Annotated in this window: 38 protein-coding genes and 2 pseudogenes; 18 read left to right on the forward strand and 22 right to left on the reverse strand. The window is 58.5% G+C overall.

Annotated elements, in window-relative coordinates:
- Positions 1-880 (forward strand): annotated as a pseudogene (locus tag AB5Y97_RS09335) (IS1634-like element ISAs25 family transposase); the annotation flags it as partial.
- Between the two features lie 264 nt (positions 881-1,144).
- On the opposite strand, the gene tkt reads toward AB5Y97_RS09335, so the two are convergent.
- Positions 1,145-3,136, reverse strand: coding sequence for a transketolase (gene tkt, locus AB5Y97_RS09340; protein ID WP_005338517.1), 1,992 nt, complete (start codon positions 3,134-3,136; stop codon positions 1,145-1,147).
- A gap of 349 nt (positions 3,137-3,485) precedes the next feature.
- Between tkt and metK the strand changes: the two genes are divergently transcribed.
- The 7 genes from metK to ruvX all read left to right on the forward strand — a co-directional run bounded on the left by metK (position 3,486) and on the right by ruvX (position 9,128).
- Complete coding sequence (gene metK / locus AB5Y97_RS09345; protein WP_005338519.1) at positions 3,486-4,637, forward strand: methionine adenosyltransferase; 1,152 nt, start codon at positions 3,486-3,488, stop codon at positions 4,635-4,637.
- Positions 4,638-4,705: 68 nt separating this feature from the next.
- Positions 4,706-5,233: a SprT family zinc-dependent metalloprotease gene (locus AB5Y97_RS09350; protein WP_058057891.1), complete on the forward strand. Its 528-nt coding sequence runs from the start codon at positions 4,706-4,708 to the stop codon at positions 5,231-5,233.
- 73 nt (positions 5,234-5,306) lie between these two features.
- Positions 5,307-6,011, forward strand: a complete 705-nt coding sequence (locus AB5Y97_RS09355) for an endonuclease (RefSeq protein ID WP_021229195.1) — start codon at positions 5,307-5,309, stop codon at positions 6,009-6,011.
- Between the two features lie 119 nt (positions 6,012-6,130).
- On the forward strand, positions 6,131-6,862 hold the full coding sequence (rsmE, locus tag AB5Y97_RS09360; RefSeq protein WP_041208100.1) for a 16S rRNA (uracil(1498)-N(3))-methyltransferase: 732 nt from the start codon (positions 6,131-6,133) through the stop codon (positions 6,860-6,862).
- Between the two features lie 93 nt (positions 6,863-6,955).
- Positions 6,956-7,906, forward strand: coding sequence for a glutathione synthase (gshB, locus tag AB5Y97_RS09365; RefSeq protein WP_103251480.1), 951 nt, complete (start codon positions 6,956-6,958; stop codon positions 7,904-7,906).
- Between the two features lie 201 nt (positions 7,907-8,107).
- Positions 8,108-8,662, forward strand: coding sequence for a YqgE/AlgH family protein (locus AB5Y97_RS09370; protein WP_005349793.1), 555 nt, complete (start codon positions 8,108-8,110; stop codon positions 8,660-8,662).
- 43 nt (positions 8,663-8,705) lie between these two features.
- Positions 8,706-9,128, forward strand: a complete 423-nt coding sequence (ruvX, locus tag AB5Y97_RS09375; protein WP_103251479.1) for a Holliday junction resolvase RuvX — start codon at positions 8,706-8,708, stop codon at positions 9,126-9,128.
- A gap of 60 nt (positions 9,129-9,188) precedes the next feature.
- On the opposite strand, the gene dtpB is transcribed toward ruvX, so the two are convergent.
- From dtpB to AB5Y97_RS09390, 3 genes are all read right to left on the reverse strand, one after another.
- Positions 9,189-10,694, reverse strand: coding sequence for a dipeptide/tripeptide permease DtpB (dtpB, locus tag AB5Y97_RS09380; protein WP_103251478.1), 1,506 nt, complete (start codon positions 10,692-10,694; stop codon positions 9,189-9,191).
- Positions 10,695-11,404: 710 nt separating this feature from the next.
- A complete protein-coding gene (gene yidZ, locus AB5Y97_RS09385) occupies positions 11,405-12,367 on the reverse strand; it encodes an HTH-type transcriptional regulator YidZ (RefSeq protein WP_103251477.1) in 963 nt (320 codons plus the stop codon).
- An 18-nt stretch (positions 12,368-12,385) separates the two neighbouring features.
- The gene (locus tag AB5Y97_RS09390; protein ID WP_103251476.1) at positions 12,386-13,558 is read right to left on the reverse strand and encodes an MFS transporter; all 1,173 of its coding nucleotides are present in this window, start codon (positions 13,556-13,558) and stop codon (positions 12,386-12,388) included.
- A gap of 365 nt (positions 13,559-13,923) precedes the next feature.
- On the opposite strand from AB5Y97_RS09390, the gene AB5Y97_RS09395 reads away from it, so the two are divergent.
- The 3 genes from AB5Y97_RS09395 to AB5Y97_RS09405 are packed head-to-tail and all read left to right on the forward strand — an operon-like array spanning position 13,924 to position 17,841.
- A complete protein-coding gene (locus AB5Y97_RS09395) occupies positions 13,924-14,844 on the forward strand; it encodes a MoxR family ATPase (protein ID WP_103251488.1) in 921 nt (306 codons plus the stop codon).
- Complete coding sequence (locus AB5Y97_RS09400) at positions 14,844-15,839, forward strand: DUF58 domain-containing protein (protein WP_103251475.1); 996 nt, start codon at positions 14,844-14,846, stop codon at positions 15,837-15,839. Before AB5Y97_RS09395 ends, AB5Y97_RS09400 begins: the two co-directional genes overlap by 1 nt.
- Positions 15,826-17,841 (forward strand): DUF3488 and transglutaminase-like domain-containing protein, encoded by a 2,016-nt coding sequence (locus AB5Y97_RS09405; protein ID WP_201945685.1) that lies wholly within the window; start codon positions 15,826-15,828, stop codon positions 17,839-17,841. The genes AB5Y97_RS09400 and AB5Y97_RS09405 overlap by 14 nt, the downstream gene beginning before the upstream one ends.
- Before the next feature lie 62 nt (positions 17,842-17,903).
- On the opposite strand, the gene AB5Y97_RS09410 is transcribed toward AB5Y97_RS09405, so the two are convergent.
- Complete coding sequence (locus tag AB5Y97_RS09410) at positions 17,904-19,334, reverse strand: sodium:alanine symporter family protein (RefSeq protein ID WP_013724018.1); 1,431 nt, start codon at positions 19,332-19,334, stop codon at positions 17,904-17,906.
- Between the two features lie 701 nt (positions 19,335-20,035).
- Here AB5Y97_RS09410 and tal point away from each other — a divergent pair.
- Together tal and AB5Y97_RS09420 are read left to right on the forward strand one after the other, a co-directional pair.
- Positions 20,036-20,986, forward strand: coding sequence for a transaldolase (gene tal, locus AB5Y97_RS09415; RefSeq protein ID WP_005349780.1), 951 nt, complete (start codon positions 20,036-20,038; stop codon positions 20,984-20,986).
- A 160-nt stretch (positions 20,987-21,146) separates the two neighbouring features.
- On the forward strand, positions 21,147-21,329 hold the full coding sequence (locus tag AB5Y97_RS09420) for a DUF3545 family protein (protein WP_005338547.1): 183 nt from the start codon (positions 21,147-21,149) through the stop codon (positions 21,327-21,329).
- A gap of 287 nt (positions 21,330-21,616) precedes the next feature.
- Here the strand turns inward: AB5Y97_RS09420 and accA are convergent, their stop codons facing one another.
- The 17 genes from accA to rpsB all read right to left on the reverse strand — a co-directional run bounded on the left by accA (position 21,617) and on the right by rpsB (position 40,941).
- Positions 21,617-22,567 (reverse strand): acetyl-CoA carboxylase carboxyl transferase subunit alpha, encoded by a 951-nt coding sequence (gene accA / locus AB5Y97_RS09425; RefSeq protein ID WP_005338549.1) that lies wholly within the window; start codon positions 22,565-22,567, stop codon positions 21,617-21,619.
- Positions 22,568-22,582: 15 nt separating this feature from the next.
- Positions 22,583-26,062, reverse strand: a complete 3,480-nt coding sequence (gene dnaE, locus AB5Y97_RS09430; RefSeq protein WP_058057882.1) for a DNA polymerase III subunit alpha — start codon at positions 26,060-26,062, stop codon at positions 22,583-22,585.
- A 38-nt stretch (positions 26,063-26,100) separates the two neighbouring features.
- Complete coding sequence (gene rnhB / locus AB5Y97_RS09435; protein WP_088869956.1) at positions 26,101-26,691, reverse strand: ribonuclease HII; 591 nt, start codon at positions 26,689-26,691, stop codon at positions 26,101-26,103.
- A gap of 119 nt (positions 26,692-26,810) precedes the next feature.
- Positions 26,811-27,950: a lipid-A-disaccharide synthase gene (gene lpxB / locus AB5Y97_RS09440; RefSeq protein WP_088869957.1), complete on the reverse strand. Its 1,140-nt coding sequence runs from the start codon at positions 27,948-27,950 to the stop codon at positions 26,811-26,813.
- Entirely contained in the window at positions 27,943-28,734 is a 792-nt protein-coding gene (lpxA, locus tag AB5Y97_RS09445) for an acyl-ACP--UDP-N-acetylglucosamine O-acyltransferase (RefSeq protein ID WP_103251473.1), read from the reverse strand. Before lpxA ends, lpxB begins: the two co-directional genes overlap by 8 nt.
- 5 nt (positions 28,735-28,739) lie before the next feature.
- Positions 28,740-29,201 carry a 3-hydroxyacyl-ACP dehydratase FabZ gene (gene fabZ / locus AB5Y97_RS09450; RefSeq protein ID WP_005338559.1) on the reverse strand — a complete coding sequence of 154 codons (462 nt, stop codon included), beginning with the start codon at positions 29,199-29,201 and terminating at the stop codon, positions 28,740-28,742.
- Between the two features lie 24 nt (positions 29,202-29,225).
- Complete coding sequence (gene lpxD / locus AB5Y97_RS09455) at positions 29,226-30,245, reverse strand: UDP-3-O-(3-hydroxymyristoyl)glucosamine N-acyltransferase (RefSeq protein ID WP_005338561.1); 1,020 nt, start codon at positions 30,243-30,245, stop codon at positions 29,226-29,228.
- A 3-nt stretch (positions 30,246-30,248) separates the two neighbouring features.
- Positions 30,249-30,761 (reverse strand): OmpH family outer membrane protein, encoded by a 513-nt coding sequence (locus tag AB5Y97_RS09460; RefSeq protein WP_005338563.1) that lies wholly within the window; start codon positions 30,759-30,761, stop codon positions 30,249-30,251.
- Between the two features lie 149 nt (positions 30,762-30,910).
- The gene (gene bamA, locus AB5Y97_RS09465; RefSeq protein WP_368157693.1) at positions 30,911-33,445 is read right to left on the reverse strand and encodes an outer membrane protein assembly factor BamA; all 2,535 of its coding nucleotides are present in this window, start codon (positions 33,443-33,445) and stop codon (positions 30,911-30,913) included.
- Positions 33,446-33,479: 34 nt separating this feature from the next.
- Positions 33,480-34,832, reverse strand: a complete 1,353-nt coding sequence (gene rseP, locus AB5Y97_RS09470) for a sigma E protease regulator RseP (protein ID WP_005343787.1) — start codon at positions 34,830-34,832, stop codon at positions 33,480-33,482.
- Complete coding sequence (gene ispC, locus AB5Y97_RS09475; RefSeq protein ID WP_368157695.1) at positions 34,832-36,028, reverse strand: 1-deoxy-D-xylulose-5-phosphate reductoisomerase; 1,197 nt, start codon at positions 36,026-36,028, stop codon at positions 34,832-34,834. Before ispC ends, rseP begins: the two co-directional genes overlap by 1 nt.
- Positions 36,028-36,885 carry a phosphatidate cytidylyltransferase gene (locus AB5Y97_RS09480; protein ID WP_026034918.1) on the reverse strand — a complete coding sequence of 286 codons (858 nt, stop codon included), beginning with the start codon at positions 36,883-36,885 and terminating at the stop codon, positions 36,028-36,030. The genes ispC and AB5Y97_RS09480 overlap by 1 nt, the downstream gene beginning before the upstream one ends.
- A gap of 27 nt (positions 36,886-36,912) precedes the next feature.
- Entirely contained in the window at positions 36,913-37,689 is a 777-nt protein-coding gene (gene uppS / locus AB5Y97_RS09485) for a polyprenyl diphosphate synthase (RefSeq protein ID WP_005338574.1), read from the reverse strand.
- Between the two features lie 72 nt (positions 37,690-37,761).
- A complete protein-coding gene (gene frr, locus AB5Y97_RS09490) occupies positions 37,762-38,319 on the reverse strand; it encodes a ribosome recycling factor (RefSeq protein WP_005338576.1) in 558 nt (185 codons plus the stop codon).
- A gap of 101 nt (positions 38,320-38,420) precedes the next feature.
- Positions 38,421-39,155 carry a UMP kinase gene (gene pyrH / locus AB5Y97_RS09495; protein WP_005338577.1) on the reverse strand — a complete coding sequence of 245 codons (735 nt, stop codon included), beginning with the start codon at positions 39,153-39,155 and terminating at the stop codon, positions 38,421-38,423.
- A gap of 71 nt (positions 39,156-39,226) precedes the next feature.
- The gene (gene tsf, locus AB5Y97_RS09500) at positions 39,227-40,108 is read right to left on the reverse strand and encodes a translation elongation factor Ts (protein ID WP_005338578.1); all 882 of its coding nucleotides are present in this window, start codon (positions 40,106-40,108) and stop codon (positions 39,227-39,229) included.
- A 104-nt stretch (positions 40,109-40,212) separates the two neighbouring features.
- Positions 40,213-40,941, reverse strand: coding sequence for a 30S ribosomal protein S2 (gene rpsB / locus AB5Y97_RS09505; protein ID WP_005303470.1), 729 nt, complete (start codon positions 40,939-40,941; stop codon positions 40,213-40,215).
- Between the two features lie 371 nt (positions 40,942-41,312).
- On the opposite strand from rpsB, the gene map reads away from it, so the two are divergent.
- From map to AB5Y97_RS09530, 5 genes and pseudogenes are all read left to right on the forward strand, one after another.
- Entirely contained in the window at positions 41,313-42,101 is a 789-nt protein-coding gene (map, locus tag AB5Y97_RS09510) for a type I methionyl aminopeptidase (RefSeq protein WP_005338579.1), read from the forward strand.
- An 86-nt stretch (positions 42,102-42,187) separates the two neighbouring features.
- A complete protein-coding gene (glnD, locus tag AB5Y97_RS09515) occupies positions 42,188-44,836 on the forward strand; it encodes a bifunctional uridylyltransferase/uridylyl-removing protein GlnD (protein ID WP_368157697.1) in 2,649 nt (882 codons plus the stop codon).
- A gap of 174 nt (positions 44,837-45,010) precedes the next feature.
- Positions 45,011-45,838, forward strand: a complete 828-nt coding sequence (gene dapD, locus AB5Y97_RS09520) for a 2,3,4,5-tetrahydropyridine-2,6-dicarboxylate N-succinyltransferase (protein WP_005338581.1) — start codon at positions 45,011-45,013, stop codon at positions 45,836-45,838.
- A 127-nt stretch (positions 45,839-45,965) separates the two neighbouring features.
- Positions 45,966-46,349, forward strand: coding sequence for a DUF3461 family protein (locus AB5Y97_RS09525; protein ID WP_103251466.1), 384 nt, complete (start codon positions 45,966-45,968; stop codon positions 46,347-46,349).
- 258 nt (positions 46,350-46,607) lie between these two features.
- Positions 46,608-47,334: pseudogene (locus AB5Y97_RS09530) on the forward strand (IS1634-like element ISAs25 family transposase); the annotation flags it as partial.

Genomic DNA, 47,334 nt, shown 5'->3' on the forward strand with positions numbered 1-47,334 from the left:
CACTCTCAATGAGGCAAAGCAGGCCGTGGCAACCATAGGTGCACAACCGCTGACCGCTCTGGGCAATGGCTATCATGGCCGTTGGCAACACGCGAATTATGCCGGGGTCGCGCAACGTTGGTTGCTGGTGCGCAGCGAACAAGCCAGCCACCGCGAGCAGCAGACATTGGCCAAAAACCTGCTCAAAGACAGTACCCGCGAGCTCAAAGCCTTCGCCAAATTGTGTGCCCGACGCTTTGCTTGTGAGGCGGATGCCCAAGCTGAGTTGAGCTGTTTTACCGCCAGCTTGATGCTGCTGCAACTGGATGCCGAAGTGGTAGGTGAACCCGTTTATACAGGACGTGGCAGACCCAAGCGTGGCGAAGAGCCAATTGGCCATCAGTTTCAAATCACTGGGTTGGCGGCAACTAGCCTGGCTTGCGTTGAAGAGGCCCGCAACCAGACCGGGGTGTTCATCCTGGCGACCAATGACCACAGCGATACGCTGACCATGGCCGAACTTTTGGCCACCTATAAAGCGCAGCAGAATGTCGAACGGGGCTTTCGTTTTCTCAAGAGCCCGGAGTTTTTAACCTCCTCACTGTACCTGAAAAAGCCGGAGCGGATTGAAGCGTTGCTCATGGTGATGACCTGTAGCCTGATGATTTACGCAGCGTTGGAGCACCGGATCCGGCAGGGATTAGTGGAGCAGAATCGCAGTGTGGCGGATATGAAAAAGAAACCGACCCAGCAGCCGACGGCCCGTTGGATCTTTTTGCGCTTTGGTGGCATCCATGAATATCGACTGGGAGAAGCTCCGCCACAAGTAACGGAGCTAACAGGAGACCAGCAGATCATTTTGGAGGTATTGGGTGAGCGCTATCGGCAAATTTATTCCTAAATCAGGTGCGGAATGTCGGTTCTTATAATTAGTACTTAATAGTTTTTTTGTTATCAACCGAAAACGGTCCATATTGATCCTTTTATGCATCGTCGTGAATTATTTTTCTATATCTGAACTTACATAATCAAGGATAAAAGCTTTTTATATAACAAATCAACACTAATAAAAATCTCTAATGTGAATAAAAAACGCCCCCCATCTTGCGATGGAGGGCGTTTTATCGTTCCGGCTATTGAGCCATCGTGGCCCAATAGTCAGCTATTACAGGGACTCTGCGGTCGCAACCACGTTTTCCACGGTAAAGCCGAATTCCTTGAACAGCAGCTCGGCCGGGGCGGACTCACCGAAGGTGGTCATACCGATGATCTTGCCGCCGAAACCGACGTACTTGTACCAGTAGTCGGCGATGCCGGCTTCGATGGCCACACGCTTGGTGACGGAGGACGGCAGGACGGACTCTTTGTACTCGGCAGACTGGGCGTCGAACACGTCGGTAGACGGCAGAGAGACCACGCGCACGGCACGGCCCTTGGCAGTCAGCTGCTCATAGGCGGCAACGGCCAGTTCCACTTCGGAACCGGTGGCGATCAGGATCAGCTCCGGAGTACCGGCGCAATCCTTCAGCACGTAGCCACCCTTGGCGGTGTCGGCCAGCTGCTGGGCAGTACGGTCCATCTGGGCCAGGTTCTGACGAGAGAAGATCAGAGAGGTCGGGCCGTCGGTACGCTCGATGGCGTGTTTCCAGGCGATGGCAGATTCAACCTGGTCACACGGACGCCAGGTGCTCATGTTCGGAGTCAGACGCAGGGAGGCGATCTGCTCAACCGGCTGGTGAGTCGGGCCATCTTCACCCAGACCGATGGAGTCGTGGGTGTAAACGAAGATGGCGCGCTGCTTCATCAGGGCGGCCATGCGCAGGGCGTTACGGGCGTACTCCATAAACATCAGGAAGGTAGCGCCGTAGGGGATGAAACCACCGTGCAGGGCGATACCGTTCATGATGGCGGACATGCCGAACTCGCGTACACCGTAGTGGATGTAGTTGCCGGAGGCATCGTCGTTGGTCAGAGACTTGGAGCCGGACCACATGGTCAGGTTGGAAGGCGCCAGGTCGGCAGAGCCGCCCATGAACTCCGGCAGCAGCTTGCCGAACGCTTCCAGAGAGTTCTGGGACGCTTTACGGGTCGCAATCTTGGCCGGGTTGGCTTGCAGGGTTTCGATGATCTTGGCGGATTCAGCAGCCCAGTTGGCCGGTAGTTCGCCAGCGGTGCGGCGCTTGAATTCGGCAGCTAGAGTCGGGTGAGCGGCTTCATAGGCGGCGAACTTGGCAGCCCAGTCGGCTTCCAGTGCAGCGCCCTTCTCCTGAGCGTTCCACTCGGCAGCGATATCGGCCGGGATAACGAACGGCGCGTGATCCCACTTCAGGAAGGCACGAGCAGCGGCGATCTCGTCGTTGCCCAGCGGTGAGCCGTGGCAGTCGTGAGAACCGGATTTGTTCGGAGAACCGTAACCGATGATGGTGCGGCAGCAGATCAGAGTCGGCTTGCCGGTCTCGGCCTTGGCGGCTTCGATGGCGGCATTGATGGCTTCCGGGCTGTGACCGTCAACAGCCGGGATAACGTGCCAGCCGTAAGCTTCGAAACGCTTGACGGTGTCGTCGGTGAACCAGCCTTCTACGTGACCGTCGATGGAGATACCGTTGTCATCCCAGAACGCGATCAGTTTGCCCAGTTGCAGGGTACCTGCCAGAGAGCACGCTTCGTGGGAGATACCTTCCATCAGGCAGCCGTCGCCCATAAAGGCGTAGGTGTAGTGGTCAACGATGTCGTGACCCGGCTGGTTGAACTGCTCAGCCATGGCTTTTTCGGCGATCGCCATACCAACGGCATTGGTGATGCCCTGACCCAGCGGGCCAGTGGTGGTTTCAACGCCCGGTGCATAGCCGTACTCCGGGTGACCCGGGGTGCGAGAGTGCAGTTGGCGGAAGTTTTTCAGATCGTCGATGGAGAGGTCATAACCGGAGAGGTGCAGCAGGGAGTACAGCAGCATGGAGCCGTGGCCGTTGGAGAGAATGAAACGGTCGCGGTCGGCCCACTTGGGGTTGTTCGGGTTATGTCTGAGGTGGCTACGCCACAGCACTTCGGCGATATCCGCCATTCCCATGGGGGCGCCCGGGTGACCGGAGTTGGCTTTTTGAACGGCATCCATACTCAATGCACGAATGGCATTGGCAAGCTCTTTACGAGAAGGCATCTGAATCTCCTGCGATTGCTTCATTTGATGGCCAAGATTAAGGCGCGTTATTGTCCCAGCAGGGCGCGCGGCGTGCAAATATTATCTGGATGAATAAAGTGGCTTTGGGAGGACAATCGCTTTTCTTGCCCTTTATTGACCAAAGCAACCAGAGAAAAACGTTTGATTTCCATCCCTTTCGGGATAGGAGAGCACCGCTTGTAACCCATTGGACACTGCGCGACAAAATAGTGCTGGCAATCACGGGGGGCGCTAATTAAAATAGACGTCCAGATGTAGATACCTCTACACCATCCCATTCATCCGGTTATTGCCGTGGCGATAACCCAGACAAGCTGAGACTCTTATCATGGCAAAGCTGTTTACTTCCGAGTCGGTCTCCGAAGGCCATCCCGACAAGATTGCGGACCAGATCTCCGATGCGGTACTGGACGCCATCCTCAAGCAAGATACCAAGGCCCGTGTCGCCTGCGAGACCCTGGTCAAGACCGGTATGGTCATGGTGGCCGGCGAAGTAACCACCTCTGCCTGGGTTGATATCGAAGAGATCGTGCGTGATACCGTACGTGAAATCGGCTACACCCACTCCGACATGGGCTTCGACGCCGACTCCTGCGCCGTGCTGAACGCCATCGGCAAGCAGTCCCCGGACATCAACCAGGGTGTTGACCGCAGCGATCCGCTGGAGCAGGGCGCTGGCGACCAGGGCCTGATGTTCGGCTACGCCACCAACGAAACCGACGTGCTGATGCCGGCCCCCATCACCTACTCTCACCTGCTGGTGAAGCGTCAGGCCGAAGTGCGCAAGAACGGCACCCTGCCGTGGCTGCGTCCGGATGCCAAGAGCCAGCTGACCTTTGCCTACGACGACGCAGGCAAGATCATCGGTGTTGATGCAGTTGTTCTGTCTACCCAGCACGCCGAATCCATCAGCCACAAAGATCTGGTTGAAGCGGTACGCGAAGAGATCATCAAGCCGGTGCTGCCGGCCGAGTGGGTCAACAAGGACACCAAATACTTCATCAACCCGACCGGCCGTTTCGTTATCGGCGGCCCGATGGGTGACTGCGGTCTGACCGGTCGCAAGATCATCGTCGACACCTACGGCGGCATGGCCCGTCACGGTGGTGGCGCCTTCTCCGGCAAGGATCCGTCCAAGGTTGACCGCTCCGCAGCCTACGCCGCCCGCTACGTTGCCAAAAACATCGTTGCCGCCGGTCTGGCCGATCGCTGTGAAATCCAGATCTCCTACGCCATCGGCGTGGCCGAGCCGACCTCCATCAGCGTCGAGACCTTCGGCACTGCCAAGGTCGCCGAAGAGCTGCTGGTCAAGCTGGTACGCGAGCACTTCGAACTGCGCCCGTATGGCCTGATCGAAATGCTGGATCTGAAGCGCCCAATCTATCAGGCCACCGCTGCCTACGGTCACTTCGGTCGCGACGAGTTCCCGTGGGAGCAGACCGACAAGGCCGAACTGCTGCGTTCTGCCGCTGGCCTGTAAGGCTCGCTGTTGTGATAAAAGGGGAGCCTGGCTCCCCTTTTGCTTATCCGCCATTTGACGAGATGTTGATGTCTGCCACTCCTGCCCAGCTTGTCGCCCTGCTGCAACAACGTGTAGAAGCCTGCTTTGTGCAGGCCGAGGCGCGCCTTGGCCGCACCTTCCCACGCCCGCGGATCTACTGCAATATGCGGGGCCGGGCGGCGGGATCGGCGCGGCTGCAAACCTGGGAGCTGCGCTTCAATCCCGCCCTCTATCAGGCCAACCAGCAGGCGTTTCTGGATGAGGTTGTGCCCCACGAGGTGGCCCATCTGCTGGTACACGCCCTGTGGGGAGAAGGACGTGGCAAAAGCCGGGTCTTGCCCCACGGCCGCCAGTGGCAATCGGTAATGCGGGAGGTGTTCGGCCTTGAGCCCAGAACCACCCACAGCTTCGATCTGGCGGTACTGGCCCAGCGCACCGTGCCCTATCGCTGTCACTGCCAGCAGCATCAGCTCTCTATTCGCCGCCACAACAAGGTGGTGCGTGGCGAGGCCCGCTATCACTGTCGTCGCTGCAAGCAGCCGCTGGAGCGGGAACGGCCGGAGCCAGAGCAGTAAGCCAGCTTGTGTCGCGCCCCTGTGGTAGGGTGCCCGCCATCGTTCGTCAATCACCCCGTTTGCAAGGAATCCCATGCGTTTCATCTCCTCCCTCGCCCTGACCCTGCTGGCCGGTTTACCGCTGCTCAGCGCCCCCCTGCACGCCCAGACCTTTCGCGAAGCCAAGCAGGATCTGGTGAAGCTCTATCGCAGCCAGCCTGCGGTCACCACCTTCTACTGCGGCTGCGACATCGACTATCAGGGCAAGAAAATGAGCCCGGATCTCGCCAGTTGCGGCTATGAGCCGCGCAAGCAGGCCAAACGCGCCGCCCGCATCGAGTGGGAGCACGTGGTGCCCGCCTGGGAGTTTGGCCACCAGCTGCAGTGCTGGCAGGATGGCGGTCGCAAGAATTGCGAAAAAGCGAGCCCCGAGTTCAACAAGATGGAGGGGGACATGCACAACCTCTTCCCCGCCATTGGCGAGGTGAACGGCGATCGGGCCAACTACCGCTTCTCCGACTGGAACGGCAAGCCGGATCAGTACGGCCAGTGCCAGATGCTGGTGGATTTCAAGGATCGTCGGGTGCAGCCGCCCAAGGGGCCGGTACGGGGCCAGATTGCCCGCGCCTACCTCTACATGAGCCAGCAGTATGGGCTGCGTCTGGCAGCGCAACAGCGTAAACTGTTTGAAGCCTGGGACAGGCAGTACCCGGCAGAAGGCTGGGAGTGCGAGCGTAACCGCCGCATCGGCAAGCTGCAGGGCAATACCAATCCCTTTATTGAAAAGCAGTGCCAATAACCCCATTTGACCTAGGAGGGGGATCGCCCCTCCTATCATGAAACTCTTTCCTTCTGCCGCGTGAGCCTTGCTCGCCGCAGGATATGAAGGGTTTCCAAGCAAGAGACTGACTAGCAGACATGCGCATTCCACGTATCTATGAACCGGCCACCCTGCAAGTTGGCCAGACCATCGCCCTGTCGGAAGACGGCGCCAACCATATCGGCCGGGTACTGCGCATGCAGCCGGGCCAGCAGCTCGAGCTGTTCAACGGCGATGGCAATCAATATCCCGCCACCATCGCCAGCGTCGGCAAGAAGTCGGTGGAAGTGACCATCGAGCGCTGCGATGCCCAATCGGTGGAGTCACCGTTGGCCATCCATCTGGGTCAGGTGATCAGCCGTGGCGACAAGATGGATTTCACCATCCAGAAATCGGTGGAGCTGGGCGTCACCTGCATTACCCCGCTCTTCTCCGAACGCTGCGGCGTCAAGCTGCCGGCAGATCGACTGGAGAAGAAGCGCGAGCAGTGGCAGAAGGTGGTGATCAGCGCCTGCGAACAGTGCGGCCGCAACGTGGTGCCCGAAGTGCGTATGCCGATGGAGCTGGACGCCTGGCTGGCGGAAGAGACCAAGGAGCTCAAGCTCAACCTGCACCCGCGCGCCGAGTACAGCATCAATACCCTGCCCGTTCCCGAGCACGGCGTGCGCCTGCTGATTGGCCCGGAAGGGGGATTGTCGAGCGACGAGATCGCCCGTACCGTGCAGGAAGATTTCAAAGAGATGCTGCTGGGGCCGCGGGTGCTGCGCACCGAAACTGCCGCCCTGACTGCGATAACTGCGCTGCAGTGCCGCTTTGGCGATCTCGCTTGATAAAATAGGCTGCATCGACGCAGCCTCAAGCGGACGATTACGCTGCGCTAATCGACCCTACAACCCTATCGAGCCATTAAAAAGGAACAGCGGATGACCATTAAACTCGGCATCGTGATGGACCCCATCTCGGCCATCAACATCAAGAAAGATTCCAGCTTTGCCATGCTCGAAGAGGCGCAAAAGCGCGGCTATGAGCTCTTCTATCTGGAGATGAAGGATCTCTACATGGAAGCAGGTCGTGCCTTTGGTACCATGCGCCCGCTCACCGTCAAATATGACTACGCCGACTGGTACACGCTGGGCGAGGTGGTGGATCAGCCCCTCTCCAACCTCGATGTGATCCTGATGCGCAAGGATCCGCCGTTCGACACCGAATTTATCTATGCCACCTACATGCTGGAGCGAGCCGAGGATGAGGGTTGCCTTATCGTCAACAAGCCGCAGAGTCTGCGTGACGCCAACGAGAAGCTCTACACCGCCTGGTTTGCCGAGCACACCCCGACCACGCTGGTGACCCGCCGCGCCGACAAGCTGCGCGCCTTCCACGCGAAGCACAAAGACGTCATCCTCAAGCCGCTGGACGGCATGGGCGGCGCCTCCATCTTCCGCATGAAGGAAGATGACGCCAACGTCGGCGTGATTATCGAAACCCTGACCGCCCACGGCAGCCAATATTGCATGGCGCAGACCTATCTGCCCGCCATCAAGGATGGCGACAAGCGGGTGCTGGTGGTGGACGGTGAACCGGTACCCTACTGCCTGGCACGCATTCCGGCGCAGGGGGAGACCCGTGGCAATCTGGCGGCCGGTGGCCGTGGCGAGGCGCGACCTTTGAGCGACGCCGACTGGGCCATCGCCCGCGCGGTGGGCCCGACGTTAAAAGAGAAAGGGCTAATCTTCGTCGGCCTCGACATCATCGGCGATCGCCTGACCGAGATTAACGTCACCAGCCCGACCTGCATTCGCGAAATTGAAGCGGCCTTCGACGTGCACATCACCGGCATGTTGATGGATGCCATCGAGCGTCGGCTGGGCAAATAATCGCCAGGCAGGCTAACCGGCCTGTTCAGGGGTAACCCGTCCCCGACAAGCCCCAAAACAGAGAGGGTGGCCCGGCGCCACCCTTTCTGTTTCAAGACAATCCGGAAAGGGGCAGGATCTCGCCCAGCCCAAAAAGCGGTTTTTCCCATGGGGATCAACTGCCATAATTGACCTCAAATACCTTTGCACTATTTGGCCTCTATGCAAACACTGCAAAATCACTTCCTGCTTGCCATGCCAAGCCTGACGGATCCCTACTTCGAGCGCTCGCTGGTCTATCTGTGCGAGCACAACGAAGAGGGCGCCATGGGACTGGTCGTCAACATTCCAGTCGAGATGTCGCTGGAAACCATGCTGACCCAGCTCCAGCTCAACCCGCCAAACAACCCGGAGCTCAAGCAGCCGGTGCTGCAAGGGGGGCCGGTTCACGCCGATCGCGGCTTCGTGCTGCACAGTTTCCGACCCGGCTTCAACTCCACCCTGCAGGTGGGGGATGAGATGATGGTGACCACCTCCAAGGATATTCTGGAAACTCTGGGTACGAGCGAAGCCCCTGCCCATTGGCTGGTGGCCCTTGGCTATGCCGGCTGGAGCGCCGGGCAGCTGGAGCAGGAGCTGGTGGATGGCGCCTGGCTGGTGATCCCCCCCAATCCGGCTCTGGTGTTCAAGACCCCCATTCACAAACGTTGGCAGCAAGCTGCCGCCAGCATAGGGGTGAACCCGGTTCACCTCTCCAGCGATATCGGCCACAGCTGATCGGCTGGCCCGCTCCGCTCTCTATTTCGAGGATTTATCAGTTATGTCATCACGCAGCATCATGGGCTTTGACTATGGCACCAAGAGCATTGGCGTCGCCATCGGTCAGGAGCTGACTGGCACAGCCCAGCCTCTGCGCGCCCTCAAGGCCAACGACGGCATCCCCAACTGGGACGAAATCGAGAAGCTGCTCAAGGAGTGGCAACCGGACCTGCTGGTGGTCGGTCTGCCGCTGAACATGGATGGCACCGATCAGGAGATCACGGTACGGGCCCGCAAATTCGGCAACCGGCTGCATGGCCGTTTCGGCAAACCGGTGGAGTTCAAGGATGAGCGACTCACCACCACAGATGCCCGCGCCCGGCTGTTTGAGCGAGGCGGCTATCGCGCGCTGGAAAAAGGCAGTGTGGACGGGGTATCGGCGCAGCTGATCGTCGAAGCCTGGATGGAAGAGCAGTACATCTAAATCATCAACAGCAAGGCAAGGGTCGCCGCCCTTGCCTTGTCTCGCACTATCCTCCCCTCATTACGCCTGTGATTGACCCGCGACCAGCCCCTCGGCCTCTGTCGGCGTCGCATTCATCATCCGGTTGAGCCAGGGCACCATCAGCCCCATCACTACCGCAATCAGCAGGGTCGCCATCCCGATCTTGCCAAATACGCCGGTGTAGATCGGCAAGGTTTGCAGCGGATCCGTCATCCCTTGCGGCACGGCGGTAAAGGTCGCCACATAGCCACCCAGCAGGGACGCCATCGCTTGAGTCAGGAACCACATTCCGAGAATGAAGCCCATCAGGCGTTGTGGCACCAGCGCGGCGACCATCGCCAGTCCCAGGGCACTGATCATCAGCTCGCCCAGACTCTGGAACAGGTAGATAAGCACCATAAACCAGGGGGAGGTCAGCCCCTGCTCATCGGCAAACCACCAGCCGGATGCCGCCGCCGTCAGAAAGCCCAGCGAACAGAAGAACATCCCGAGGGTGAACTTGAGCGGCATGGTGAGATCCCGCCCCTTGCTGCCCATCCGGGTATAGATCATCGCGAGTACCGGGCTACCCACCACCACCCAGAAGGGGTTGAGCGCCTGGAAGCTGATTGGGTTGACGCTCATGCCCAGCATTTCGTGGTGCATGTTGTTGATGGCAAAGAAGTTCAGAGACGTCGGCATCTGGGCATACAGCACGTAGAAGAGCACTGCCTCCAGCATCAGCACGAAGGCCACATACATCTTGTTGCGGCCCACGCTGTCGAGCCTAAATGCCTCGCGGAAGAAGAAGATCACCACGGCGATGGTCACCGTCATCAACACCATGTTGGCGATCACCACGTGGTGCATCAGCCAGGCGCAGAAGAAGACCATGGCTACCGAGCCCAATATAACCAGCAGCAGCTTGCTGTAATTAAGTGGCAGGTGATCCGGCTCGGAGCCAATATCCTTGACCATATTGCGGCAGGCAAAGAAGGTGAGCAGCGCAATAATCAGCCCCACCCCGCACAGGTTATAGGTCACGGTATAGCCGTAGTGATCAGCAATCACCGGCGCGAGCGAGAGGGAAATAAGGGAGCCGATATTAATCGACATATAAAACAGGGTAAACGCCCCATCCAGCCGCGGATCTTTTGGCTGGTAGCATTTTGACAGCAGGCTGGCCGGATTGGCCTTGAACAGGCAGTTACCGACTGCAATGGTGCCCAGCGCATAGAAAATCAGGTCGGGATTGTAGATCGACAGACCGGTCATAAAGTAGCCTATCACCAGCACTACGGCCCCCAGCACCATGGTGCGCTTGGTGCCGAGAACATGGTCACCGACATAGCCACCGACCGAAATCAGGCCATATACCAGCGCCGAGAAGGCACCGAAGGTAATAAAGGATTGCTCTTGGGAAAATCCCAGTTGTTGCACAAAGAAGACCGCCAATATCCCCTGCACGCCGTAATAACCGAAGCGCTCCCAGAGTTCGACGAAAAATATCATAAAGAAGGGTTTGGGTTGTTGTAACAACCCGGTCGGTGCTGTTGCTGGACGCATAGTAACCTGCCTTTGCTGAGATTTATTTTTATTAATCTGATGGTGGCTGCCGCACTATTTTTTGCCCGCCATTGCTATAACGGAGAGCACAGTCAGCCTGCCAATCTGGCTATTTTCGGGTGCAAGCGCCCCGTTCGATGAAAGGTGTTTTTCATCTAGCCGGTTTCAATTACGGGTTATCGGGGGATGGTGAGTGGCGTCTCCCAGTACAGTTACCGGCTCCGGGTTCTACCTTTGCTGCATCCCTTTACTCAAGCCGGTTTATCAACCTTGATACTTATTCCCCTCTGCTCCGTCACTCATGGCTGGTGGCCAGATAGCCGGGGCATGACACGGCCACAGACGACCTGTGGGGCTGGCTCACTCCGCGCTCTACTGGCTATCACACTGCAGAGGCGCTATCTAACCCCGCCATTCCAAGGGGTGTCATGCTATATCACTGCAAATACAGGAACTTAATGGTCGATCACACTTTAAAATCGACCATTAGTGAAGTTTTCTAATGAAACCACATGAATTTTTTTCGTGAAAAGAGCTTCACTCGAGACGTGCAACTAAGGGCAATCTGTGCATAAAGAGAGTTGAATGGCACACAGCTTGAACCCGAACTCGGCACTTCAGTCGTGCAAAGCCCACTCATCAGGGCGATGCGACAACAAAAAGCCGGAGCAGATGGCTCCGGCTGATAAATGGGCACCGTCTCTGCAACATTAACCTGGCGACTCATCGTTGTAGAGTCGCCGAATTTCGTTGCGCAGCCACATCACCTTGGCATCCTGATTGTGCCGCTTGTGCCATAGCAGGATAAAGGCGATCTCCAGCTGGGCATAGAGCTTCTCCGGTAGCGGCAGCGGCATGGCGATCAGATTGCCGTGATGCCGACTGGCATAACCACCGCAGTAGGAGGGTGCCACCGCAATCAGCTCATGGCTCGACTGGGAGGCGATATGCAGCGCCTGCTCAAAGCTGGAAACCATGATGGGTACCTCCCGCTTCAGTCCCTCATCCTCCAGCAGACTGTCGAGAGCCCAGGTATCGTTCGCTTCCCACACCATGCTGATCTGGGGGCAGGCCAGAAAATTCTCCAGCGACCACTTCTGCTCAAGCAGGGGATGATCCTTGCGCAGGAAAACCACTGGGCGATCGCTGAACAGCACCTCGTGATCGATGTAGTAGGGCAACCGATTGACCTTGGCCCGAGAACGGCCATGGGTTTCGCGGGCGCAGAAGCCGAGATCCGCATCGCCATTGACGATGTCGTTGAGGGAGTGGTGATCCCACCCCAGCATCCTGACCACCGATTTCGGGTACTTCTCATAGATGGTCATGGGCAGATCGCTCAGGAAGCTGATGTAGAAGGGGGACTCCATCACCAGCGTGAAGCGGGCACCGTCGGGGATCGCCTCGCGATTAAGCGAGGTGATGCTGTCAGTGAGCTGGAACCAGACCTTCAGCTCCTCCTCCAGGGTCAGGGAGAGGTTGGTGGGCTGCAACCCCTGCCGTACCCGTACAAACAGGGGATCGTCAAACCACTCCCGCAATTTGGCCAAAGACTTGCTCACCGCCGACGGAGTGACACAGAGCTTTTTCGCCGCCCCTGCCACACTGCGCTCCTGCATCAGGTACTTGAATACCACCAGCAGGTTCAAATCGAGTTCACCCAGATTGCGCATATCCCCTCTCATCTTCCATCAGCCCTGCGACCGCGCTTCACGAAGCGCGAGCCATGGTAACAGCCCTTTGACAGCCAGGTAACTGAGCAGTGCCAGCAGCAGAGCGCAGATCAGCATCTCGGACGGAGTAAAGCCGAGCTGGCCAAGCAACCAGATATAGAGGCCGGAGAGGCTGATCTGCATGATGCAGAGCACCGCGCTGGCGAACGCCACATTGTGTTGACAACCATCGAGCGCCTCCCCCATCGCCACCCCGAAGCCACAGGAGAAGCCGACACAGACCAGTGCAAATCCCGGCAGCAGCAGATGGATATCGCCCCCCGTCTGCCAGCTGCCGAACAGTGAGCACGCCGCCAGCAGATAGCAGAGATGAGACACCGCCAGCACTTTCTGTTTGCCCAACCAGCGCAACAGCAGGGGCGTCAGGAAGGAGGTGGACATACTCACGCCGGCCATCACCATCATCACGATGGAGTACTGCTCGGTAGTGAAGCCAAACTCCTTCATCAGGATCAGCGGCGAGACGCTGACATAGACCAGAATAGAGGTCACGCTGGCACTGGTCAGCAGGGATAGCAACATAAAGCGCGGGGAGCGCAGCAGGGCAAAGGGCAGCGCAGCACCACTCCCCGGTTGCCGAGCCGGACGGGTCTCCTTGAGCAGCAACAAGTTCACCAGACCGCTGATGGCCGCCACCAGCGCCATCGCCACGAAGATCCCGCGCCAGTCAAAATGGGACAGGATGAGGTAACCGAGCACCGGCGCCAGCACCGGGATCACGCAGATCACCCCGTTAATCATCGAGAGCGCCATCGCCAACCGCTCCTGACTCAGCACATCCCGCAGCACGGTAAAGGTCATGATATAGAGCGCCCCCGCCCCGACTCCCTGCCAGAAACGGCCGAAATAGAACTGGCCAATCCCCTCCGCATTGCCTGCCACCAGCGAGGCAAGGACAAAAATCAGCGCGCCCCCGAGCACCACCCAGCGCCGCCCGTAGCGATCGGCAATCATCCCCCCCAGCAGCACGGTGGCCGCCATACCGAACAGATAGATAGAGAAGGCGGTGTGGATCTGCGCCTCGCTCGCCTGCAGGGTATCGGCAATCTGGGGCACGGCGACCAGATAGAGATCGATCCCGACCGGATAGAGAATGATCATCAGAAAAGTGCACAACAGGAAAACAAGCATGGATGCTCCATAGCAGATTGGCGTGCCGATGCCTGCCAGATCACAGCGACAGGCGAACAGTGGCGGGGCCAAGGTGGTGACAAAGGTAGCAACACAGCGCGTCGCAATGGGGCAACTATATGGGTGCCCACCGCCCTCACCTAGTGAAGAGATGGCGATCGGTACATTCCAATCAGGAAATATTGTATTGAGCTGCGTGCCTGGGCGGCCATATTGAATCGAGCAGATTCTGCAATAAACCGGGTCACCTCCCGCTCATTGCCATCCCTGTGCTGCACTTTTACCGTCCGTCTGTTATCCGCCTTCGCCCTTGCGGGCGTATAAGCTGTAGGTGCGACGCAATACAGGGAATGTGTATGAAGGGAATGAAGAGAGAAGAGCAGATTGCTGGGCTGCTGGCGGCACTGGAGCAAGTCATTCTGGGCAAGCCGCTGCAACTGAAAATCGCGCTGGTGACCCTGCTGGCGCGCGGTCATCTGCTGATCGAGGATCTGCCCGGTATGGGCAAGACCACCCTGGCCCACGCGCTGGCACAGGTACTGGGGCTGGCATGCAGGCGGATGCAGTTCACCGCCGATCTGCTCCCCGCCGACCTGCTGGGGTTGCAGATCTTTGACCCCCAGCAGCAAACATTTCGCTTTCACCCCGGCCCCATCTTCACCCAGGTACTGCTGGCGGACGAGATCAACCGCGCCAGCCCCAAAGTACAAAGCGCCCTGCTGGAGGCGATGGCAGAGGGCAAGGTGAGCATTGAGGGGAATACGCATCCCCTCCCCGATCCGTTTTTCGTCATCGCCACCCAGAACCCGGCGGATCAGGCGGGCACCTATCCACTGCCGGAGTCCCAACTCGACCGCTTCGCCGTGCGACTCTCGCTGGGTTTTCCGCCACGAGAGGCGGAGCGCCAGCTACTGCGGGGCCACCAGCCGAGCAGCCCATTACCCGCCATGCTGGATGCTGCCGGACTCGCCACCTTGCAAAGCGAAGGGGATGCCATCCATGTTTCCGATGCCGCCCTCGATTACCTGCTGGCGCTGGTGCACCAGAGCCGCTTTGATGGGGATCTGCCACAGCCCCTCTCCCCCCGAGCAGCCCAGACCTTGCTGGCGGTGAGCCGGGCATGGGCACTGGTAGCCGGGCGGCGCTTTGTCACGGTGGAGGATGTGCAGGCAGTCTTCCCCTATGTGGCCGAGCATCGGCTGCGGGGCAGCTTTGGCGTACAGCACGGCGAAGCCTGTCCCCTGAGCCAGCGATTGCTGGCCAGGGTCGATCCGGACAATCCCTGATGAGCAAATTGCTAAACCGTTGGCAGCAGTGGCGAGCCCGATGGCAGCGACGCTGGCTCGACCGCCGCATTCCCCCGGCCCGCCAGATCACGCTGGGTACCCGCAGCCTCTTTATCCTCCCCACCCGCATGGGGCTGCTCTATCTGCTGGTACTGCTTGCCATCTATCTGCTCGGCACCAACTACCAGAACAATCTGGTACTGCTGGTGGCCTACTGCCTCGGCAGCCTGTTTATGGCAGCCATGTGGCTCACCCACCGCAACCTGCTGGGGCTGGAGCTGCTGGGTGGCCCGTTGGTGCTCGGGGAAGCGGGTAGCCAGCTTCCTATCCGTATCTTGGTGCAGAGCCCGCGCCTGGTACAGGCACTTCACTTTAGCCTCAACGAAGGCACCCTCTGGCGGGCACAGGTCGACGCTGTGCCCCGCACCTTGATCCTGCCAGTATCGGGCTCGCGCCGTGGACTACTGCCCCTTGGTCGATTGCGGGTCGAGAGCCGCTACCCTCTCGGCCTGTTTCGCTGCTGGTCCCTGCTGGACTTGCAGTTGGAGGGCTGGCTTTCTCCCAAACCAGCATTCGGCGCGTTAAGAGGGGAGCATGCGACCCAAAGCGAGGGGCATCAGGGCCAGCCCGCTCCGGCCACTCTCGGTGACTTTGATACCCTGCGGACACATCAGGCCGGTGAACCACTGAGCCGGGTCGCCTGGAAACAACTTGCCCAAGGGCGCGGCCTGCTGACCAAACAGTTCCATGAACCTCAGCAGGATGACACTCGCCTCACATTGCCGCGGGTCGCGGGCGGGGATCTGGAGCAGCGGCTGGCGGTGCTGGCCTGGTGGTGCGCCGATTACGGCAAGCGGGGCATCCCCTTTACCCTCACGCTGGCAAACCAGACGCTGGGGCCCGATAGCGGTGCCGCCTTTGTGCAGCGCTGCCTGCTGGCACTGGCCCAATTCGATGCAACACCACCGAAGAGCACGCCAGATGCTGCTCGATAACCGCCGCCTGCTACCACTCATCGCCCTGCAACAGCTGCTGCTGGTCGCGGCGCTCTGGCCCCAGTTGCAGCTCTGGGTAGTGGCAGTAGGCACCACCACCCTCGGCGTCCGGGCCATGATGCTGTGGCGCGGCTGGCCGCCCCTGCCTGCCCGCTGGTTGGCGCTGCTGGCCATCACCACTGTGCTGTTGCTGGGACTACAGTGGCGTGGCTTGGGCACCCTGCCTGCCCTTATCAATCTGCTCTGGCTCGGCTATAGCCTCAAGATGATCGAGGTACGGCGCGAGCGGGATATCGAGCTGGTGCTTCTGCTCGCCTTCTTTCTTATCGCGCTGGCGCTGGTGCAGCGACAGAGCATCGGCTGGACGGCCGGAATGACAGTAGCGCTCTGGCTGGCAGTGACCACGCTGGTGGCCGCCATCGCTCCCGAGCAGAAACGGCCTTGGCGCAGCGCGGGCGGCGCCCTGCTGCTGGCGCTTCCCCTGCTCATCACTCTGTTTCTGCTGCTGCCAAGGCTGCCGCCCCTCTGGCAGATGCCCACCACCAGCCGCGCCCTGTCGGGGCTCTCGGAAGAGCTGGCCCCCGGCGATATCAGCGAACTGGTCAACTCCTCGGAACTGGCGTTTCGGGTCACCTTTGCCGATGGCCCGCCCCCTGTCCGCGAGCGCTATTTTCCGGTGATGCGCCAAGAAGTTTTCGATGGTCAGCGCTGGTTGCTGAGCCCCGAGGTCAAAGCATGGCAGCAGACAGTGCCGGTGCAGACCGGGCTCACCCTTCTGGCATCCTCTTCACAAGCCAGTACTCAACTGGCAGATAACCCGTTGCCAGCCGGGAGCTACGAGGTGATCGCCGAGCCCCAGCGCCACCGCTGGGCCTTTGCTCTGAGTGAACCGCGCCTGCTGGCGGGTCCGGTGCTGCTAACCCCTCTAGACACCCTCTATCGACAGGGGAGCGGCGAGGTGGCGATCCGCTATCGCATTGGCCGCGGCGAAGCGCAGCCAGAGAACGACAGCCAAGCCGCCCAGCGCAACCTGCAACTGCCTGGCGGGGGCAACCCGAGAGCGCGAGCCTATGGTCAAGAGCTTGCGGCACGCTATCCGGATCGCAGCACGCTGGTCGCCGCCCTGCTCGAACAGTTTCGCAGCCAATCCTATTACTACACTCTGACCCCGCCACGACTTGGCAGTGACGGGGTAGATACATTTCTGTTCGATACCAAGCAGGGCTTTTGTGGCCACTACGCCATGGCGACCGCTTTCGTACTGCGCGCTGCCGGTATTCCGGCACGGCTGGTCACCGGTTATCTCGGCGGCGAGTTGAATCCCAGAGGCAACTATCTGGCGGTACACCAGTTCGATGCTCACGCCTGGGTGGAGTATCTCGATGAAGGAGGAACATGGCGGCGAATCGACCCCACAGCGGCAGTGGCGCCGGAGCGCATTGAAGGCGGCGTGAGGGAGGCGCTGAGCGACGAGTTTACCGCCGCCGACCCCCTCGCTTTGCAGCGTTATCGCAACTGGGCTCTGCTCAATCAGCTGCGCTGGTGGGGCAACAATATCGACTACCAGTGGAGTCGCTGGGTGATTGGTTACGATGCGGGCCAGCTCTGGCAACAAATCAGTCTGCGCTGGCCTGCACTGGCGGGGCACACACCCTGGTTGATCCTCGCCAGCCTGATGCTGGTCGCTCTGCTGGTGAGCCTGCCCCTGCTGTTGCCCGCCCGCCTGCCGCCAGAGCGGCGTATCTGGCAACCCCTGCTCAAACGGGGCAAACGCAGTGGCTACCCACCCCAGCCCGCCGAGAGCATGGGGACATGGTGCGAGCGGCTGGCTCGGCTGCGTCCCGACCTTGCCCATCCCCTGCTAAAGAGTGCGTGGCTCTATCGTCGCTGGCGTTATGCCCCCCTCAACGACCGGCAACAAGGGCGCTGCTGGCGCCAGTTGCAACGGCGTGTCAGACAGCTCGCCCAGCGCTGGGATCAACAGCCAACGAGTGCGCGATAAAAGAAGGGGGAGCCACCGGCTCCCCCTTCAGGTTTTAATCAAGAGGTCTGACTCACCGCTTGTTATTTTTTGGTCGGATTGTCCCAGATCCCCTCTTCCAGCTGGGAGCGGATCTCGGGGTATTTGTTGGCATCGAAGGTAGGCACCTTGCCCAGCCGGAGCTGGTCGTTGTAATCCTTGGCCAGCTTGATGGCAACGCTGGAGAGCAGCAGGATCGCCACCAGGTTGACGATGGCCATCAGACCCATGGAGACATCCGCCATGGCCCACACGATCGGCAACTCACCCACGGCGCCGAACATCACCATCCCCAGCACGAACACCCGGAACAGCATCAGGCCACCCTTGTGGTTGTGCTCGAGGAACACCAGATTGGTCTCGGCATAGGAGTAGTTCGCCACGATAGAGGTGAAGGCGAAGAAGAAGATGGCCGCCGCGATAAAGATGTTGCCACCGCTGCCAATCTGGGAGGAGAGCGCCCGCTGGGTCAGCTCGACACCGGTCACGCCGGAACCCGGCTCGAACTGACCGGACATCAGGATGATGGCGGCGGTACAGCTGCAGATGACGATGGTGTCCATAAAGACCCCCAGCATCTGCACATAACCCTGGGAGGCCGGGTGCGGCGGATAGGGAGTGGCAGTCGCCGCAGCGTTGGGCGCAGAGCCCATGCCCGCTTCGTTGGAGAAGAGACCACGCTTGATACCGTTGATCATCGCCTGGGAGATGGCATAACCGAGCGCACCCGAGCCAGCCTGCTCAATCCCGAAGGCGGACTTGATGATCAGCATGAAGACATGAGGCAACTCGGTGATGTTCATCGCCACGATCACCAGCGCCAGCAGGATGTAGGCCAGCGCCATAAAGGGCACCACCAGCTCGGCAAAACGGGCAATGCCACGAATGCCACCGAAGATAATCAGGCCGGAGAGCGCCACCAGCGCCAGACCGCTGACCCAGTCAGGAATGCCAAACGCCACCTTCATCGCCAGACTGATGGAGTTGGCCTGCACCGCGTTGAACACCAGGCCAAATGCCAGGATCAGGCAGAGCGAGAAGACCACCCCCATCCAGCGCATGCCAAGGCCTTTCTCCATGTAGTAGGCCGGGCCACCACGGTAGTTGCCATCCTCATCCTTGACCTTGTAGAGCTGGGCAAGGGTGCTTTCGACGAAGGCTGTCGCCATGCCGATAAAAGCGATCAACCACATCCAAAAGATGGCGCCGGGGCCACCCAGATAGATGGCGACAGCCACACCGGCCAGGTTGCCGGTGCCGACACGGGCGGCAAGGCTGGTACAGAGGGCCTGGAAGGAGGAGATGCCTGCGTTGTCCGATTTACGGCTGTTTTTCAGCACGGAAAACATGTGGCCAAAGTGACGGATCTGGATAAAACCCAGGCGGAAGGTGAAAAAGATACCGACCCCGATGAGCAGGTAGATGAGCACGGCTCCCCACATCAGGTCGTTTAGCATCGCAATCAAGGTGTCCATAATTCTCTCGTTGTTATTCACATCCATGGCCAGTCTGCGCTGACCGTTTTCTGTCTGTCGTTTAATTAGCGTTTCGCTAAAGGGGCGGAATCTAGCACAGCGGGAGAGCCCGGAATAGTGATCCCGGTCACGCGAGACACAAAAAACGAACGGTAAAAGCCCATAAAGCTCCATTTAAATCGCAAACTTTCAACAAACTCAATAATTCAATCAGACAGGCCACCATTAAGCCCCATAAGAGAACCATTTTGATATATCCCTGATGAGCTATGCGAAAACGCAAACGCTTGTATGAAATGGCTTTCAAACGGAGACATTTCGCCAAACGTTTTCGCTGTAATTAAATTTCAAGTACGTAGCGAGATAATTTATGTGATCGACGACACAAATATAGATATTGGCTAAAAAAGTTCAGCTGAAAGCAAACCGGAGCGAGGTCGGGAGGAAATGTAAAAAACCTTACTAATCATATAGTTTCAAGCCATAAAACGGGATGACTCAACAGCCTGAATGTTTAACAACCAAGCGCCCCTATTGCAGGATGCAGCACATCAGTATTAATTAGGCAGGCAATGACGATGGGCCGCCCCCATCGCGCTTTTCTGAGCCTGAGGCACCAAGATCCTGTAATTTTATTTCAGAACCACCGTCTCAAGCCCGCAACCCAGGGATTACTCCCTCATTAAGAGATGATATTCGCTATGGCCGATAAATTAACCCAGCTGAAAGCCCTGACCACTGTTGTTGCCGACACCGGTGATATCGAAGCCATCAAACGCTATCAGCCCATCGATGCCACCACCAACCCCTCTCTGGTTCTGAAGGCCTCCGAGATCCCCGAGTACGCTCCGCTGATCGAAGACGCCATCAAGTGGGCCAAAGCCCAGAGCCAGGACAAGGCACAGCAAATCATCGACGCGGGCGACAAGCTGGCCGTCAATATCGGTCTGGAAGTGCTGAAGATCGTTCCGGGCCGTATCTCCACCGAAGTGGATGCCCGTCTTTCCTTCGATACCGAAGCCAGCATCGCCAAGGCCCGCAAACTGATCCGTCTCTACAACGAAGCCGGCATCAGCAACGACCGCATTCTGATCAAGCTGGCCTCCACCTGGGAAGGGATCCGTGCCGCTGAAGTACTGGAGAAAGAGGGTATACAGTGCAACCTGACCCTGCTGTTCTCCTTCGCCCAGGCCCGCGCCTGTGCCGAAGCCGGCGCCTTCCTGATCTCCCCGTTCGTGGGCCGCATCCTCGACTGGTACAAAGCCAAAAATGGCCGTGATTACACCGCCAGCGAAGATCCGGGCGTGGTCTCCGTTACCTCCATCTACAACTACTACAAGCAGCACGACTACCCGACCGTGGTCATGGGCGCCAGCTTCCGCAATACCGGCGAGATCCTGGAGCTGGCAGGCTGCGACCGTCTGACCATTGGCCCGGCCCTGCTGGAAGAGTTGAGCAAGACTGAAGGCGCCGTGGTACGCAAGCTGGACTACACCGGTGAGCGCAAAGCCAAGCCGACCCCGATGACCGAGGCCGAATTCCGCTGGGAACTGAACCAGGACGCCATGGCTCACGAGAAGCTGGGCGAAGGCATCCGCATGTTCGCCATCGACCAGGGCAAGCTGGAAACCATGCTGGCAAGCCGCCTGTAATCGGTTCTTTTTTCTGATAAAAACCGGGCCCCTAACAAGGGGCCCGGTTTTTTTTCATGGGCTTTTTTAGCGCTGTCATAGAGTCGTCACGAAAACGTTTTAATTTCAGATTCGTTATGTTATACGGGTGGTGAAAACGATAAAAACCAAGGAGGGAGCCATGGAAATGTTCAACTTCGATTATGACGAGGTGGTTGAACTCGGTTCGCGTAGCCGCGGGACAACGGGAAAAAAACGTAAATGGCGTGAAATCGAGGCGTTGAAAGACAAACATCGCCTGCAGAAGGAGCTGCAATCCATCGATATCGCCTATGAAGGTCTTACAGACGAGATTGAACTGTAATACCGCCAGACACCTGTAAAAGCGCTCCGCACAGCCGGGGCGCTTTTTTATGCCGCAATCGGATGATCAAGCGGCTTGTCGTGCCATCGCCAGCAATGCCAAAGGATACTGTTGGCTACTGACAGCCCTCACCAACAGCGTGGCATACCAACCCTGCCCCTCACCCGCGAAGAGTGAGCCGCGCCGTTTCAGGGCGTGTTGGGGCACTCACCTGCATGGCAGATCAACCGCAATAAAAAGCCCCCGTCGCTGACGGGGGCCTGAATACTCGGGGGTGACGGCTGCGCTTAGCAGTACCCGTAGCCCAGCAGACGCTGGTAGCGCTGCTCCAGCAGTTGCTCGGTATCGAGCGGACGCAGAGCGTCCAGATCCTGCTTGATGCGAGCCTTGAGGTTTTTGGCCATCTTCTCCACATCGCGGTGGGCACCGCCGAGGGGCTCGTCGATCACGTGGTCGATCAGCTTGAGCTCCTTCAGACGCTGGGCAGTGATACCCATCGCTTCGGCAGCTACGGAGGCCTTGTCAGCGCTCTTCCACAGGATGGAGGCACACCCTTCCGGCGAGATGACGGAGTAGGTGGAGTACTGCAGCATGTTGACGCGGTCGCCCACGCCGATAGCCAGTGCGCCGCCGGAGCCACCCTCACCGATCACGGTGCAGACCACGGGTACGGTCAGACCGGCCATCACTTTCAGGTTGCGGGCAATCGCCTCGGACTGGCCACGCTCTTCGGCACCGACGCCAGGGTAAGCGCCCGGGGTGTCGATAAAGGTGATGATCGGCATCTTGAAGCGCTCGGCCATCTCCATCAGACGCAGGGCCTTGCGGTACCCTTCCGGACGCGGCATACCGAAGTTGCGCTTGATCTTCTCTTTGGTCTCGCGACCCTTCTGGTGACCAATCACCATCACCGGCTCACCGTCGAGACGGGCGATCCCGCCGACGATAGCCTTGTCATCGGCATAGGCGCGATCGCCAGCCAACTCGTCGAAATCGGTGAAGATATGCTCGATATAGTCAAAGGTGTAAGGGCGCTGGGGATGACGCGCCATCTGGGATACCTGCCAGGCACCCAGATCACCGAAGATCTTCTTGGTCAGCTCTTCGTTTTTCTTCTCCAGCCGGCGGATCTCGTCTTTCAGATCCACGGCGTGATTGCCTTCACTCACATGTTTGAGTTCATCAATCTGCGCCTGCAACTCGGCAATCGGCTGTTCAAAATCCAGAAAAAGACTCATAGGGCCTTAGAACCTCTAATCAAAAACCAATTCAACCCGCTCTCGTCCAAGCAGGACTCGCAAGTCATCTATCAGTTGATCGGTGGGCGTCACCCGCCACTCGGTACCGAGCGTCAATCGCACCCGGGAGCCGGGGCGACGATAGTTTACCTGAACCGGACAGACTCCGGCACGGGCGGGCTCCAAAATCTCGCACAAACGCGGGAAAAAGCGATCATCAATCCGCTGTTCATCGAGGGAGATGCGGATTGCTCTGGCAAAACGCTCCCTCGCATCGTTGATATCCAGTAATTCTCGAGCCGACATTTTAAGGCCACCGGAGAAGTCATCAAAGCTGACCTGTCCAGAAACCACCAAAATGCGGTCTTTTTGCATCAATTCTTCATATTTTTCCAGCGCTTCACTGAACAGGGTCACATCGAGGCGACCGGAACGGTCGTCCAGAGTGAAGATCCCCATCTTGTTGCCACGCTTGGTCACCATGCTGCGGGCCGCAATCACCAGCCCCGCCGCCGTGGTTACGGTATCCCGGGAGGTGGGATGCAGATCGCACAGGCGACCCGAGGTATAACGACGCAATTCGCTGCTGTACTGGTTGATGGGGTGGCCGGTGAGATAGAGCCCGAGGGTCTCGCGCTCCCCTTCCAGCCACACCTTGTCAGGCCAGTGCGGCACGTTGGCAAACGCCTTCTTGACGTCGTCAATCTCTTCGGTGAGCACGCCGAACATGTCGACCTGCCCCACCGCCTGCGCCTTGGCGTGCTGCTCGGCGGCACGCATCGCCTCCTCCAGGGTCGCCATCAGGGCGGCACGGTGGGGGCCGAGCCGATCCATGGCGCCGGAGAGGATCAACTTCTCCATCACCCGCTTGTTGAGCTTCTTGATATCGACCCGGTTGCAGAAGTCGAACAGATCGCGGAACGGGCCGTCCTGATCCCGGGCGCTCAAGATCGCATCGATGGGGCCTTCACCGACCCCTTTCACCGCCCCGATCCCGTAGACGATATGACCATCTTCGTTGACCGAGAAGCGATAGCGGCCGGTGTTCACATCCGGCGGGATCACGGTCAGCCCCATCCGCTGGCACTCGTCCACCAGGGTCACGATCTTGTCGGTGTTGTCCATATCGGCGGTCATCACCGCCGCCATGAACTCGGCCGGGAAGTGGGTCTTGAGCCAGAGGGTCTGGTAGGAGACCAGCGCATAGGCGGCGGAGTGGGATTTGTTGAAGCCGTAGCCCGCAAACTTCTCCACCAGATCGAAGATCTTCATCGCCAATTCGCCGTCGACGCCATTCTTGACGGCACCCTCCTCGAAACCGGCTCGCTGCTTGGCCATCTCCTCGGGCTTTTTCTTACCCATCGCCCGGCGCAGCATGTCCGCGCCACCCAGGGTATAGCCCGCCAGGGTCTGGGCGATCTGCATCACCTGCTCCTGATAGAGGATGATGCCGTAGGTCGGTTCCAGAATCGGTTTCAGGCTCTCGTGCTGCCACTTTTCATCCGGATAAGAGATCGCTTCATTACCGTGTTTGCGGTCGATGAAGTTATCCACCATGCCTGACTGGAGCGGGCCCGGTCGGAACAGGGCCACCAGTGCGATCATGTCTTCGAAGCAGTCGGGACGCAGTCGCTTGATGAGATCCTTCATGCCGCGGGATTCGAGCTGGAATACCGCTGTGGTCTCGTAGCGCTGCAGCAGGTCAAACGACTTCTTGTCATCGATGGGGATGGCGGCAATGTCCACCGGCGGCTTGCCCTCTTTGGCAAGACGCGGGTTTATCATGCCGAGCGCCCAGTCGATGATGGTGAGGGTCCGCAGACCCAGGAAGTCGAACTTCACCAGACCCGCGTATTCCACGTCGTTCTTGTCGAACTGGGTGACCGGGTGGTGGCCCTCGTCATCGCAATAGAGCGGCGCAAAGTCGGTGATCTTGGTGGGTGCGATCACCACGCCACCGGCGTGTTTACCGGCGTTGCGCACTACCCCTTCCAAGCGGCGGGCCATGTCGATGAGGTCTTTGACCTCCTCATCCTGCTCGTAGAGCTCGGGCAGCTTGGGCTCGGCCTCGAATGCCTTGGCGAGCGTCATACCCGGATCCGGCGGGATCAGCTTGGAGATACGATCCACAAAGCCGTAGGCATGGCCCAGCACCCGGCCCACGTCCCGCACCACTGCCTTGGCCGCCATGCTACCGAAGGTGATGATCTGGGAGACCGCATCCCGGCCATACATGTCGGAGACGTGCTCGATCACCTCATCCCGTCGATCCATGCAGAAGTCGACGTCGAAGTCGGGCATAGATACCCGCTCGGGGTTCAGGAAACGTTCGAACAGCAGGTCAAATTCCAGCGGGTCGAGGTCGGTGATCTTGAGGGCGTAGGCCACCAGAGATCCGGCCCCCGAGCCCCGGCCCGGACCAACGGGAATGCCGTTGTCCTTGGACCACTGGATAAACTCCATCACGATGAGGAAGTAACCCGGGAAGCCCATCTGGTTGATCACTTTCAGCTCGACATCGAGACGCTCGTCATACTCGGGACGTCGCTCGGCCCGCACCGCCGGATCCGGGAACAGAAACTCGAGACGCTCCTCCAGACCCTCTTTCGACTTGGCCACCAGAAAATCTTCGGTGGTCATGTCGCCGGTCGGGAAGTTGGGCAGGAAATATTCGCCGAGACGCACCGTCACGTTGCAGCGCTTGGCGATCTCCACCGTGTTTTCCAGCGCTTCGGGAATGTCGGCAAACAGCTCCGCCATCTCCTCCTGACTGCGCAGGTACTGCTGGGGGCTGTAGCGACGGGGGCGGCGCTTGTCCATCAGGGTATAGCCATCGTGGATGGCGACCCGGATTTCGTGGGCGTCGAAATCATCGGCGTTGAGGAACACCACCTCGTTGGTGGCGACCACCGGCAGCGCGAACTCGGTGGCAATCGCCACCGCCATGTGCAGGTAGACCTCTTCGTCGGGTCGACCGGTACGCAGCAGTTCGAGGTAGTAGGCATCGGGGAAGTGGGTCTGATAGAAGGCGACGCACTGCTCGGTCATCTGCCGGTTGCCCTTGAGCAGGAACTTGCCCACATCCCCCTCGCGGCCGCCGGAGAGGACGATCACCCCCTTGGCATGCTCGGCGAGCCAGCTCTTGTCGATAACCGGCCGCCCTTGCACGTGGCCGCGCTGGTAACCGCGGGAAATAAGCAGGGTGATGTTCTGGTAGCCGTCGTTATCCATGGCGAGCAGGGTGAGACGGAACTGCTCGTCGCCGAGCTCATCGCTCTGCACCCAGAAGTCGGCACCGACGATGGGTTTGATCCCCTTGCCGTGGGCGGCGCCATAGAAGCGCACCAGACCACACATGTTCATCTGATCGGTCAGCGCCAGCGCCGGCATGTTGTTGGCCGCAGCCGCCCCGACGATGGGGTTGATCTTCTGCAGGCCATCGACCATTGAGAAGTCGGAGTGGACTCGCAGGTGGATAAAACGGGGGTCAGCCATCGTCATCTCCTCTCGCTGCTCAAACTAAATGGCATGGTCTACTCGATCCCCAGTGCGCGGCGCACCGGTTTGAAGCTCTTGCGATATTCGGGCAACGGGCCACGCTCGGCCAGAATGGCGAGGTGCTCGGCGGTCGGATAGCCCTTGTGGCGGGCAAAACCATACTCGGGATGGCGACTGTCCAGCTCGGTCATCTCCGCATCGCGGGTCACCTTGGCGAGGATAGAAGCGGCACTGATGGCGGCCACCAGGCTATCGCCCTTGACCACGGCGCGCGCGTCCATCGGCAATGCCGGGCAACGGTTGCCATCGATAAAGACCAGCTCGGGGGTGACCTTCAGTCCCGCCACGGCGCGCTGCATCGCCAGCATGGTGGCATGCAGGATGTTGAGTTCGTCGATCTCCTCTGGAGTGGCGCGACCGATGGCCCAGGCGAGCGCCTTCTCTTTGATCTCGTCAAACAGGGCGAGGCGCTTCTTCTCGGAGAGCTTCTTGGAGTCGTTGAGCCCCGCGATCGGATTGGCGGGATCGAGAATGACAGCAGCGGTGACCACGTCACCCACCAGGGGGCCACGGCCCACTTCGTCCACACCGGCAACCAGCTTGTCGTCAGGAATATCGATCATCATCTTGTAGCCTTGAATCAAAACAGGCCCCGTGGGGCCTGACAGGGGTCGACTGGCGCGGCATCACCGCTCGGAAAACGGATTAACGGGCTGCGCGGCGCAATCGACGGTCCGAAATAGCGTTATCTGCCGAGCAGATCCGCCACCGCATCGGCGGCCTGCGAGTCGGCATTGCAGCGGATCAGCTGGTGCAGCTCGGTGAAGGTGTTGACCAGCGCACTGTTGTCGTGCTCGAAGTACTTGCTCACCTCTTCCACCAGATTCTCCGGGGTGCACTCGTGCTGGATGAGTTCCGGCACCAGCATGCGACCGGCGAGCAGGTTGGGCAGAGAGACAAATTCGGTCTTTACCAGTCGCTGGGCCAGCCAATAGCTGAAGGGCTTGAGCTTGTAGCCCACCACCATCGGCTTTTTCACCAGCATGGCTTCGAGCGCCGCGGTGCCGGAGGCCAGCATCACCACGTCGGCGGCGATCATCGCCTCGCGCCCCTGCCCTTCCAGCAACACCATCTCGAGATCCGGTGCCACTTCAGCCTTGATGGCCATGAATTGCTCACGCCGTTTCTGGTTGACCAGCGGCACGATAAAACCGAGATCCGGATAGCGCACCGTCAGGTGTTTGCACGCTTCGAGAAACAGAGGGGACATAAAGCCCACTTCCGCCGTGCGGCTGCCCGGCAGTACCGCCAACCAGCGGCGGTTGGCATCGATACCCAGCTTGCGACGCACGGCAGCCTGATCCGGCACCAGCGGAATGTCATCCGCCATGGTGTGGCCAACAAAACGACAAGGGGCCTCGAAACGGTCGTAGAAAGCTTTCTCGAACGGCAGGAAGGCGAGCACCATGTCGGTAGCGGCCTTGATCTTGTGAATGCGGTTCTGGCGCCAGGCCCACACCGAGGGGCTGACATAGTGAACCGTCTTGATACCGGCGCGGCGCAGTTTCAGCTCCACTCCGATATTGAAATCCGGTGCATCCACGCCGATGAAGATATCGGGCGGATTGGCAATAAAGTGGTGCAGCAGTTCGCGACGAACCTTGAGGATGCGCGGCAGACGGCCCAGCACCTCGGTGATCCCCATGACGGAGAGCTCTTCCATCTCGAACAAGGCCTTGACGCCGAGGGCCTGCATCCGCGGCCCGGCGATCCCTTCGAACTGCGCATCCGGGTAGCGGGCTTGCAGCTCGCGCACCAGACCGGCAGCCAGAATGTCACCGGAGACCTCTCCGGCGACGATACCGATACGAACCGGATCAGGCACGGATGATCCCGCGCTCGTTATCTTTGAGGAAGTCCACATAGAGCTGGACAGCCGGTTCGGCTTGCGCCATCTCAATCAGCACCGGCAGCACCTCTTCGATGGTCTTGCCAGAGCGGAAGATCTCTTTGTAGGCACGCTTGACGGCAGAGATGGCCTCGGCGCTGAAACCGCGGCGACGCAGACCTTCGGAGTTGACCCCGAACGGTTTGGCGTAGTTGCCGGCGGCCATCACGTAAGGCGGCACGTCCTTGTTCAGGGCTGCGCAGCCACCGACGAAGGCGTGGGAACCGACGCGGCCGAACTGGTGAATGGCGGAGAGACCACCGAAGATCACGAAGTCACCGATCACCACGTGGCCCGCCAGGGTCGCGTTGTTGGCGAAGATGCAGTTGTCACCGATGATGCAGTCGTGGGCAACGTGAACGTTGACCATGAACAGGTTACCGCTGCCCACCTTGGTCAGGCTCTGATCCTGAATGGTGCCACGGTGGAAGGTGCAGTTCTCGCGAATGACGTTGTTGTCGCCGATCTCGAGGAAGGTGCGCTCACCGGCGTACTTCTTGTCCTGGCAATCCTCACCGATGGAGGTGTGCTGGAAGATCTTGTTGCCGCGACCAATCTTGGTAGGGCCCTTGATCACCACATGGGAACCTACCCAGGTGTTGTCACCGATTTCCACCTCGGCGCCGATGACAGAAAAGGGGCCGATTTCAACCCCTTTACCGATCACGGCAGACTTATGGACGATGGCAGTATCGTGAATGATGGCAGTCTGGTCGATCACGTGTGTTAAACCTCGCGTTTGGCGCACATCAGCTCGGCGGTACAGACCACTTCACCGTCGACGGTGGCGACACCGGTGAACTTGGCAATACCGCGACGCTCTTTCAGGAACTCCACGTCCAGCACCAGTTGGTCACCGGGGCCGACCGGGCGCTTGAAGCGAGCGTTGTCGATTGAGGCAAAATAGTAGAGTTCGTTGGGAGACGGCTTGCCCACCATGGTAAAGGCCAGGATACCGGTGGCCTGTGCCATCGCTTCCAGGATCAGTACGCCAGGAAACACCGGCTTGGCCGGGAAGTGCCCCTGGAAGATCGGCTCGTTGAACGAGACGTTCTTGATGGCGCGCAGAGTTTTGCGCTCATCGCTGATCTCGTAGTCGTCTACACGATCCACCATCAGAAACGGATAACGGTGGGGCAGCAGATCCATGATTTCCTGGATACCCAGGCTCTTCTTTTCAGTAGTCAAAACAGTACCCTATACCAATCGTGATTATTCTTGATCCAGCTTCTTCTCAAGCTTGCTTAACCGCTTGTGCATCTCTTCGATACGCATCACCCGGGCGGCGGTCTTGCGCCACTCTTTATTGGTTTGCAGAGGGATGCCGGAAGAGTAGACACCGGGCTCGGTAATGGGTCGCATAACCATGGCCATACCGGTAACGGTGGCCTGGTCGCAGATCTCCATATGCCCGTTAAAGACGGAAGCACCGCCAATGATACAGTATTTGCCGACCTTGAGACTACCAGCCATCACGGTAGAGCCCGCCACGGCGGTGCCGTAACCGATCTCCACGTTGTGGGCGATCTGGCACTGGTTGTCGATGATGACGTTGTCAGCGATGCGGGTATCTTCCAGCGCACCGCGGTCAATGGTGGTACAGGCACCGATCTCGACCCGGTTGCCAATGGTCACACCGCCGAGCTGGGGGATCTTGATCCACTCGCCACGCTCGTTGGCATAACCGAAACCATCGGCGCCGATCACTGTGCCGGATTGAACCAGACAGTCGGTGCCCATGGTCACATTGTGATAGAGGGTGACGTTGGCCCATAGCCGGGAGCGGGCTCCCAGCCGAGTATTTTTGCCAACAAAACAGCCCGGGCCAATGCGTACATCGTCACCCAGCACGACGCCGGATTCGATCACTGCATTGGCGCCGATGGCCACTCTCTCGCCCAGTTGCACGTCAGCCGCGATAACGGCGCTCGGATGAATATCCGTGGCCGGCTGCGGGGTAGTGTCCAGCAGTTGGGCTACCCGGGCAAAGCCCACATAGGGGTCTTTGAGCACCAGGGCATTGGTGGGACAAAATGGCAGATCCGCTTCTGTAATGAGCACGGCGGTCGCCTTGCTCTGCTCCAGATAGTGCCGGTACTTTTTGTTGGACAGGAAGGTGATATCCCCCTCCCCGGCCTTTTCCAGTGTCGCTACCTTGCGGATTTCCAGGGTTCCGTCGCCATGGACCTGGGCCCCCAGTTGCTGGGCCAACTGTGCGAGAGTGAATGCCATCAATTAGTTGCTCTTGCTTACCTGAGAAATAACCTGGCCGGAGATGTCCAGCTTGCTGGCGGCATACGGGGCGGCATTGCGCTCCAGCACCAGATCGTAACCATTGCTCTTGGCGATGGAATCGATGGCAGCCTGCACCTTGGTCAGGATCTTGTTGCGCTCTTCGGACTGACGGCGACCGTTGTCCTGCTCAAAGGCTTGACGCTTCTGGTTGAACTCCATCTGCAGCTTGGCCAGCTTCTCCTGGTTCTGCTTCTTCTGCTCGGCGCTCATGAAGGCTTCATCCTTGCGGAACTTCTCGACCAGCTTCTGGCCTTCCTGTTCCAGCTTCTGCAGCTCACGCATACGCGGCTCGAATTCACCTTTCAGCTTGGCTGCAACGGCTTCACGCTGGGGCAGCTTTTGGAAGACTTCGCCCATATCCACCACGGCGATCTTGGTCTCAGCGAAGGCAGAACCCATGCCGGCAGCCATCAGTGCAAAGCTCAAACCAGCTACTTTCAACGCTTTATTCACACTTACTCCTTGTTCCCTCATGGCGAGGGCTACCTGATTTACCCGATTATGCAAGCGGCGTTAGGACCGTCTTGTTACCTGGTGAGGCACGCATACCGCGCGTCCCATCATTGAAGACCCCCACCGCATGGGTGGGGGCGAAACTCTGCTTAGAAAGTACGACCGATGTTGAAGGAGAAGAACTCGGTGCGATCCCCTTCGTATTTCTTGATCGGCTTGGCCAGGGCGAACACCAGCGGACCCATCGGCGAGAGCCACTGCAGGGAGACACCGGCAGAGACCCGGATATTGCCCGGGCTGGAGTAGTCCTGGCTCAAGTAATTGCAATTAGAACTGGCGGCACAAGGATATGCCCCGTTGGCAAAATCAGTGCTCCAGACAGTACCTGCATCGACAAATGCGGTGGTACGGATCTGCGGACGATAAGTCTCGGAGACGAACGGGGTCGGGAAGACCAATTCAAATGACGCAACGGCTAAGGCATTCCCCCCTACAGAGGTATCGGAACCTTCGTACAAGCAAGAACCGTCAGCATTTGTCTGACAGGTCGGACTTTGCCCAGCAACACTTGGCTTGTTATAGACCTTGTAGACCGCCTTAGGACCAATGGTATTGCTCTTGAAGCCCCGTACCGTATCGAAACCACCGGCATAGTAGTTCTCGAAGAACGGCAGCATGGGATCATCACCATAGCCATTACCGTAGGAGATACGCCCCTTGCCGATCATCACCCAGCTATGATCCGCATCGAGCGGGAAATAATGGGCATCTTCGGCAGAGAGCTTGTAGTACTGCAGCTCCATGCCCGGCACAGTCACCTTGGCGTTGACACGCTGACGCTCACCGGCGGTCGGGAACATCCCCTTGTTCAGGGTGGAGCGGGTCCAGCCAGCGGTCAGATCGACGGTCACGAAGTCAAGGTTGGCGCCATCCTGTGAGTAGATATTCCAGAACTGATCCATCTGCACCGACTGGCGATTATCGTTCCACTGGTTCCAGCAATAGTCAGTATTATTCTCATTTTCCTTCAAACACTGCGCATAATTCTGGGCATTAAAAGACGGACGGCTCAGCTTGGTGCTCTCGATACCGGTACTGAAGTCGAGACGGTTGAACTCGTTGACCGGGAAGCCGCTGGAGAGACGGAAACCGATGGTTTCATTCTCGTAATCGACGATATCGGCATCATCGGCGCGGAACTGGTTGTAGTAGACCCGACCACCCAAGCTGACACCATCCACGGTGAAGTAGGGGTCGTTGTAGCTCAGGTCAACGTTCTTGGAGTAGTCGTTGGTGCTGGCATTGATGGAGACCTTTTTACCGGTACCCATAAAGTTGTCCTGGGAGATCCCCGCCTGCAGGCTCAGACCCGATTCGGTACCGTAACCGATACCGGCGTTGATGGAGCCTGCTGGCTGCTCCTTGACCTTGAAGTCGAGGTCAACCAGATCATCGTTGCCCGGCACCCGCTTGGTGTCCACTTCGACGCTCTCGAAGTAGCCAAGGCGGTTGAGACGGCTCTTGGACTGCTCGATGTTGTCGGAGGAGAGCCAGGTGCCCTCCATCTGGCGCATTTCGCGACGCAGTACCTGATCTTCGGTGGTGGCGTTACCGCTGAAGTTGATATTGCGCACATAGACACGGGGGCCCGGTTCAACGTTGACGATCAGCTCCACTTCCTTGGTCTTGTCATTGATCTGCGGGAAGGTGACTACTTTCGGATAGGCATAACCGTAACGACCGAGGAACTTGGAGAGCACCTCTTCGGTATGAGTCACCTGACTGGCAGAGTAGGTGCTGCCGGCAGCGATCGGGATCAACCCCTTCATCTCGCCACCGCGATCGATCAGGTCACCCTTGAGCTGGACACCGGAGACCTTGTACTGATCCCCTTCCTTGATGTTGAGGGTGACATAGACGCCCTTCTTGTCGGGGGTCATGGAGACCTGGGTAGACTCTTGCTGGAAGCGGATATAGCCGCGGTCCATGTAGTAAGAGCGCAGGGTCTCGATATCACCGGCCAGTTTCTGCTTCTGATAGCGCTGATCGGCGGTGAAGTTCCACCAGGGCACTTCGTCGCGCAGGGAGAGCTGGGCAATCAGCTTCTCTTCAGGGAAGACGCTGTTGCCGACGATGTTGATCTGCTGGATCTTGGCCGCTTCCCCTTCCACGAAGGTGAACTTGAGGTCGACCCGGTTGCGCGGCAACGGGGTGACGATCGCCTTGACCTTGGCGGAGTATTTACCCACGCCATAGTAGAAATCTTCCAGTCCCTTCTCGAGGGAGGTGAGCACGGTACGATCCAGCGGATCGCCCACACGGATACCGGAGGACTCCAGACTCTGGGTCAGTTGCTCCTCTTTGATATCCTTGTTGCCGGCAAACTCGATGCTGGAGATGGTCGGACGCTCCTTGACCATCACCTGCAGCACCTGGCCATCACGGTAAACCTTCACATCCTCGAAGTTACCCGAGGCATAGAGCTTTTTGATGGCGCTGGCCAGAGCCACGGAGTCGACGGTATCACCGACCCGGATCGGCAGGTTCAACAGTGCGGCACCCAGGGTCACCCGTTGCAAACCGTCGACCTGGATATCTTGCACCACAAAAGAGGCAGGGGCCGCCTGGGCCAGGAAACTGGCACCCAGCAGGCAACTCAACACCAATGCTTTTTTAACAGCCATTTTGTTCTTATGTGTCCTTGTTGATGCTCTGGCCTCAGAGGCGAGCGAAATCGTTAAACAGCGCAATGCCCATCAATAACATCAGAATGGCGGCACCGATCCTGAAACCCACTTCCTGTATTTTCTCTGAGACCGGCTTGCCGGTGACTGCTTCGATAAGGAAATAGACCAGATGGCCACCGTCCAGCACCGGTAGGGGAAACAAATTGATGATCCCCAGGTTGACGCTGATCAGCGCCAGAAAACTCAAGAAATAGACCAGACCATAGTCGGCACTGCTACCAGCACCCTTGGCTATCGAGATAGGGCCGCTCAGGTTGTCTAGCGACACTATGCCAGCTACCAGCTTGCCGATCATGTCAAAGGTGAGCGTGATCAGGCTCCAGGTCTTGTCGGCCCCCTGCCACAGCGCTTGCAAAGGCCCATACTGTAACAGAATTCGATATTCATCCGGTAATGGAACCAGTTGCGGCGAGAGACCGACGAATCCAACCAGCTTACCCTGCACCTTGCGACTATCCGGGGTCAGAGTCACGTTGAGATCACTGTTGTTGCGCTCAACCACCACTTGCAGAGGTTCGCCCGGTGCCTGCTGCACCAGCTCGACAAACTGGGTCCAGGCGGTGATTGGCTGATCGCCGACCTGTTTGATACGGTCACCAACCTGCAGCCCCGCCTTTTCACTGGCACTCTTGGCCACCACGGCAGCCACGACTGGCAGCACTTTACCACTCAGGGGAACGATCCCCAGACTCCCGATGGGCGACTCTTTATCCGGATCGAAGGTCCAGCCGGTCAGCGACAAGGTTTTGTCAGTGGCATAGCTGGTATTGGGCGCTTGCACCTTGAGGGTGACTGCATCGTCACCCAAATGGCTGATAAGGGCGTAGGTGACGCTTTCCCAGTCACCAGTCTGTTCATCGCCGACCCCGACAATCTCCATCCCGGGCAGCACACCCGCCTCGGCCACGATGGATGCCGGACGCACTTCACCTATCACCGGCTTGACGCTTGGCACCCCGATGATAAACATCAACCAGAGGGCAACCAGAGCAAACACGAAGTTGGCCATGGGACCGGCAGCCACGATTGCCATCCGCGCCCAGACACTCTTGTGATTGAAAGCGTACTGCTCGTCACCGGGCTTGAGCTCGTCCACCCGGCCGTCCAGCATCTTGACGTAACCGCCGAGGGGGATCAGGGCCAGCACGTACTCGGTGCCATCCTTGCCCATCCGGCGCCAGATGGCCTTGCCAAAACCGATGGAGAAACGCTCAACCTTGACGCCACAACGACGGGCCACCCAGAAGTGGCCAAACTCGTGCACTGCGACCAGCAGGCCCAGCGCAACGACAAAGGCGCCGATATTCCACAACACACCACCCATCAGCCAAGCTCCTCAATCAAAGTGTGAGCACGGGCTCTTGCCGCACCGTCCAGGGCAAACAGATCATCGAGCGAGCCGACGGCGCTGCTCTCCAGCGCCAGCATCACAGCCTCGTTGATCCGGGCAATATCCATAAAGCCGATGCGCCCGGCCAGGAAGGCGGCAACCGCCTCCTCGTTGGCTGCATTGAGCGCAGTGGTCGCCGCTTGTCCCTTCTGGCAGGCATTGATGGCCAGCGCCAGACAGGGGTAGCGTTCGTAATCAGGCCGGATAAAGCTGAACTCTCCGACACTGAAGAAATCCAAAGGTTCCACACTGGAGGGGATGCGATTGGGATAAGCCAGCGCATGAGCGATGGGGGTACACATATCCGGATTGCCAAGCTGAGCCAGCACGGAGCCATCCTTGTACTGCACCATGGAATGGATCACCGACTGCGGGTGGATCACCACCTGGATCTGCTCGGGCGCCGCATTGAACAGCCAGCGCGCCTCAATGTACTCCAGCCCCTTGTTGATCATGGTGGCGGAGTCGACCGAAATCTTGGCCCCCATCGACCAGTTGGGATGAGCGATGGCCTGCGCCGGCGTCACCTTCGCCAGCTCGCTGATCTCGGTGTAACGGAACGGGCCGCCGGAACCGGTCAGCAAAATCTTGCTGATCCCCGCCGCCGCCAGATCGCAAAAACCGGGCTGGCGCTGCACGGCGGTCGGCAGACACTGGAAGATGGCATTGTGTTCGCTGTCGATAGGCAGCAGCTCGGCGCCATGCTCGCGCACGGCTTCCATGAAGAAAGCACCGGACATCACCAGCGCCTCCTTGTTGGCCAGCAAAATACGCTTGCCGGCACGTACCGCAGCCATGGTCGGGGCCAGACCGGCCGCACCGACGATGGCGGCCATCACGCTATGGGTGTCGGGGTGAGCGGCCACATCGCAAAGGGCTGCTGCACCAGACATGACCCGGGTCGCACTGCCATGCGCTTTCAGACGGGCAGCCAGCTCACGGGCGGCCTCCTCATCGACCATCACGGCAAAACGGGGGGAGAATTCGAGGCAGTCCCGCAACATTGCATCCACGTTGCGGGCGGCGGTCAACGCCAACACTTGCCAACTGCCCGGGTTATGGCGCAGCACTTTCAAGGTACTCTGACCGATGGAGCCGGAGGCCCCCAGAATAACCAGTGACTTGTGCATCAAAACTCCTGACTGAGTAGCAGATAACTGAGCAGAAACACCGGCAGGGCGGCGGTCAGGCTGTCAATCCGGTCGAGAATGCCGCCATGACCCGGCAGCAGAGTGCCGGAGTCCTTGATGCCTGCTTCGCGCTTGAACATGCTCTCGGTCAGATCGCCGAGCACAGAGGCCAGCACCGCCAGCAGAGAGCAAAACAGCACGGTGATCATCTTGGCAGGAACAAATCCCATCGACCAGGTAACGCCGATGGCCAGCAGGCTGGCGGTAAAGAGGCCGCCACACATTCCTTCGATGGTTTTGCCCGGACTCACAGCCGGTGCCAGCTTGTGCTTACCGAACGCCTTGCCGAAAAAATACGCGCCAGAATCTGCCGCCCAGACCAGTCCCATCACGAACAACAGGATCCAGGCGCCCATCATGGGGTCATGGTAAAAGTTGTAACCACGGATGGCGACCAGCGACCAGAAGAAAGGAACCAGGGTCACCAGACCAAACAGCGACTTGAGCCAGATAGACTCTTTCCACAGCTTGGCGCTTTGGGGATAGCGCAGCACCAGCAGCAGACCCAGCAGCCACCAGCTTACCGCGGTCCAGAGCACGCCCATCACGAGGGGGTGCAGATGGGGCGTCCAGAGTTGCTCTACCGGCAGCCAAAAGAGGCTGGCACCGAGCAACAGACAAAATACGATGGGTAACCATTGCTGCGGAGCAGCAGAGACAAACCCACTCCATTCGCGACTGGCCAACAAAAACACCAGCGCAGCCAACAGGGCAAAAAATTTCAATGGCAGAAAGAAGAGCGCCCCCAACACCAGGGGGATCAACATCAAAGCAGTAATAATTCGTTGTTTTAGCAAAAGAAACCTCTCTCTTGGGAGCGGGGTTTAGCCGGTCTGCTGCTCGGCGATCAATTCCCGTATCTGTTCACCAGTGCAACCGAAGCGACGCTCGCGGGCAACGAAAGAGGCGACCGCCTCACTGAACTCGGCCTCGTTGAAATCGGGCCACAATACCGGGGTAAAATAGAGCTCGGCATAGGCGAGCTGCCATAACACAAAGTTGCTGATGCGATGATCGCCACCGGTGCGGATCAACAGGTCCACGGGTGGCAGATCGGCCATGCAAACCTCGCGGGTCAACATGGATTCATCAATGTCGTCAGCGGCCAGTTCACCGGCCGCCACTGCTTTGGCCAGCTTGCGGGCCGCCTGGGCGATATCCCACTGGCCGCCATAGTTGGCCGCAATGTTCAGGGTCAACCCCTTGTTATTGGCGGTCAATGCCTCCGCCTTGGCGATTTTGGCCTGCAACCGCTCACTAAAGCGAGCAGTATCGCCAATCACCTTGAGCCGGATCCCGTTGTTGTGCAGTTTCTGCACCTCACGACCCAGCACTGTGATGAACAGTTCCATCAAGGCACTGACCTCCCCTTCCGGGCGGCGCCAGTTCTCGCTGGAGAATGCAAACAGGGTCAATGCCTCGATCTTGGCGCGCGCAGCAAAGGTAACGGCCTCGCGCACTGACTTGACGCCCGCCTTGTGGCCATAAACCCGCATCTTGCCTCGGTTCTGGGCCCAGCGACCGTTACCATCCATGATGATGGCGACGTGACGGGGTAAAGACGAGTTGGCACAATCACCCAACGCAGCCAAAAGCGACATGTAATTCTCCCACAAAGACAAAAGCGCCGTGCAGGGGCACTACACGGCGCTCGTAATATACCTTTCAGACGGTTAGATTTCCATTAGCTCCTTCTCCTTTACGGCAAGGGCCTCATCGACCAGCTTGATGTAGGAGTCGGTCAGTTTCTGGATCTCTTCCTGGGCGCGACGGTCGTCGTCTTCGGAGATCTCTTTGTCCTTCAGCAGCGCTTTCAAATCAGCGTTGGCGTCACGACGGATGTTGCGCACGGCAACACGGGCATTTTCCGCTTCGGCACGGACGATCTTGGTCAGGTCACGACGACGTTCTTCGGTCAGCGGCGGCAGCGGCACGCGCAGGGTCTGGCCATTGCTGGACGGGTTCAGGCCCAGATCGGAGGTCAGGATCGCCTTCTCTACCGCCTGGATCATGGAGCGGTCAAAAATGGAGATGGAGAGGGTGCGAGCATCTTCTGCCACGACGTTGGCCAACTGTTTCAGCGGAGTGGCAGCACCGTAATACTCAACCTGGATGCCGTCGAGCAGGCTCGGGTGAGCGCGGCCGGTACGGATCTTGGACATTTGAGTCTTGAGCGCTTCTACGCTCTTGCCCATACGGTCCTTGGCGTCGTTTTTAATCTCGTTGATCACAGTGGTTTTCCTTTTGGCGAACGAGCCGCTACACGGCCCGTGTCTATCTTATTTACTGACGTGATGGATAGGATAAGAGCGCCAGGTGGCTCACTTTTATCTTATTTACCAACGTGGTGGATCAGAGTGCCTTCCGGTTCACCCATGACAACCCGGCGCAGGGCACCCGGTTTGTTCATGTTGAACACGCGGATCGGCAGATCATGGTCACGTGCCAGGGTAAAGGCAGCAAGATCCATCACCTTGAGCTCTTTTTCAAGAACTTCATCATAACTCAGTTCATGATACAGCACGGCATCCGGATTCTTGACCGGATCTTCGTTGTATACACCATCAACCTTGGTGGCTTTGAGCACCACGTCAGCTTCGATCTCGATCCCGCGCAGGCAAGCCGCAGAATCGGTAGTGAAGAAGGGGTTGCCGGTACCGGCAGAGAAGATAACGACTTTGCCAGCACGCAGCTGGCTGATTGCCTCGGCCCAGCTGTAGGAGTCGCAGACGCCTTGCAGGGAGATGGCAGACATCAGACGGGCATTCACATAAGCACGATGCAGGGCATCACGCATGGCCAGACCGTTCATCACGGTTGCCAGCATACCCATGTGGTCGCCCACCACGCGGTTCATGCCCGCTTTGGCAAGACCGGCACCACGGAACAGGTTGCCGCCACCGATGACCAGACCGACCTGAACACCCAACTCAACCAGTTCTTTGATCTCTTGGGCCATCCGCTCCAGCACCGCCGGATCAATGCCGAAACCCTCGGATCCTTGCAGGGCTTCACCACTCAACTTCAGAAGAACACGTCTGTATGCAGGTTTGGGATTGGTACTCATGTCACTGATTCCTGGTCATATAAAGACCGCGACATAAGTCGCGGTCTGGGGAAACGGAAAAACCGGTTCGATTAGGCCTTTTGAGCGGCCGCGATTTGGGCTGCAACTTCAGCAGCGAAATCGGTCTCTTGCTTCTCGATGCCTTCGCCCACTTCGAAACGGGTGAAGGAGACAACGTCAGCGCCTTCTTTCTTCAGCAGCTCGGCAACGGTCATGGAAGGATCTTTCACGAACGGTTGACCAGTCAGGGAAACCTCACCGGTGAACTTCTTCATGCGGCCTTCAACCATCTTCTCGGCGATCTCTTTCGGCTTGCCGGAGTTGATGGCGATGTCGATCTGGATTTCGCGCTCTTTGGCAACGACTTCAGCAGACACGTCTTCAGGCTTGACGAATTGCGGGCTGTTGGCAGCAACGTGCATGGCCAGATCTTTGGCCAGCTCGGCAGAACCACCGGTCAGCTTGGTGATAACACCAATGCGGGAACCGTGAACGTAGGTACCCAGGTTGTCACCTTCAACCAGCATCACGCGACGCAGGTTCATGTTCTCACCGATCTTGGCGATCAGGTTGGTGATGGTCAGCTCGACGGATTCGCCGTTACCGAAGTCAGCGGCTTTCAGCGCGTCAACGTCAGCAATTTTCTGGGTCGCAGCGATGTCAGCGATCTTCTGGCCCATTGCCATGAAGCTGGCATCTTTGGCGACGAAGTCGGTTTCGCTGTTCAGCTCGATCATGACGGCAACGTTGCCTTCGGTGCGAGCAAAGATAACGCCTTCAGCGGCGATACGGCCAGCTTTCTTGGCAGCTTTGGCCTGACCGGATTTGCGCATGTTCTCAATTGCCAGCTCGATATCACCAGCAGCTTCTTCCAGTGCTTTTTTGCAATCCATCATGCCAGCGGCGGTGCGCTCGCGCAGTTCTTTTACCAGGGCGGCAGTAACGTTAGCCATGTCCAGTATCCTCGGTCTTGAATTGACAAGAAACAGGGGCCACAAGGGCCCCTGCTAACCAATTACATCAGCTTGGTTAATAAGGGCTTTACAGTCCTTATCAATTACTCAGCTTCAACGAAGCCATCTTGTTCGGCTTGAACAACGATGTCCTGAGCGCGAGCTTCCAGTACGGTGTCAGCAGCAGCATTCAGGTACAGCTGTACGGCACGGATAGCGTCGTCGTTACCCGGGATGACATAGTCAACGCCGTCCGGGTTGGAGTTGGTATCAACGATGGAAACTACCGGGATACCCAGGTTATTGGCTTCTTTGATAGCGATATGCTCGTGGTCGGCATCGACAACGAACAGAACGTCAGGCAGGCCGCCCATGTTCTTGATACCACCCAGGCTCTTCTCCAGCTTTTCCATTTCGCGAGTACGCATCAGCGCCTCTTTCTTGGTCAGCTTGTCGAAGGTACCGTCTTGGCTCTGGGTTTCCAGATCTTTCAGGCGCTTGATAGACTGACGAACGGTTTTCCAGTTGGTCAGCATACCGCCCAGCCAGCGGTGGTTTACATAGAACTGGTCGCAACGCTCAGCGGCTTCTTTTACGGCTTCAGACGCGGCACGCTTGGTACCAACGAACAGTACCTTGCCTTTCTTGGCAGCTACGGAGCTGATGAAGTTCATGGCATCGTCAAACATCGGAACGGTTTTTTCCAGGTTGATGATGTGAACTTTGCTGCGAGCACCGAAGATGTAGGATTTCATTTTCGGGTTCCAGTAACGAGTCTGGTGACCGAAGTGAACGCCGGCTTGCAGCATGTCGCGCATAGAAACTTTAGCCATTTTATACCTCTGTATTGGGGTTAGGCCTCCACACATCCCATATAACCGACCCGTTAAGGCACCCCGGCATATGTGTCGATGTGTGTGTGTTGTTTAAGTAAGGGTGATGAAATCGGGACGCAAGTTCCCCATTCCGGCGCGCTTTATACCATAACTTTGTTCAGGACACCACCGGCCGACACCCTAAACAGGTGTAAATATGGATCCCGCCAGAGGATGCTGCGACGCCGATTTGACGTTGTGATGACAATCACACTGGAAGTACGCGGGGGTTGCGGATAAAATTTTGCCCTGATTGCAAACGCATCTATTTTTCATTACCTGTCCTGTCTGCCCTCGCAGGCCCAGCGGCAGGCCGCAAGAGAGATCCCATGTCCATTAAAATCAAGACACCGGAAGAGATTGAAAAGATGCGCGTTGCCGGCCAATTGGCCGCCGATGTGCTGGTCATGATTGCGCCCCATGTCAAAGCTGGCGTCACCACTGACGAACTGAACACCCTCTGCCACGACTATATTGTCGACGTACAACAGGCGGTTCCAGCTCCGCTCAACTACCACGGCTTTCCCAAATCCATCTGCACCTCGGTGAACGATGTGATCTGCCACGGTATCCCGAACCACAAGAAGCTGCGCGATGGCGACATCATCAACCTGGATATCACCGTCATCAAGGATGGCTACCACGGCGATACCTCGGCCATGTTCATCGTGGGTGAAACCACCCCGCTGCGCCGCCAGCTCTGCAAGGTTGCGCAAGAGAGCCTCTACGCCGCCATCAAGAAGGTGCGTCCGGGTGCCTGCATTACCGAGATTGGTGCCGTCATTCAGCCCATCGTCGAGAAGGCCGGCTTCTCCGTGGTTCGTGACTACTGCGGCCACGGCATCGGTGCCGAGTTCCACGAAGAGCCGCAGATCCTCCACTACCGCAACAGTGGCAAGCTGGAGCTGAAAGCGGGCATGTGCTTCACCATCGAGCCCATGGTCAACAGCAAGAAGTATCACTGCAAGGTCAATCCGAAGGATGGCTGGACCGTGACAACCAAGGATGGCGGCGACTCCGCCCAGTGGGAACACACCCTGCTGGTGACCGAGGATGGCTGCGAGGTGCTTACCCTGCGCCCCGATGACACTATCGACCGCTTCATCAAACACAGCTAACATCGAACCCCGGCCCTGAACTTCCAAAGCGCCGGGGTTTTTATTTCTGTTTCAGCCATTTGCCTGCCACTTGCGTGTGAGATGCCATGGACGCCAGCCTGCTTTCCCCCCATTTGTTACCCGATGATCAGCTCACTCGCGACAACTGCAAAGAGTACCTGAGCCGCTTTCTCGGCTGGCTGCACGCCCGTTTTGATGCCGGCGACAACATCATCGAGCTGGTCGCCACCCGCTCCGAGTACATGGATCAGCTGCTCTGCCGGTTGTGGCAGAAGTTTGGCTTCGACAAGAGCGATTTGACCCTGATCGCGGTGGGGGGCTATGGCCGCGGTGAGCTGCACCCCCACTCCGATATCGACCTGCTGATCCTCTATGATGGCGATGAACTGGACGAGGTGTTGGGACTGCGGATCGGTGAGTTCATCACCTTGCTGTGGGACCTCAAGCTTGAGGTGGGTCAGGCGGTGCGCAACGTGGCGGAGTGCCTCGAGCAGGGGCGCGCCGATATTACGGTCGCCACCAACCTCATCGAGGCCCGCTACATCACCGGTCGCCAAGAAGGCTTCCGGCAACTGAAAGAGGCCACCGGCCCCCAACACTTCTGGCCGAGCGAAGCCTTCTTTCGCGCCAAGCGCCAGGAGCAAGCGGAGCGTCATCAGCAGTTTCTCGGCACCGCCTACAAGCTGGAGCCCGATCTCAAGAGTAATCCGGGTGGCCTGCGGGATATTCAAACCCTCGCCTGGGTCGCCCGCCGCCACTTCGGCGCCACCACACTGTTCGAGATGACCAGCCACGGCTTTCTCAACCGCGCCGAGTATCGCGAGCTGCTCGACTGCCAGAATTTTCTCTGGAAGGTACGCTTTGCCCTGCACATGACCATCAACAAGGGAGATAACCGCCTGCTGTTCGATCGCCAGCGCACCGTGGCCCAGATGCTGGGGTTCGAAGGGGAAGGCAACACTCCGGTCGAGCAGATGATGAAGCGCTTCTACCAGACGGTGCGTCGGGTCTCCGAACTCAACGAGATGCTGCTGCAGCTGTTTGACGAGGCGATCCTCGGCAACACCGCCATGGATGTGCGCCGCCTCTCCGACGAATTCCAGATCCGTGGCCGCCTCATCGATGCGGTGGATGCGGAGCTGTTTAGCCGTGAACCGGCCGCTATCCTGCGCCTCTTCTATCAGATGGCCCAGCATCCCGAGATTGCGGGCATCCACTCCGCCACCTTGCGCCAACTGCGCGAGGCGCGCCGCAAACTCAACTGCTGGTTGCAAGACTTACCCGACTGCCGTCGCCTCTTTATGGCGCTGCTGCGCCACCCTAACGGCATCGGCCTGCCGCTCACCCTGATGCACAAGTACGGCATTCTGGCGGCCTATCTGCCCCAGTGGAACCTGATCGTCGGCCAGATGCAGTTCGATATGTTCCACGCCTACACGGTGGATGAGCACACCCACAGGCTGCTCAAGAACATTCATCAGTTTCCCAATCCGGCCAGTCGCCAGAGCCACCCGCTCTGCCACGAGGTCTTCACCCGGCTGCGCAAACCGGAGCTGCTCAGCATCGCCGCCCTGTTCCACGACATCGCCAAGGGGCGGCGTGGCGATCACTCGGAGCTCGGCGCCGTCGATGCGCTGGAGTTCTGCCAGCTGCACGGTCTGGATCGCTACGAGAGCCGACTGGTCGCCTGGCTAGTGCGCCACCATCTGCTGATGTCGGTTACCGCCCAGCGCCGCGATATCTACGATCCCGACGTGGTCACCGACTTTGCCCAGAAGGTGCGCGACGAACAGCATCTCGACCTGCTCTACTGCCTCACCGTGGCCGATATCTGCGCCACCAATGACACCCTGTGGAACGACTGGAAGGGCACCCTGCTGCGGGAGCTCTACTTCGCCACCCAGAAGGCGCTGCGCCAGGGGTTGGAGAACCCGCCCGACATGCGGCTGCGCATTCGCGAAAACCAGCGTCAGGCCAAGCAACTGCTGGCGCAACGGGATGTATCGGAAGAGGCAATCAATCAGCTCTGGGCCGATTTCAAGGCCGACTACTTCCTGCGTCACAGCCCGGAGCAGATCGCCTGGCACTGCCGCCATATCATCGAGCATGGCGACAATCCGGCACCGCTGGTGATCATCGGCAAACACCCTACCCGAGGCGGCAGCGAGGTGTTTATCTACTGCCGCGATACCCCGAATCTGTTTGCCACCGTCGCCTCGGCACTGGATCAGAAGAATCTCAACATCCACGACGCCCAGATCATGAACTCGCGCAGCAACTATGTGCTCGATACCTTCGTGGTACTGGAGCCAAGCGGCGAACCTATCAGCCCCAACCGCACCGCCACCATCAAGAAGGCGCTGGAGAAGGCGCTGCAGGAGCCGGGCAAGCTGGTGCTGCGCAACAAGCCGCTGTCGCGGCGCCACCGCCAGTTCAGCGTGCCGACCCGGGTGGTCTTCCTGCCCCGCTCTTCGCCCACTAAAGGGGAGAGCCGTCACACCCTGATGGAGCTGACTGCCCTCGATACCCCCGGCCTGCTGGCGCGGATCGGTGCCGTTTTCCAGCAGTGCGGGCTGTCGCTGCACGCCGCCAAAATTGCCACTTTCGGTGAGAGGGTCGAGGACTTTTTCAGCCTGACCAGCCTCGATGGCGAGCCATTGACCGCCGAGCAGCAAAAACAGCTCGAAGAGCGACTGGTACACCAACTCAACCCCCAGCAGTCGGTACTGGATTAAGCGAAGAGTGATTCGAAAGAGGCTGGTTGTCGGGCGTTTTTTGCCATGCCAAACAACTGGTTGGCGCACACCGGATGAAGAAATGGCCGCTGGCCGGAAGAATTCTGGTCAACCCCTTAAAAACAGTCGGAAAAGTGTGATACAACAAACAGAATTTTTTAAAGGAAACCTGTCATGACCGAGTTGCAACAGATCATTGAAGCGGCCTTCGAGCGCCGCGACACCATTACTCCGGGCTCCGTGGATAGCGCCACAAAGTCCGCCATCCTGCAAGCCATCGACCTGCTGGACTCCGGCAAGGCGCGGGTTGCCGAGAAGATCGCCGGTGAGTGGGTTGTCCATCAGTGGTTGAAGAAAGCGGTACTGCTCTACTTCCGCATCAACGACAACGGCATCATCAAGGGCGATGATGCCCAATACTACGACAAGGTTCCCCTCAAGTTCTCCAACTACACCGCCGAGCAGTTCAAGGAAGCGGGTGTGCGCGTGGTGCCGCCGGCAACAGCCCGCAAAGGCTCATTTATCGCCCCCAATACCGTGCTGATGCCCTCCTATGTCAACATCGGCGCCTTCGTTGACGAAGGTACCATGGTCGATACCTGGGCCACTGTCGGCTCTTGCGCCCAGATCGGTAAGAACGTCCACCTCTCCGGCGGCGTCGGCATTGGTGGCGTACTGGAGCCGCTGCAGGCCAACCCGACCATCATCGAAGACAACTGCTTTATCGGTGCCCGCTCCGAAGTGGTTGAAGGGGTGATCGTTGAGGAAGGTTCCGTCATCTCCATGGGCGTCTTCATCGGCCAGTCCACCCGCATCTATGACCGCGAAACCGGCGAGATCCACTACGGCCGCGTACCGGCTGGCTCCGTGGTCGTCTCCGGCTCCCTGCCCTCCAAGTGCGGCAAGTACAGCCTCTACGCGGCGGTGATCGTCAAGAAGGTTGATGCCAAGACTCGCGCCAAAGTCGGCATCAACGCTCTGCTGCGCTCCATCGACGAGTAATCAGCATTGCTGTGATGAAAAGGGCGCCTGATGGCGCCCTTTTGATTTTGGCGCCCCTGTCACAGGCAAGCCATGAGGCATCGGTTAAGATGGATGAGACAGGATCGTTTCAAACCGAGGAAGCCTGATGTACGAGAATCTGAAGAGCCTGGGGATCCAGGATCCCGCCTCCGTCGACAGCTATACCCTGCGCCAGGAGGCCAACCACGACATCCTCAAGATCTACTTCAAGAAGCAGAAGGGCGAGTTCTTCGCCAAGAGTGTCAAATTCAAGTATCCCCGCCAGCGCAAGACCATGCTGGTCGACTCCGGTACCCATGAGTACAAGGATGTCACCGAGATCAACGCCAACCTCAAGTATGTAGTGGATGAGCTGGACAACCTGACCCAGGGCGTCCATCAGCAGGCCGACTCGGATATCAAACAGAAGATCCTGCGCGACCTGCGCCATCTGGAAAAAGTGGTACAAAACAAGATCAGCGAAATCGAACGGGATCTGGAGAAACTCTAATCCCCTCGACTCGACAAGAGAGCGCCCGGTGGCGCTCTTTTTATTGGCTGGCTTTATGGGGCGATGGTGTTACCTGGCAATAGCGTGCGATAAGGTGAGCGGAGCACACCACCTTGTGCTGTTGGGCCACCATTGGGCAACCCGGCTCCTGCCACGATAAGACCTACAGCCGTCATTCCGCACCTGATTTTGCTATTTTCAGTGCTTGACGGCGATCGGCCGTTCTGATCTATTACTCTCTTTTGCAGGTAGATCATCATGGCCGCACCCGCTATCTCGATCCGTAACCTCGATCACCTTGGTTTGGTCGCCGCACTCTGCCAGGAACTGGGCATTGCCCGCATGATCGATGCCTTGCTCCCCAAAACCCCGCCTTTCAAGGTCTCACATGGTGAAGCCTTGGTCGCCATGATAGTGAACGGCCTCGGCTTTCACAGCAGCACCCTGCACATGTTCCCGCAATTCTTCGCTAACAAGCCGGTTGAGCGCCTGATTGGCCCCGGGATCTGTGCTGATGACCTCAATGATGATGTGCTCGGTCGCTGTCTCGATGCCCTCTTTGAGGCCGATGTCAGCGCCTTGTATCAGGTGATGGCGGCGCAAGTTGTCGAGCGGCTGGGGCTCAAAAGCACCGCAGTGCACCTCGATATTACCAGCTTCCACGTCGATGGCGCCTATGACTGTGCCGATGGGGATCTGGTCGGTAAGCTGCAACTGGTGCGTGGTTATAGTCGTGATCACCGGCCAGAGCTGAATCAAGTGATCCTTGAGCTCATCTGTGAAAATCAGGCCGGCCTACCTGTCTATATGCAGGCCCTGAGCGGCAATAGTAATGACACCAAAGCCTTTGCCCAGACCGTTCGTCGCCATTTGAGCAGTCTCAAGGCCGCGCAGGAGTGCCGTTATCTGGTCGGCGATGCCGCACTGTACTGCGCCGATACCTTGCAATTACTGGCGCAACAGCAGCAACTATTTGTGACCCGGG

The sequence above is a fragment of the Aeromonas sp. R10-2 genome, from assembly GCF_040908445.1.
GTDB lineage: Bacteria > Pseudomonadota > Gammaproteobacteria > Enterobacterales > Aeromonadaceae > Aeromonas > Aeromonas veronii.

Bases quoted from the DNA above. Each gene is read 5' to 3' on its own strand.
- dapD (WP_005338581.1), top strand. From the start codon at position 45,011: ATGACCGAGTTGCAACAGATCATTGAAGCGGCCTTCGAGCGCCGCGAC.
- accA (WP_005338549.1), bottom strand. From the start codon at position 22,567: ATGAGTCTTTTTCTGGATTTTGAACAGCCGATTGCCGAGTTGCAGGCG.
- yidZ (WP_103251477.1), bottom strand. From the start codon at position 12,367: ATGCGCAATCTGGGTGAACTCGATTTGAACCTGCTGGTGGTATTCAAG.
- AB5Y97_RS09350 (WP_058057891.1), top strand. From the start codon at position 4,706: ATGTCTGCCACTCCTGCCCAGCTTGTCGCCCTGCTGCAACAACGTGTA.
- dtpB (WP_103251478.1), bottom strand. From the start codon at position 10,694: ATGCGTCCAGCAACAGCACCGACCGGGTTGTTACAACAACCCAAACCC.
- AB5Y97_RS09370 (WP_005349793.1), top strand. From the start codon at position 8,108: ATGCAAACACTGCAAAATCACTTCCTGCTTGCCATGCCAAGCCTGACG.
- tsf (WP_005338578.1), bottom strand. From the start codon at position 40,108: ATGGCTAACGTTACTGCCGCCCTGGTAAAAGAACTGCGCGAGCGCACC.
- ispC (WP_368157695.1), bottom strand. From the start codon at position 36,028: ATGCACAAGTCACTGGTTATTCTGGGGGCCTCCGGCTCCATCGGTCAG.
- bamA (WP_368157693.1), bottom strand. From the start codon at position 33,445: ATGGCTGTTAAAAAAGCATTGGTGTTGAGTTGCCTGCTGGGTGCCAGT.
- AB5Y97_RS09390 (WP_103251476.1), bottom strand. From the start codon at position 13,558: ATGCTTGTTTTCCTGTTGTGCACTTTTCTGATGATCATTCTCTATCCG.
- pyrH (WP_005338577.1), bottom strand. From the start codon at position 39,155: ATGAGTACCAATCCCAAACCTGCATACAGACGTGTTCTTCTGAAGTTG.
- AB5Y97_RS09525 (WP_103251466.1), top strand. From the start codon at position 45,966: ATGTACGAGAATCTGAAGAGCCTGGGGATCCAGGATCCCGCCTCCGTC.
- ruvX (WP_103251479.1), top strand. From the start codon at position 8,706: ATGTCATCACGCAGCATCATGGGCTTTGACTATGGCACCAAGAGCATT.
- lpxD (WP_005338561.1), bottom strand. From the start codon at position 30,245: ATGGCATTCACTCTCGCACAGTTGGCCCAGCAACTGGGGGCCCAGGTC.
- AB5Y97_RS09420 (WP_005338547.1), top strand. From the start codon at position 21,147: ATGGAAATGTTCAACTTCGATTATGACGAGGTGGTTGAACTCGGTTCG.
- glnD (WP_368157697.1), top strand. From the start codon at position 42,188: ATGGACGCCAGCCTGCTTTCCCCCCATTTGTTACCCGATGATCAGCTC.
- map (WP_005338579.1), top strand. From the start codon at position 41,313: ATGTCCATTAAAATCAAGACACCGGAAGAGATTGAAAAGATGCGCGTT.
- AB5Y97_RS09405 (WP_201945685.1), top strand. From the start codon at position 15,826: ATGCTGCTCGATAACCGCCGCCTGCTACCACTCATCGCCCTGCAACAG.
- tal (WP_005349780.1), top strand. From the start codon at position 20,036: ATGGCCGATAAATTAACCCAGCTGAAAGCCCTGACCACTGTTGTTGCC.
- metK (WP_005338519.1), top strand. From the start codon at position 3,486: ATGGCAAAGCTGTTTACTTCCGAGTCGGTCTCCGAAGGCCATCCCGAC.
- dnaE (WP_058057882.1), bottom strand. From the start codon at position 26,062: ATGGCTGACCCCCGTTTTATCCACCTGCGAGTCCACTCCGACTTCTCA.
- gshB (WP_103251480.1), top strand. From the start codon at position 6,956: ATGACCATTAAACTCGGCATCGTGATGGACCCCATCTCGGCCATCAAC.
- AB5Y97_RS09410 (WP_013724018.1), bottom strand. From the start codon at position 19,334: ATGGACACCTTGATTGCGATGCTAAACGACCTGATGTGGGGAGCCGTG.
- rseP (WP_005343787.1), bottom strand. From the start codon at position 34,832: ATGGGTGGTGTGTTGTGGAATATCGGCGCCTTTGTCGTTGCGCTGGGC.
- uppS (WP_005338574.1), bottom strand. From the start codon at position 37,689: ATGTCGCTTTTGGCTGCGTTGGGTGATTGTGCCAACTCGTCTTTACCC.
- tkt (WP_005338517.1), bottom strand. From the start codon at position 3,136: ATGCCTTCTCGTAAAGAGCTTGCCAATGCCATTCGTGCATTGAGTATG.
- rnhB (WP_088869956.1), bottom strand. From the start codon at position 26,691: ATGATGATCGATATTCCTGACGACAAGCTGGTTGCCGGTGTGGACGAA.
- rpsB (WP_005303470.1), bottom strand. From the start codon at position 40,941: ATGGCTAAAGTTTCTATGCGCGACATGCTGCAAGCCGGCGTTCACTTC.
- rsmE (WP_041208100.1), top strand. From the start codon at position 6,131: ATGCGCATTCCACGTATCTATGAACCGGCCACCCTGCAAGTTGGCCAG.
- AB5Y97_RS09400 (WP_103251475.1), top strand. From the start codon at position 14,844: ATGAGCAAATTGCTAAACCGTTGGCAGCAGTGGCGAGCCCGATGGCAG.
- AB5Y97_RS09395 (WP_103251488.1), top strand. From the start codon at position 13,924: ATGAAGAGAGAAGAGCAGATTGCTGGGCTGCTGGCGGCACTGGAGCAA.
- AB5Y97_RS09355 (WP_021229195.1), top strand. From the start codon at position 5,307: ATGCGTTTCATCTCCTCCCTCGCCCTGACCCTGCTGGCCGGTTTACCG.